At 43.1% G+C, this 44,605-nt stretch carries 36 protein-coding genes; 20 read left to right on the top strand and 16 right to left on the bottom strand.

What is annotated here, in order from left to right:
• The 3 genes from A3IK_RS0108990 to A3IK_RS0108980 form a co-directional block, all read left to right on the top strand.
• Positions 1-287, top strand: a 287-nt coding sequence (locus A3IK_RS0108990) for an RNA-guided endonuclease InsQ/TnpB family protein (protein ID WP_020559654.1), incomplete at its 5' end; no start/stop codon positions are given.
• 42 nt (positions 288-329) lie between these two features.
• The gene (locus tag A3IK_RS0108985; RefSeq protein ID WP_020559653.1) at positions 330-755 is read left to right on the top strand and encodes a GNAT family N-acetyltransferase; all 426 of its coding nucleotides are present in this window, start codon (positions 330-332) and stop codon (positions 753-755) included.
• Positions 756-844: 89 nt separating this feature from the next.
• Positions 845-1,207: a hypothetical protein gene (locus A3IK_RS0108980; protein ID WP_020559652.1), complete on the top strand. Its 363-nt coding sequence runs from the start codon at positions 845-847 to the stop codon at positions 1,205-1,207.
• Between the two features lie 56 nt (positions 1,208-1,263).
• Here the strand turns inward: A3IK_RS0108980 and A3IK_RS0108975 are convergent, their stop codons facing one another.
• The 3 genes from A3IK_RS0108975 to A3IK_RS0108965 are packed head-to-tail and all read right to left on the bottom strand — an operon-like array spanning position 1,264 to position 3,574.
• Positions 1,264-2,151 carry an FAD:protein FMN transferase gene (locus A3IK_RS0108975; RefSeq protein ID WP_020559651.1) on the bottom strand — a complete coding sequence of 296 codons (888 nt, stop codon included), beginning with the start codon at positions 2,149-2,151 and terminating at the stop codon, positions 1,264-1,266.
• Positions 2,151-3,365 (bottom strand): DUF3570 domain-containing protein, encoded by a 1,215-nt coding sequence (locus tag A3IK_RS18975; protein ID WP_020559650.1) that lies wholly within the window; start codon positions 3,363-3,365, stop codon positions 2,151-2,153. The genes A3IK_RS0108975 and A3IK_RS18975 overlap by 1 nt, the downstream gene beginning before the upstream one ends.
• Positions 3,356-3,574, bottom strand: coding sequence for a DUF4266 domain-containing protein (locus A3IK_RS0108965; RefSeq protein WP_020559649.1), 219 nt, complete (start codon positions 3,572-3,574; stop codon positions 3,356-3,358). The genes A3IK_RS18975 and A3IK_RS0108965 overlap by 10 nt, the downstream gene beginning before the upstream one ends.
• A 38-nt stretch (positions 3,575-3,612) precedes the next feature.
• Between A3IK_RS0108965 and A3IK_RS18970 the strand changes: the two genes are divergently transcribed.
• On the top strand, positions 3,613-4,467 hold the full coding sequence (locus A3IK_RS18970; RefSeq protein WP_020559648.1) for a methyltransferase domain-containing protein: 855 nt from the start codon (positions 3,613-3,615) through the stop codon (positions 4,465-4,467).
• Here the strand turns inward: A3IK_RS18970 and A3IK_RS0108955 are convergent.
• Together A3IK_RS0108955 and dsbD are read right to left on the bottom strand one after the other, a co-directional pair.
• Complete coding sequence (locus A3IK_RS0108955; protein ID WP_020559647.1) at positions 4,445-4,897, bottom strand: TlpA disulfide reductase family protein; 453 nt, start codon at positions 4,895-4,897, stop codon at positions 4,445-4,447. The genes A3IK_RS18970 and A3IK_RS0108955 overlap by 23 nt on opposite strands.
• 360 nt (positions 4,898-5,257) lie before the next feature.
• Positions 5,258-7,186: a protein-disulfide reductase DsbD gene (gene dsbD, locus A3IK_RS0108950; RefSeq protein WP_020559646.1), complete on the bottom strand. Its 1,929-nt coding sequence runs from the start codon at positions 7,184-7,186 to the stop codon at positions 5,258-5,260.
• A 158-nt stretch (positions 7,187-7,344) separates the two neighbouring features.
• On the opposite strand from dsbD, the gene A3IK_RS0108945 reads away from it, so the two are divergent.
• The 8 genes from A3IK_RS0108945 to A3IK_RS0108910 all read left to right on the top strand — a co-directional run bounded on the left by A3IK_RS0108945 (position 7,345) and on the right by A3IK_RS0108910 (position 19,244).
• Positions 7,345-8,985, top strand: coding sequence for a hypothetical protein (locus tag A3IK_RS0108945; protein WP_020559645.1), 1,641 nt, complete (start codon positions 7,345-7,347; stop codon positions 8,983-8,985).
• 106 nt (positions 8,986-9,091) lie between these two features.
• Positions 9,092-10,627: a hypothetical protein gene (locus tag A3IK_RS0108940; RefSeq protein ID WP_020559644.1), complete on the top strand. Its 1,536-nt coding sequence runs from the start codon at positions 9,092-9,094 to the stop codon at positions 10,625-10,627.
• A gap of 133 nt (positions 10,628-10,760) precedes the next feature.
• Complete coding sequence (locus A3IK_RS0108935; RefSeq protein ID WP_020559643.1) at positions 10,761-11,909, top strand: glycosyltransferase; 1,149 nt, start codon at positions 10,761-10,763, stop codon at positions 11,907-11,909.
• Between the two features lie 436 nt (positions 11,910-12,345).
• Positions 12,346-14,451 (top strand): dynamin family protein, encoded by a 2,106-nt coding sequence (locus tag A3IK_RS0108930; protein WP_020559642.1) that lies wholly within the window; start codon positions 12,346-12,348, stop codon positions 14,449-14,451.
• Positions 14,448-15,092 (top strand): hypothetical protein, encoded by a 645-nt coding sequence (locus A3IK_RS0108925; protein WP_020559641.1) that lies wholly within the window; start codon positions 14,448-14,450, stop codon positions 15,090-15,092. Before A3IK_RS0108930 ends, A3IK_RS0108925 begins: the two co-directional genes overlap by 4 nt.
• Positions 15,085-18,189, top strand: a complete 3,105-nt coding sequence (locus A3IK_RS0108920; protein WP_020559640.1) for an ATP-binding protein — start codon at positions 15,085-15,087, stop codon at positions 18,187-18,189. The genes A3IK_RS0108925 and A3IK_RS0108920 overlap by 8 nt, the downstream gene beginning before the upstream one ends.
• Positions 18,182-18,853 (top strand): HNH/ENDO VII family nuclease, encoded by a 672-nt coding sequence (locus A3IK_RS0108915; RefSeq protein WP_020559639.1) that lies wholly within the window; start codon positions 18,182-18,184, stop codon positions 18,851-18,853. Before A3IK_RS0108920 ends, A3IK_RS0108915 begins: the two co-directional genes overlap by 8 nt.
• Entirely contained in the window at positions 18,846-19,244 is a 399-nt protein-coding gene (locus tag A3IK_RS0108910; RefSeq protein WP_020559638.1) for an SMI1/KNR4 family protein, read from the top strand. Before A3IK_RS0108915 ends, A3IK_RS0108910 begins: the two co-directional genes overlap by 8 nt.
• Positions 19,245-19,371: 127 nt before the next feature.
• Here the strand turns inward: A3IK_RS0108910 and A3IK_RS0108905 are convergent, their stop codons facing one another.
• On the bottom strand, positions 19,372-19,866 hold the full coding sequence (locus tag A3IK_RS0108905) for an Lrp/AsnC family transcriptional regulator (RefSeq protein ID WP_110690388.1): 495 nt from the start codon (positions 19,864-19,866) through the stop codon (positions 19,372-19,374).
• 145 nt (positions 19,867-20,011) lie between these two features.
• Between A3IK_RS0108905 and leuA the strand changes: the two genes are divergently transcribed.
• From leuA to A3IK_RS0108890, 3 genes are all read left to right on the top strand, one after another.
• Positions 20,012-21,718 (top strand): 2-isopropylmalate synthase, encoded by a 1,707-nt coding sequence (gene leuA, locus A3IK_RS0108900; RefSeq protein ID WP_020559636.1) that lies wholly within the window; start codon positions 20,012-20,014, stop codon positions 21,716-21,718.
• 195 nt (positions 21,719-21,913) lie between these two features.
• Positions 21,914-22,333, top strand: coding sequence for a XisH family protein (locus tag A3IK_RS0108895; RefSeq protein WP_020559635.1), 420 nt, complete (start codon positions 21,914-21,916; stop codon positions 22,331-22,333).
• Positions 22,315-22,653, top strand: coding sequence for a XisI protein (locus A3IK_RS0108890; RefSeq protein WP_020559634.1), 339 nt, complete (start codon positions 22,315-22,317; stop codon positions 22,651-22,653). The genes A3IK_RS0108895 and A3IK_RS0108890 overlap by 19 nt, the downstream gene beginning before the upstream one ends.
• Before the next feature lie 88 nt (positions 22,654-22,741).
• Here A3IK_RS0108890 and A3IK_RS0108885 read toward each other — a convergent pair whose 3' ends face one another.
• The 5 genes from A3IK_RS0108885 to A3IK_RS18965 all read right to left on the bottom strand — a co-directional run bounded on the left by A3IK_RS0108885 (position 22,742) and on the right by A3IK_RS18965 (position 25,348).
• Complete coding sequence (locus tag A3IK_RS0108885) at positions 22,742-23,011, bottom strand: hypothetical protein (RefSeq protein WP_020559633.1); 270 nt, start codon at positions 23,009-23,011, stop codon at positions 22,742-22,744.
• A 49-nt stretch (positions 23,012-23,060) separates the two neighbouring features.
• On the bottom strand, positions 23,061-23,369 hold the full coding sequence (locus A3IK_RS0108880) for a hypothetical protein (RefSeq protein WP_020559632.1): 309 nt from the start codon (positions 23,367-23,369) through the stop codon (positions 23,061-23,063).
• 595 nt (positions 23,370-23,964) lie between these two features.
• Complete coding sequence (locus A3IK_RS0108870) at positions 23,965-24,723, bottom strand: RHS repeat-associated core domain-containing protein (protein ID WP_211209427.1); 759 nt, start codon at positions 24,721-24,723, stop codon at positions 23,965-23,967.
• Positions 24,656-25,012, bottom strand: a complete 357-nt coding sequence (locus tag A3IK_RS21540; protein ID WP_020559629.1) for a hypothetical protein — start codon at positions 25,010-25,012, stop codon at positions 24,656-24,658. The genes A3IK_RS0108870 and A3IK_RS21540 overlap by 68 nt, the downstream gene beginning before the upstream one ends.
• A gap of 21 nt (positions 25,013-25,033) precedes the next feature.
• Positions 25,034-25,348, bottom strand: coding sequence for a hypothetical protein (locus tag A3IK_RS18965; protein WP_020559628.1), 315 nt, complete (start codon positions 25,346-25,348; stop codon positions 25,034-25,036).
• Positions 25,349-25,583: 235 nt separating this feature from the next.
• Between A3IK_RS18965 and metG the strand changes: the two genes are divergently transcribed.
• Positions 25,584-27,587 carry a methionine--tRNA ligase gene (gene metG / locus A3IK_RS0108855; protein WP_020559627.1) on the top strand — a complete coding sequence of 668 codons (2,004 nt, stop codon included), beginning with the start codon at positions 25,584-25,586 and terminating at the stop codon, positions 27,585-27,587.
• A gap of 212 nt (positions 27,588-27,799) precedes the next feature.
• Entirely contained in the window at positions 27,800-30,649 is a 2,850-nt protein-coding gene (locus tag A3IK_RS0108850) for a DUF349 domain-containing protein (RefSeq protein WP_020559626.1), read from the top strand.
• On the opposite strand, the gene A3IK_RS0108845 is transcribed toward A3IK_RS0108850, so the two are convergent.
• Positions 30,603-31,274 carry a cell division protein ZipA C-terminal FtsZ-binding domain-containing protein gene (locus tag A3IK_RS0108845; protein WP_020559625.1) on the bottom strand — a complete coding sequence of 224 codons (672 nt, stop codon included), beginning with the start codon at positions 31,272-31,274 and terminating at the stop codon, positions 30,603-30,605. The genes A3IK_RS0108850 and A3IK_RS0108845 overlap by 47 nt on opposite strands.
• A gap of 12 nt (positions 31,275-31,286) precedes the next feature.
• A complete protein-coding gene (gene smc, locus A3IK_RS0108840; protein ID WP_020559624.1) occupies positions 31,287-34,790 on the bottom strand; it encodes a chromosome segregation protein SMC in 3,504 nt (1,167 codons plus the stop codon).
• 749 nt (positions 34,791-35,539) lie between these two features.
• Here smc and A3IK_RS0108835 point away from each other — a divergent pair.
• Positions 35,540-36,103 (top strand): hypothetical protein, encoded by a 564-nt coding sequence (locus A3IK_RS0108835; RefSeq protein ID WP_162596631.1) that lies wholly within the window; start codon positions 35,540-35,542, stop codon positions 36,101-36,103.
• A 197-nt stretch (positions 36,104-36,300) separates the two neighbouring features.
• Here A3IK_RS0108835 and A3IK_RS0108830 read toward each other — a convergent pair whose 3' ends face one another.
• Both A3IK_RS0108830 and A3IK_RS0108825 read right to left on the bottom strand, forming a co-directional pair.
• Entirely contained in the window at positions 36,301-38,157 is a 1,857-nt protein-coding gene (locus A3IK_RS0108830; protein WP_020559622.1) for a bifunctional sugar phosphate isomerase/epimerase/4-hydroxyphenylpyruvate dioxygenase family protein, read from the bottom strand.
• Positions 38,158-38,239: 82 nt separating this feature from the next.
• Positions 38,240-39,613 carry an MATE family efflux transporter gene (locus tag A3IK_RS0108825; RefSeq protein WP_020559621.1) on the bottom strand — a complete coding sequence of 458 codons (1,374 nt, stop codon included), beginning with the start codon at positions 39,611-39,613 and terminating at the stop codon, positions 38,240-38,242.
• 224 nt (positions 39,614-39,837) lie between these two features.
• On the opposite strand from A3IK_RS0108825, the gene ygiD reads away from it, so the two are divergent.
• Positions 39,838-40,719 (top strand): 4,5-DOPA-extradiol-dioxygenase, encoded by an 882-nt coding sequence (gene ygiD / locus A3IK_RS18960; protein WP_020559620.1) that lies wholly within the window; start codon positions 39,838-39,840, stop codon positions 40,717-40,719.
• Between the two features lie 8 nt (positions 40,720-40,727).
• Positions 40,728-41,675, top strand: a complete 948-nt coding sequence (locus tag A3IK_RS0108815; protein ID WP_020559619.1) for a LysR family transcriptional regulator — start codon at positions 40,728-40,730, stop codon at positions 41,673-41,675.
• Here A3IK_RS0108815 and A3IK_RS18955 read toward each other — a convergent pair.
• Positions 41,645-44,605: GEVED domain-containing protein (locus A3IK_RS18955; RefSeq protein WP_040848947.1), on the bottom strand; the 2,961-nt coding region annotated here is incomplete at its 5' end. The two genes, A3IK_RS0108815 and A3IK_RS18955, sit on opposite strands and share 31 nt — an antisense overlap.

Raw genomic sequence — 44,605 nt, 5'->3', positions numbered from 1 at the left:
CAAAGTCTGTCTTAGATGCGGGTTGGTTTATGCTCAAAACACAACTGAAATATAAAGCGAGTGCGCGGTCGGGTGTGTTTCTAGAAGTCAATGAAAAGTACACTACCCAAACCTGCTCGTGTTGCGGCTGTATCAGCCCTAATAGTCCGAAAGGTAGAGCAGGTCTTGGAATAAGAGAATGGTCTTGCCCTGAGTGTGGGGTACTGCATGATAGAGATATTAATGCAGCCAAGAACATTCTCGCGCTCGGATATGAGCGTCTGGCAGCAGGAATCCCTGTCCTTTAGGTCGGGGAGGATGTCAAATCACCACCGTTGAGTACTTCGATTATGTTACGTCTATCAATTCGTGCTGCGACGGCTAAAGATGCTCCTGCCGTTGCCAGCTTACTCGTGCAATTGGGCTATAACACTTCAGCCGAGCAATTAAAACCCTTATTAAATCAACCGAATGAGCAAAGCATTGACGTTGCAGTATTAGATAATAAAATAGTCGGGATCATTAGCTTGATTTACTTTGATTATCTTCCTAGCGTAGAAAAATACTGCCGTATTACCACCCTAGTGGTCGATGAGGGATTACGCGGTTGGGGAATTGGTAAGCATTTAATAACCCATGCACAACAATGCGCTTTAGCCCATAATTGTCAAATATTAGAACTCACAACGGGCTTACAACGTGCTGATGCACAGGCCTTTTATGAGCATTTGGGTTTTAAACAGGTGTCTTATAAATATACTAGACGCCTGCCATAATCCAATTAATGTCAAGGTGCGATTCAGCTTACTGCGGCTAAATTGTGTCTTATTTTTGCTACATCAATGAAGAGAAGAGCCTAAACTCCATGACAACCATTATGACTCAAGTCCAAACCGAAGCACTCGTGAGACTCATGCTAGCCGCGCGTTATCAAGATAAGCGTCTATCACTAGCAGAAGAAGAGACCTTTAAACAGCTCTTAAATACCCTGCAATGGGATTCCATGAAAGAAATCGGGCTATTTGCGATGCGCGAAACCGCCGTCGTGCGCAATGCTTTAATCAGTGAAGCAGCCTTTGATTCGTTTATCAATACGCAATGTGCGGTACTTAGAAATAGCGACCTAAAAGCTCAATGTATGGAAATGCTAGAAGCGGTTATTAAAGCCGATGGCGAAGATAGCCGTGAAAATGTGTTCCTGCAAAAAGTTAGTGCTGCATTAAGTTAATCTGTTATTTTTCAAGCCGTGTCTATGTTTATTATTGCACGGCTATTTTCAGCCTATCACCACTGCACCCAAAACGGACGCTGGCTTTTCCTTAAAAAAGCCTCCGCATCCTCGCCTTGTAACATTGCCAAAGTAGTTAATAATCCCGCCTCAGTACAGCTCGGAGCAGCGACCGTCACCGAGCGCGGTGCATGACTAATAGGCCAACCACTACGCGCATCAAGTAAATGGCTATAACGCTTACCCTCTACTTCAATAAAGCGAAAACTATCTCCACTCGTAGCCATGCCGCCTTGTAATAAAGGCACAGTTTGCCATACCTGCCCTATCTGTTCGCAATCCTCAATGCCAATCTGCCACGCTGTTCCTATAGCCCGCCGATCCGAGGTGGCAATATCGCCCCCTAGATTAATCAGACAAGGCGCTAACCCCATCTCACGTGCCAGTTCAGCACAACGATCTGCCGCATACTCCTTACCTATTCCGCCTAAATCGAGCTGCATCCCTGCACGCATTGCAACAGTATTAGGCGTCAAACTCACTTTATCCCAGCCGATCATGGGCAAAAGCTCATCAATTTGTGTTTGAGTGGGCAATACCGTTTGCCCTTTAAACGACCATACGTGCCGCAATATTCCACTCGTAGCGTCAAAGCGCCCCTCACTCCATTGCCACAATCCCTGTGCTACTTGCAACAATTGATAAGTCTCGGAGTCAATAGGCGTTATCTGCCCCGCCTGTTGATTGATTTGGCTGAGTACTGAATCTGTTTGATAGCGCGAGTATTTAGCCTCGATGCGCCAAACCTCTTGCGCTAAACGCAATAAACTAGCATTAGCCTCCTCATAAGACACATCGCTTTCTAGCAAAATCACGCACGGACTACCCATAGCCTGAAAATACCCAGCCCAACCCGACTCAGTAGGCAATACCTGCCACTGCACTAAAACTTGACTCCTAGGGAGAGTATCACCGCCTCAAAACCCGGATTAGCGCTTAAGCCTGCTTGCCCTGCTGTTAGCTCTGTGGCCTTGGGCTTTTGCTTGTAATATTCACCCGTAATACGCCACTCTTTGTCCTTGCTGCCTTGCCAACGATAAGTTGCCCCTACGGTATAGGCATCAAACGTTGCTAGACGATAATCAGCGGAAGCATATTGTGGTAAGGCATCGGTGGTGAGTAGTTGGGATTTATAAAAATCAGCCGCTTTTTGATGGTAAAAGCGCACACTAGGCTCAATACTGCGCTCATTACTGAGAGCAAAACGTATGGCTTGTTCGGCGGTGAAGGAGTCCGTTCCCCAATCATCTTGATGGAAGCGCAGGCTACTCGTCAGAGTGGTCTTATCCCCTGCTTTGTATTTCAATGCGCCATAAAAGGTATGACCTTTACGGGTATCCGGGCGGGACTCATAGCGATTCCCGCTCACGACACCAGCGGGTGTGGTGATGCTGATATATTTATACGGATCATTGAGATAGCCCGATACTTGGCTATAGCTATAATTGAGCTGAGCTATAGCGCGTTTAGACAATACTTGCGTCACTCCTAGCATTAGCTCGCCCGTCTTTTTAGTGTCATCCCCTTCCCGATTACTGCCAGCTAAGGATAACGGTACGGGTTTACCCTCAATAGGCTGTACCTGATCATAACCCAAAGCCAAGCCTGCACTTAAGGTGGTGTTTTTATTATTAAGATAACGGCTTACCGTGCTATTCACGCCCGTGTGTAGATAGTCTTGCTCTTTAGATAAGGACACGCCGCTATTATGCCGCCAGTGCTCATTGATCCCTTTATCCCACTGCACGCCACCAGAGACACGTAGGTCTTTAAAACTATCATCTAAGGGTAAAGTACCCGCCGGAATAGTAATTGTTTTACCAGAAGGGCTAGTCATAGTTTGGGCTTGATAGCTTGGAGCCACCCCTAAAGGCGAAGCGCCAGTCAGTGCATCAACACCTGCAGTGACGGTCAGCTTATCGCCCTCATCATTTTCACGTTTGCCCTGATATTTAACACTACCGGCCTGCACCCGATCATCGGATTCACCATAATAGAGTAAAGCCGCATCATGTTCCCATTGTGTAGCTTGAGCACTCGACGTACCGGCTAACGTTGCGGCGGCTAAGGCTAAGGATTGCCAAGTAGTTAGTTGCATCCACAGCCTCCTCCAGCAATTGAGCGCCCACCACTCGTGGCCTCTTTGGAAAAATAGATATGATCAGCGATACTGTCTTTTGTGGCATCATAGCCAAAGGTCATGGCAGGCTCCGCCAATACGCCGCGCTCCCACGGCTTAACCGCTGGATTAGCACAGGCTGTGAGACTGCAAACTAGCAATACTGGCAAAGCAATTCGTATTAGCATAGCGCTTAACACTCGTTCATAGGGATTTAGAAAATAGTATGTTTAGTATATCACAAACCCCACTCATCCATGAGAGCGCTATTATCGATTGTCGTACTGAGGCTGACTTTCTAGCAGGTCATAAAAGGGGGGCTATTTCTATTCCTGCGGCTGAATTATTTGCTCGCATGCACGAATTGCCCATGCGCTCTACTCCATTGGAATTATGGGTCGATGTCAGCAGCAAAACCACCGCACAAGATTTTTTAAGTACTAAGGGCTATACCCTCACCCAAACCCTAATCTGGTCTGAAGCTTTAGCACAAACTTTACAGCTAACCGGACAATGGGCGACGGGGGCAGCACAGCATACTTTATGGCAACCGGCTCCGCTAATTGAGCGTTTTGTGACGGATATAATGCCACGCTATAAAATTCCAGCGGGTAAAGGCTTAGATTTGGGCTGTGGTGCTGGACGTGATTTAGTCTATTTAGCGCAGCACGGCTGGCAAATGACGGGGATTGATCATTTAAGCGGTGCATTACAGCGCACACAAGATTTAGCGGCACATAATCAGGTTACTGTTACTACGCTACAAATGGATTTAGAAACGTCTGATAATCAATTAGCCACTCTAACTCCTCACTCATTTGATTTAATTTATGGAGTACGCTATTTACATCGCCCCCTATTCTCTATTATTCCCACCTTATTAAAACCCAAAGGTGTTTTTTTATATCAAACCTTTATGGAAGGCTGTGAAGTATTAGGCGGCCCACGTAATCCTAAATTTTTGCTAAAGCACGGTGAATTAGCCCATTTATTCCACCATGCTGATATTATTTTAGATCACATTGACTATCTAAACGACGGACGCCCACTCAGTGCTTTTATTTCCGTAATGCCTTATTAAGTTCAGCCTCATATTGCATCACTTTAGTCAGTTTAAAACCCTGATGCATATATAGCTTTTTACCATTACGATCAAAAATAATCGTGCTCGGCATGCCCGGAATATTATAATAACTAGGATAATCACCCTTAGGATCATAAATAATAGGGAATTTAGCCGGAATCTGCGCTAAAAAGCGCTTAGCATCGGCGCTATCTTCATCCACATTCACTCCAATAACCACCAAACCCTGAGCCGATTTTTCTCGTACCATTTTATTCAGCCATGGAAACGAGTTTTTACAAGGTGGACACCAAGACGCCCAGAAATCCACCATAACCACTTTACCTTTATACGGGCTAAGATCCAGTGGTTTCCCATTGGCTTGGACACTACTTATACCTAGTGCCAACAACAAGCAACTATAGCTTAATACCTTTGACAGAGACATACTTAAATCCTTGAGTCACTTAGCATACCTTCAATCTCACCATAAAATGCACAATAGTCAAGTGCTCTGAAAACTAGGTACTTAGTTCAGCAGCTCATTAGTTGAGCCATTAATTGGATAGAATTCATTTGAAAATCAGCTTTTTAACTAATTTCTTGCTCGTTATTATATAATATAATCAATAACTTAAAATTATTTATCACTACAGTGGATTAAAAAGCTAATTTCATTAGTCAAGTACTATCTTACTGATATTCACTACTATTTTTGTGACATTTTTCACAAAAATATATATGAACGTATTCTGAATGAATTCAAGGTCGCTACCAGAGCGACGCTTGATTTATCTTTAGTACTTTATCAGTCTTGTAATTGACGCAAATGCGCAGTGAAGCGTTCTGGTTTAATAAAGCCAATCTGCTGCCATTCTCGATGTTCCTTAGAATTTTTATCAAAAAATAAAATAGCGGGAGGCCCCATTAACTTAAAATGCTTCAATATGGCCTTATCGTCTGCCGTATTTTTTGTAACATCAACCTGCAATAAGACAAAGCGACTCAGCTCAGCCTGTACCGTTGGATCGCTAAAAGTATATTTTTCCATTTCCTTACAAGAAATACACCAATCAGCATAAAAATCTAATAAGACTAATTTACCTTTTGCACTCACTAATGCTTGATTGAGTTGCTCTAAATTAGCAACACGCTGAAACTGTACTTGAGTATGGTTCGCTTGATTTGAGACTAGTGGACGTAAAGGGTTAACAATATCATTACCCCCTAATGCCCCACCAATAAGGATTAAAATACCTTGAACCAATAAAGCTAGTGCTAAACCTTTCCATAGTTTTACTCCATTAGAAGCTAATACAGATAAGGTTGTCACAGCCCCCATATACACCGCAGTGACAATGAATAATAATCCCCATAGCAGCATATAAATAGTGCTAGGTAATACTCGTTCTAATAGATATAAGGCAACTGCTAATAATAATACGCCAAATACCGCCTTAACGGTTTCCATCCAAGAGCCTGCTTTAGGTAGCCATTTTCCTGCTGACGTACCGATTAATAATAAAGGCAGCCCCATACCAATACTTAAAGAAAATAGCGCAATGCCACCTAATAAAGCATTACCTGTCTGGCTAATATACATTAATGCTCCCGCTAAGGGTGCAGCCACACAAGGCCCTACAATGAGCGCTGATAAAACACCCATTATCGCCACTCCAATTAAAGTACCGCCCTGCTGTTGATTACTGAGCTGATTCAATTTAGTTTGCCAATGAGCCGGTATTTGCAGTTCATAAAACCCAAACATTGACAAAGCCAAGAGCACAAAAAATAAAGCAAACGTGCTAATTACCCATGGATTCTGAAAGGTAGCTTGTAAATTCCCACCAAATAGCCCGGCTAATAAACCGACTAGGGTATAAGTAGCTGCCATCGCTAATACATAAGTAAGCGATAGTAAAAACGCTTTACGGGTACTGAGATCTTTTTGTCCGGCAATAATACCGGATAAAATTGGAATCATAGGAAATACGCAGGGTGTGAAACTCAGTAATAAACCGAATCCCAAAAAACTCAGCATAATCCATAAAATCTTCCCATCGGCTAGGATATTAGCGATTTGATTGGTTTCGGATAAAACCACATTACTTCCGCTATTATTGCTATTATTATCTAGCGTTGTTGCAGCAGGGCTAGGCGAGGCTACTGCTACCGCCCGATTAGGCTGCGAACCTGCAACGGGTAGAGTGGTTTCATTGAATACTAAATCATTGGCATCCATGACTTGCCCAGCCATCAGTGCTGGAGCGGTGGCTAAAAATCCTTTACGTTCGGGTGGATAACAAACTCCCAGTTTTTCAAAACACCCCTGCCATACTATTTCTAATAGAAAGCTAGCTGCCTGATTATCCACACGCGTTAATGGAAGCGTTACATCGACTTGATTATAAAGCGCCTGTACCGTACCAAAAGCAGGATCTTGCTTAATTTCACCGGCTGGTACTTTAAGCTCACCGGCTGTAAAACCTTTGGCATCTAAGAGATTTAATTGAAATTTTTCTCGATATAAGTAGTACCCTGGAGCAATAGTCCAACCTACCGCAATTTGTTTACCATCATAAATAGGGGGCTTAATTTGAAAGGCTTGATCGACCTCTAAAATGTCGTCTCCAACGGTATTATTGCCTAGTAAATTAGAAAGTAAACTATTCGCTGCTAGATTAGTTCCTACTAAACACAGCGAGATTAATAATACTAGGCGTAAGACTATTAACATGCATAACTCCATTAATTAATTCTGAACTCAAGCGGCTCTTAATATTTTAAAAATCAAAAAATCAGTTACTCAGGTTATCTGTCATCTAATACTCGCTGATGATTCCTAACCCATGTTATACTGAGATACTATAGATAATAAAAAACAAGGACCCCGCTATGGCGCTGGCAGAACAAACATCACTCTACCTCATTCCCACCTCAGAAGCGAAAGCACGGGAATGGGTACAGCAGTTACCATTGACTGATATCGGTGAAACCACCAAGCGCCTCTATAATGGATTAATTGATCTTAATCATCGGGTACTACCCTCAGTTACACGTATTAAAATCAGTGAAATACTCCGTCCGGCGATGGATCTAGCCCTAAGTAATCTACAGCATCACCTCACCTACCGCACCTTTCCCTTACCCAAGAAGGGACAACGTATTTTTGACTTGAATCAAGCCCTGCTCTTAGAGTTTGCCGGCTCCTATCAACTCGCCGCTTTGGATATGCTGACCCGCAATGAGATTTCTAAGAAGGGCTTACAGATTGCTATTTATCGCGCCTTAGATTATATGGGACAAGTGTTACTCAGTAGTTATGCGGTTTATGTACGCACGCGCGATACGCTTTGGCATGATATTCATCAACTTTATTTAGTCGCGAGTGAACAAGGGCTTGATCAAGTCGCATTTGCCGCCGGACGCGCTAGTGCTCCTAGCATTACAGCACGCTATATGCAGATGAATGCGCTGGCTCTAGCTCGCCCTTATAGTTTACGCCAAGATGAAATTTTAAAAATAGCGCGTTACTTAGAGACCGATGCAGCCTATATGGCACTGAGCCAAGAGCCTCCCTCCACCGCTCAAGACTATGTGCATGCGATTATACTCAACTCGGATGAACCTGCGGTCATTATGCCGGTCGGTGATCTACCCCGCTCCCCGACGGTTCGAGTATTAGATTTAACGCGCCTAATTAAAGAATTAGAAACCCAAATGTCGCTCAATCAAACAGGCCCTGCGAGTATTGTGGTGAAAGAGGGGCTGAGTCGTAATTTAGCCCAACGGCTCATTCAGCATTACACGACGGTCTGTAATCGCAGCTTTAATCGCTTCCCTAAAAATGAGCCGATTACTATGGTGACACGTCTACCTGAAATTCTTAGCGTGCTCTCGCGTAATACGGCTGAATATGGTCAGGATAGCCGTGATGATGAAGACTTATTGTTTGGCTCTAGTAGCAAACCACGCTCTATTGGGCAAGTGATTCGCCATGAAACCGAGGTCAATGTGCAATATTGGCAGGTGATGAATAGTAGTGTGAGTGGTTATGGCCTACAGTGGCCTCATGGTGAATTATCCGGCGCACGGGTGGGGGAACTGATTAGTCTACGTGATCCAAGTCAAGAGCGTAATCCGTGGATTATTGGCTCGATTAAATGGATGGAACAAAGCCGGGAGCGCGGCCTCTGTTGTGGGGTAGAGGTACTGTCTTCTAAAGTGATGCCGCTCACTATTTTACAAGTACTGAATCGCACCATTACCCAGCCCTTACCTATCGAAGGCCTAATGCTACCGAGTATTGAGGGGGTGCGCCCTGATCCCATTTTTATTCTTCCCGCTTATATCCTACAACCCGCTGATGAGGTGGTGGTACAGTTTTCAGGCCGCGAAGAGCGAGTGCGTCTCACATTATTAGATGAAACGTTGGGTGCCTTTGCTTACTTTAGATTTGAAACACTGGAAGCCAGTTTTAAGAGTAAGAGTAATATAGAAACAGAATCCTTTAACTCGCTCTGGGATGATTTATAGCCCCAACACTTTATCTTATAGTCGAGAGCGATAATCGGAAAAAAACCCTTAATCCCTGAATCGAATCTTAATCCTTGCTATGGTCTGCCTCATGAAGCGGCATACCATGATTTGTTTACTAATTGCGGTCGGGGAGCTGCCTACTGATCTTTTGGAGCAAGTGCTCGTTAATACAGGTATTTCTGTTGAGTTTGTTGTTGCTAATAATCGCGAGGCCCTTATCAAAGCACTAGCACGTGCCCCTCAACTCGTGTTTTATGCAGCCGACCAACACCAATCCCGTGGCAAATTACTTGCAAATACCCTAGCGCACTATTCATCCGATAGTTGCCTTATTCGAGTAACTCCAAATAAGTGGCATAAACCGATGCGAACCCGTCAAGGCATTGACGTGTTCACTATTGCGACTGCAGCACAGACGACACTCCATCATCAAATGGAGTTCATCCTCCACTACGCGCAATTAAAGCAAAATTTTCGGCAGGCGAAACACTTACTTTCGCTCGCTGAGCTACGCAGTCAATGGCTAGTGGAAAATGCTCAAGAAGCGTTTGCCTATATTGCCAATAATCAGCATTTATATGCGAATGCGGCCTATTTAACTTTAATGAATATCGCCTCTAGCGAAGAGGCTCAAGCGACTCACTTATCAAGCCTCATTCCCGTGGCGGATCAAAAGTTAGTCATCCCCTTGAGCACTCAGGTAGAGCGCTTAGCCCTGCCCTCACATCGTACCATTGCCTCCTTCCGCCCTATTGGCAAGGCGGTGCTACGCTGTGAAATACGCCTGACTCCAGCAGTCTATCGGGGACAGCGCTGTGCTCAATTACAAGTGACACCGATTATTCAGCCGCAACTACTCGAAAATGAGCCAGAAAATAGTGCTAATCCGTGGCAAAAACAAAACCAAGCCCTCGCTATTGCTCAAAATGAGCCGCAAAAATCACTCTTGCGTTTACAGCTCCACGAGACTCTAAATTTACATACAGCAACACTACCGGCTTTATATATTGCCAATAATCTTGCCACTACCCGTCAAGGACAGGCCTTACAACGCAATGAATTATTAAGCTTATTAGCAGATCCCCGAAAGCGGATTGAATTAGATCATTGGAACTTACAGCAAATTATTCAACGTTTGCCTACTTTGAATCAAAAAAACCCCTTAGCCACCTCCCCGCAAATATTGCTGGAATTAGGGACATGGTTTTGGAAAAGCGCCAAATTACGCACACAACTAATAAGCCAACTCAGTAGCAGCCCTTTAGCTACACAACTGATACTGGCATTGCGGTATGCGGATTTAGTGGAGTATGCCGATACCGTCAAAATGGCAGCTCCGCTAATAAAAGCCAGTGGACTACGTTTTGCGTTAATGGAGGTTACGTTTGAAAGTATTCAGCTTGCGACTTATCTCAAACTATTTAGGGTAGCACTCATTCAGTTAGCACCGGCTATTGGTGCCACTATGGCAGTGGAACGAGCGGTTCCGAATGCGCTTAATCATTTACTATTAGCGCTAAAACCTCACTCAATACCCCTTATGGTGGATGGTCTTGTGGATATTGCCTCCATGAATCGCTTATCTAGTAGCGAAGTGGGTTATTTGTATGGCCCAATACTAGAGCGCCTTTCCTCATGACCCCCTACTCTAACTGCTGGATACCCCCAGTAATCGGTAAGTTTTTTCCGAAAACTTTATGGCTCGACTACATTTAAACTAGGTTAGGACGTGGCAAGTCTTACTAACCCCTCATAAACTAAGGATAGTAATTATGGCAGCGAGTATTTATGTCATAACGAATGCAAGGACAGACAGCACGACACACGAGTTAATCAAATTACTCGACTCCCCCCTACGCGACCAATATTCGCCCTTAGTGGTTTGTTTTGCACCTTTAAACTACGAACTCAAGCGGCAATTTGAGCAAATTGCAGTTCCCGTTTGTATCATAGAGCGTGATCAGCCGCGTAAAGCGAAGATTGTATTGCAACACCTGATTCGGCATTGGCGCGAACACCCTCCGGCAGTGATTCATGGCTGGGATTATGCGGGTAATATCTTAGCTACCGTTTTGTGGCGTTTAAGTGGACGTAAAGCCCATCTCATTTGGGCCTTGCCTAATCATACGCCCCCTGAAATAAAGGGTTGGAAAGCTAGGTTAATTCTAAAATTAAACCAATGGTTATCGGATCAACCACAGCGGCTGTTATTTAAGAAAATCGAGAGTCTAAACCATCATCAGGCATTAGGTTATCAAGTGCGCTATGCCAAAGTATTAACTAAATACCCACTGGATCTGCCTGAAATATATCCTCAGCATCATTACACTCAGCGCCAAGCATTATTAAATCGGTTGCATCTATCCGACGATACCTTTTTAATCGGTTGTATAACCCGTTTTGAGCCTAGTTTTGATTATCAGACCTTACTCCAAGCGGCAGCTTTAGCGAGTTTGCACTATCCCAATATGCGCTGGATTTGGGCCGGTTCTGGCTTAGATTATGATAATAAAGCGCTTTATCAGCAGATAAAAAACTATGGTCTAGAGCAACATGTCTTTTTACTCGGTAATCAATCGGATAGTGAGTTAAATGATTTAGTGTCCGCTTTCGACTTGGCTACCTTAGCCAGCCGTTTAGATCATTTGCCTACCTTTTTAATCAAGGCCATGGCCTATGCTATCCCGGTGGTTGCCACTGAGGTGAAAGCCTTGAATCCTTTAGTGAATGCCACGGGTACGCTGGTTCCTCATGCTCAGCCCCAATGCTTTTCAGCAGCGTGGGGAGAGTATTACCATATGAGCCATACTGCCCGCCGTGCCTGTGGGCTACGCGCTCGGCAGCAGGTTTTAGAGCGTTATACCTTGCAATCGATAGTGGATAGTTATCAAACTATGTTTAGCCGTTTGACAACTGGATAAGACCTCATAGGAAGCTCGCTCAGCCTAGCCGAGTATGGGCTACCACTAGAGGGTAGTCCAAGAGGCCAGTTCTCTCACGATGCAATCAGTTAAACAGTCTCTCGCATACTTCGGTATTTTTATATAATACTGCCTCATATGTTCATGTGAGGTTAATATAATTTTTGTAAGTGATCTGATAAAAAACTAACACAAAGAAGGTTAAAAATATTGCAATTACTTATAATTTAAGCCATTATAAGGACTTGATAGCTGAAGTTAATAATAAAAATAATGATGAAATTATTTTAAATTTAATAGTACAAATAAAATCTTTCACCTATTAAAAACCTTTTAATAAATACTATTCAAATAATAGTATAGTAAACCACTTATGCTATTTTTTGAATACCTCTATTTATATAGGCCGCTTGCAAAATACACTAAGGAATAACAAATGATTGGTAAGCACTATAAAGCTCATAAAGACAATGTAATTGATCTTTTTAATAATTATAAAATTAAAAGAGGTGATACTAATGATGGTGTTAAAATCAATTTTCTTGAAAACAGGGTTGAATCATTAAAAAATGGGAAATTTACTCTAGCGATAGCCGGAGAAGTGAAGGCTGGTAAATCAACATTTATTAACGCGCTTTTAGGTACCGAACTTCTTCCTTCTGATGTACTTCAATCTTCTAGTACTATCGTAGAAATATTCAAATCAGAAACTCCCTCCCTAAGAGTCAAATATGCTGATGGAACCATAGAAAGCATTTCTGACGAATTGACTAGTCTCGGTATTAATGCAAAAGCACGACTGCATGAAATATGCAAAATCCATGATGAGTATCGTGAAATACCAACCCCCCTGATAGATGATTGTATTATTGCAAGTGCTGACGTCTTAAAAGTTGATGAGGATTTTATAAGGCAACTAGAACAAAAATCCAGCGAACAACTTCAGGGTAAACATAAGGTAATTGAAAAATTTATTTCCGAAAGAACTAAAGATAAAATTCCGGTAGAGATTGATTTTGGTTACCCCTTGAAGTGGGAATTTGACGAGCTTCGCATTGTTGATAGTCCGGGAGTCAATGCAACCGGTGGTGTCCAGAATGTTTCATTCCAGTTTTTTGAACAAGCCGATGCTATTTTATTTGTACACCAAATCAAACCGATTGAGTCCGAATCTTTTAGAAAATTTGTCAATTCTACCATCTCTAACCGCAGTAGAGAGACACTTTTTCTTATTTTAACCCATGCTGGACTTTACTCAAATGATGATGTGGATAGATTACATAAGGAAGCTAATCGACTATACCACAATATAATACCCGAAAATCGCATTCTGGTTGTGGACAGTTTGCTTAAGTTAATTCACTGTGATCTTAATAATGGTATTTCTGTTAAAGAAATCCAGAAATCTAACAATAAAAAGAAAATACTTTATGAGTATCTCGAACAAGCAGAGAAGGAAGAACGAGATTTAATTGATATTGTTTATGAAGGCTCTCGATTTGAGAAAATGTTTGCTGCAGTCGATGAGTTTTCCATGAAAGCACCCAATCTACAACTGCAAGAAATTTTGAGAAAAATTAAGGAGGGATACGAAGAACAGGAAAATCTCTATACCGAAAAAACGGAGAGACTAGAAAAGAAGAAGGTCAATCCCCAGCAGTTTGAAGAAGAAATAAACCGTATTAATGCAGCTCTTGAGAAGTATAAGCTTCTAACCAGAGAAACTAGAGAAGATCTGGAATCCAACTACTCTGGTAGACACTCGTCGTGGCAAAAAGATATCGATACGCTAAAAACGAAATATATTACACTCATTGCAGAAAGCAACAATATTGAAATTACCAGAAAAAATACTCTCGATGCTCTCAATGACGTAGAGAAAAAGATCGATGATTTTTCGATGGAATTAACAAAAAATCTTACAAAGGCTCTTGATGAGGCAGGCAAGCAATTCAAATCAGAATACCAAATATCTACTCCTAAAATGATCGATCTGCAGGCTTTAGAGGAAAATGCAAAGGCAAAAGCCTTTCATAAAGAAGCTATTTATGAGGATAAAATAGATGGAACAAAAACGATCTTAGGAGCTACAGGTGCAGCTTTGGCAGTAGCTGGGATAATAGCTACTCTTACAACTGGGCCTTTTGGATTTTTAGCCTATCTCGGTATAGCATCAGCAGGAGCTGCTGCAGGAGCAGGAGGAGCTAAAGCTTTTAAGAAAAAAATACAAGTAGGTACAAGAGATGTGTTTGATGAAAAAAAACACCTTGAGGAATACCGACACCAATGTAGCAATGAGCTTTCTAGTATTATCAATATCATACCGAATAAATCCAAAGAAATTCTCAATACCTACTTAAACGACTTTTCAAAAGAAATGGATTCAGTGATTAGTGATCGACAGGAAGCACTTGAAGCAGAGAAAACAAAAAAACAATCTAATGAAGACATAATTATAGAAATTAAAGAGCTAGACAGAAAAAAAAAGGATATTCAGCCAGAGAAGTTACGCTGCATAGAAGTATTGGAGGATATAAAATGAATCAGAACAATATCAAAAAAGATGTCATGATTGAATTTTCAAACCTCAAAAGTACGTTACAGCAGACATATTTAAAACCTGGCTTCAATGTCGATCAAACCAAAAATTTCCTAAAAACACATATTCCTAAAGAGATTGTTTACAAAACAGAGGTTCTTTTAGACACACAGCTAAATTACCTTATGGCTGATGCACGGGAGAGGATAAAAGGTGCCGATATCCAACTACAAAATGCATTTTTTGATGCTGATTTCCGTAAACGAGTCCATGAATGGACTAAGCAACTAGAAAATAAAATTGCACTAGAACCCGATATTGTAAGATATTTACATGATCGTCAACTAAAACAGAGCTTAATTCTCAGTGGGCTTAATTTTATTCTTGGCACTGTAACCGTAAATGTCGTTTTAGGCATTGTTGCAGGAATAGTTACTATTCTGTTATCGGCTTATGCTTTTGGTTTTTATCTTAATCAGGAAAAAGCCCGTGAAAGCATCCAGATCGATATAGATAAATACCTCGCATCCGCTCAAGAACAGGTACTTCAGTGGCTAGAAAAAGTTGGAATAGCCTTTGAAAGTGATTTTCATCACTTTTGCTCAACTCACGGCTTTATATTAGAGGGAAAATCAAATGAATAAAACAGCCCTCACTCCAGCACAAAATAGCCAACAAGCTCTTGTTGAAGCCTCACAAAAGCTTGTTCCGTGGTGGTCTTTTATCGATAAAAACATATTAAAAACACAGACCGAACAAGACCCTACCAGCTACCTTGATAGCTACTACCTTTTTCCCTTAAGCGAAATCTCTGTCAATGCTGATTACGAAAATATTCCTCAATTCATTAATGAACGCTTTCAGAATATACTAGCAGCAGCAAGTCATTCTGGATTATCAGTAGCTCTCATACTTAGCAGTAAAAACGGTAAGAGCCGAGTTTTTATTGGACTCAAAAGTGAGTCTCTCACTGAAAATGCTCCGGAGCTTTTTGAATCTATTGTGAACGGCATTTTGCCGGGAAAAAAGATTAGGTTTGATGAAACTATCAATCTATCCTCTCTTGCCGGAGGATACCATTATGGTGGTATGGTAACGGGTGTACCAGCACTGCAAAAAGAAAATAAGAAGCAAAAATTCAATTTATGCTCTGTTACCCGGAGCCTTTATGGAAAAGAATATTTACTTGCAATCCTCTCTAAACCCGTTTCTGAGATTGAAAAGCAACGATCTCTCCATGAATTAATCCAGATGAGGGATAGTTTACATATACTAGCAAAACAGACGGTGGGTGAAACCAAAGGTTCAGGAACCTCTGTGTCTGAAACCAATACTACCACCAGTGGAACATCAAAAACCGATGGATCTAGTACTGGCTTTATGAGTATTGTCGTCAATCATTCATATAATAAGTCAAGTACAGAAACCGAAAGTATATCTAAGGCCAACACGAATACTTTTTCAGAAAACCAATCTCAATCCCTTTCCATTGAACAGCAAAACGGTTATGCCTTAGAGCTAGAGAAAATCGCAAGTCACTATATCGAAAGAATGATACAGGGGTTTGGCTCAGGCTATTGGGAGACATCAATCACTTTTGCTACTCACGATAAGATCACCAGTAATATTTTAGCTGGTACTTTGGCAGGGGAGCTTTCAAAACCAGATGATAAGCTACTACCTCCTCCACGTATTTATCTAGATGCTCTTGAAAACAAAACTCTTTTTATATCAAAAATCAGCTCCGCCAATACCCTTTTTCCTAAATCATTGGCCTCATACATTACCAGTGAAGAATTATCCTATGTATCCTCTCCCCCCATAGAATCAATACCAGGTTATGAAATTCAAAAAATGCCTGCTCTTGCATTGACCGATATTAGCAGCAGCGCTGATTTAGTTTTAGGCTCTATTTCTGATCATGGCAATCCGATTCAAGGTGCTCATATTTATCTATCTGAAAGTGATTTAAATAAGCATCTTTTCGTTTGTGGTTTAACAGGAAGCGGAAAGACCACCACGGTCAAACATATTTTAAAAAACCTTGCTCAAAAAAAATCCATACCTTTCTTGGTATTAGAGTCTGCTAAACGAGACTATCGACAACTTTTAGCAAATGATGTTTTCAAAGAGAATCTAAATATATTTACCATCGGAGATGCAACTGTCAGTCCAATCCGGCTCAATCCTTTTTATATTCAGGAAGGTGTTCACCCACTAGTACATATTGATTATCTGAAAGCTATCTTTAATGCCAGCTTTTCACTTTATGGCCCTATGCCCAGTATTGTTGAAAAATGTTTGCACTCCATATATATCAAAAAAGGCTGGGATTTAACCTTAGGAATCCATCCTAATTTTATTGATAGCAAAGGTAACTATGATATAGCACGATACCAATTTGAAGAGCATTTTTATTGCTTTCCAACATTAGCAGATCTAAAAGATGAAGTTGATCATTATATCAAGACAGAACTCGACTACAAAGGAGAGCTGCGGGATAATATTCGTACTGCCATTATTGTGCGACTTGAAAGTCTGTGTGTTGGTGCAAAAGGCTTAATGTTCAATACACATGACTGCTTCTCAATAGAAAAACTTCTGTCAAAAAATACTATTCTTGAGATGGAAAGCCTTGCAGATGACGATGATAAAGCCTTTTTTGTTGGATTGACTCTAGTACTGATCAGCGAATATCGACAAAAAGAAAATCCAGCCGTAAATCCAGGAATAGGCAACAAAGGCTTACGTCATTTTATGGTTATTGAGGAGGCACATCGGCTACTTAAAAATATTGAAACCGAACGATCAACCGAGATGATGGGTAATCCAAAAGGTAAGGCAGTTGAGGTTTTCTGCAATATTCTTGCTGAAATGCGATCTTTAGGTCAAGGTGTTGCCGTTGTTGAGCAAATACCCTCAAAAATCTCTCTTGACGTGATCAAAAACTCCAATACCAAAATTGTTCATCGCCTAGTTTCAAAAGATGATCAATCACTATTAGCAGCTTCTTTGAGTATAGATGATCATGATGCACTTTATCTAAACAGGCTCAATACCGGGCATGCACTATGTCATAAAGAGGGAATGGGACGTCCAGTAGAGTGTGCTATTTTCAGTGATGTTCTCTCTCATGCAATAAGTGACGATAAAATCAAAAGATCAATGGTATCTTTGCATAAACCTTTACATAGTTATCAAGCTTATCAGATCAGCTCATTAATTGGAGAAGCAGGAAAAGAGTTAGCTATTAAACTACTAAACTCAATCATAATATCTCAATCCAATGATCTAACTAAGCTAATAGACTTAGCTAAAGATGAATTAAAAAAACAATTAACTTTAAAAGACATTCCATATCAAATAGACAATTTATTGTTTGCGGATTATTTTTCTTTACAAGTCATGGTATTGCTAAATAAAGGCATTTATTGCCGCAAGAACCCCATTCCTAGTAATTTAAAAACAACGCTTCTTAATATTTCTATAAACCCCAGTGAAGAATCCAAGGCAAAACTAGTTGATATCTTGAGCATTTTATGGAGACCTGCTTCGGCAAATCACTTCATTGAAGAGATTATTAAGAGCTTAACGATTCGCTATTTATATCAACATCAATTAGAGATTAACTTATTGGAAATTGAACGTATCATTTCATCATTCTTATTATCGAAAAACAAAGAAGTGATAAAAAATATTTCTCAAAAGATTCTAAATCATATGGAGCAGGCCCATGCTTGAACACCTCAGTGCTATTATACACAAAGGTATTGAGCCTATCAGCGAAGCTCTAAAAGAAACAACCATTAAGCACACGAATGAAACACCACTACAACTGAGTCTTGAAACAATCGAGAACACTTCACTAGAAAGCTTAAGAATACAAAATACCCTTCAAGCTATAGAAACTAGTGCTCATGAGCAAACCGAAATAAGGGACTATTCAAACTCAGAGACTAGGGGACTGACACATGAAGAAAAGCAACAAATAAGAAATGAAACAGGTTGGTCTAATGAATTGATTGATGCAATCAGATCAATGAAAGAATATGAAATATATAAAAATGCTAACCTTCAAGAGATCGAAATAAATGGTAGAAAATGTTTGGTAAAAAATGATATTGATTGGGAAAAGAAAGACTCTATGGGGCGTAGCAATCGAGAAAGAGCAGAGGCAGGTCTTTCTCCCATTACTCAAGAGGGGGATGCTATTGAGTTACACCATATCGGACAGAAGAATGATGGTCCTCTTGCCGAATTGACTCCTAACGAACATAGAGGAAAAGAAAACAATGCTATATTACACGATACTAAAAAAGAATCTGAAATAGACCGCGTTGCATTTCACAATGAACGAAGCACACACTGGAAGTCAAGAGCACATGCTGGAGAGCAAAATGCATAATATAATCAAAGCTATTGAAGAAAAATTCAAATTATACAAAACAAAAGGAGCTTCCGATGAACTTATTGCTGAAGCTGAAAGGCAGCTAAACTTACGTTTTGCTGATGACTATAAAAAATATCTTTCTCAGTTTGGAGCAATATCATTTGGCTCTACAGAATTAACAGGTTTGAATATTGATAGTTATGCCAATGTTGTAAGTGTTACACTAAAAGAAATTCAAAGAAATGCCTCCTTTCCAAAAAACTCTATTGTTTTGGAAAATACAGGTGTAGAAGGTTTACTGATACTACAAAAAGAAGATGGGGAAATATATGAATGGGTTGATGGAGAAAAAAGAGTAATCTTTCCCAGCTTAAAAGAATACTTGAAGAGCAAAATTAGCAGCTAAAATTTAACCGTGATTTAAACCACCGCATTAACTCCTTCTTTATTTAGTCGTTTGACAACCGGATAAGACCTCTTAGCAATAGCTCGCTCAGCCTAGCCTAACTGAGTGAGCCATTCCTAGGTCAATATCACTCCACATTCGCATACCTCAGTGGCAGTGCTGTAGTATCCACTATCTTATTCAACACAAACGATGATTGTACCCCTGATACCCCCGGAATACGAGTAATACGCCCTAAAAGGAGTTCATGGTAGCGCTCCATATTTGGCACCAAAACCTTGAGCTGGTAATCGGAATGATTACCTGCTACTAGATAACACTCCACCACCTCTGGAATCTCACGGATAGCCTGCTCAAATACAGCAAAGCGCTCGCTGACATGCTTATCCATACTCACCAGCAAAATCACGGTTAGATGCAAATTGATATAGCGCTCATTCAGCCGAGCGGTACGACGGCTAATCACCCCAGCCTCTTCTAGCTGTTTGACGCGCCGAGAACAAGGAGCCGCTGTCAGTCCGACTCGCTCCGCCAGCTCTTGATTCGCAATCGCCCCCTCCTCCTGCAAGATTTCTAAAATCTTCAGGTCAAAACGATCAAATACTATATTCTTGTCCATCATTATTTTCCTGCCGCAATTTTTATGCGTAAAAAACTAATATTGCGCTATAAAATAGCGTTTTCAAAGCTATGCTAGCGATAATACACAGGTTATTGCGCTCAAACCGGCGTATCATTAACTTTATCAACATCATTAGGAGCTAACCATGTTTGACCATAAAAAATACCGTCCCTTTCAGCCCATTGGCCTTAAAGATCGCCAATGGCCTGAGCGCACCATTACCGCTGCCCCCCACTGGTGTAGTGTTGACCTGCGCGACGGTAATCAAGCGTTGGTCAATCCCATGTCTATTGAGAAAAAGACTCGCATGTTTAAGCTCTTAGTGCAGCTTGGATTCAAGGAAATCGAAGTCGGTTTCCCCTCTGCCTCTCAGACCGAATATGACTTTTTGCGTAAATTAATAGACGAGCATTTGATTCCAGATGATGTCACGGTGCAAATCTTGACCCAAGCTCGTAAGGAGTTGATTGAGCGTAGTTTTGAAGCTCTTTCGGGTGTCAAAAAGGCCATTGTGCATGTCTATAACTCCACCTCTACCGTGCAACGGGAGCAGGTTTTTGGTCTAGATCGAGCGGGTATCTGTGAGATTGCGGTACAGGGCGCACGTTGGTTACAGGAAGAGGCGCGAAAATATCCAGCAACTGATTGGACTTTCCAGTACTCACCCGAAAGCTTTACCGGCACTGAGCTTGATTTTGCAGTGGACATTTGTGATGCGGTACTCGATGTTTGGCAACCGCAACACGGTCAGAAAGCTATTATCAATCTACCCTCTACGGTGGAGATGTCGACCCCGAATATTTTTGCTGATCAGGTGGAATGGTTCTGCCGCCAGCTCAAACAGCGCCAGTATGTGCGGATTAGTCTACATACCCATAATGATCGTGGTTGTGCGGTGGCAGCAGCAGAGCTTGGCCTTTTGGCAGGCGCGGATCGAGTCGAGGGGACTTTAATGGGGAATGGTGAGCGCACTGGTAATACCGATCTGGTGACTATGGCGATGAACCTATACTCCCAAGGTATTGATCCTAAGCTTGATCTATCCAATATTCAGGAAATCATCACTATGGTGGAGGAATGTACCGAGCTTCCGGTGCATCCACGTCACCCTTGGGCAGGGGAATTGGTTTATGCGGCCTTTTCTGGTAGTCATCAGGATGCGATTCGTAAATCGGTCAAGTATCACACCGACCACCAGCTCCCACACTGGGAAGTGGCCTATCTTCCTATTGATCCGCGCGATTTAGGCCGCCAGTATGAAGCAGTGGTACGCATTAATAGCCAAAGTGGCAAGGGTGGCGTGGCCTTGATTCTAGAACGTGACTATGGCATTCACTTGCCCAAATGGATGCATGGACACTTGAGCCGAGTTGTACAAAAAGTATCGGAAACTACCGGCAAAGAAGTACCCTCTCTACGCATCAAGTCATTGTTTGAGCAACATTTTAACTATGTCCCAACTGACTGGACGTTAAGCCATTATGAATTACGTGCTCATGGTCAGGAAGTGCAAGCCGAGTTTGTCATCGGTAGCAAAAGCTTACACGGACAAGGGCATGGTGTGGTGGAAGCCTTATGTGATGCCTTGGGCAAATACACGGGAATACGCCCAGAAGTGAGCCAATTTGATGAAAGCTCTATGTCGGTTGGCACGACGGCAGAGGCCATGTCCTGTGTCGAGCTACAGGTAGATGATCAGGTGATTGCGGCGGTTGCCCACAGTGGTGATATTTCCACAGCGGCATTGCAGGCTGTATTGACCGCCTTCTCGCGTAGTCATCACATCGTTGCGCTATCACAGACTGGACAGCAAACAGAGCCGAGTATTCAGAAAGCTGCTGCATCCCTATAAGTTTGATCTGTCCAGCTCCTAGTCTCTGGATCATAATCCCGTGCTCCAAAGCGTACTGACCCCGTATGCTGGTCATACGATCCCCCAGCAAGACCAAAGCTGGAGTTACTGTCACTCAACTACGCTATCTCGCGTAGCGACTGATGTTTGTGTTAAAATCGAAACGATTAGGCAATAACTCTAAAGGAATAGTTTATGTCGCGTCGTGATAGGTATCATGACATTGTAAAAAATGCGCTTATTCTTGAAGGTTGGCAGATTACCCATGATCCTTTGAGCTTTCGGAGTGAACCAGAATTATCAACTGATTTAGGTGCAGAGCGCCCCATAGCTGCCACACGCGGCAATGAGAAAATTGCTGTGGAAATAAAAAGCTTTTTGCGTGATTCGCAAGTTTCAGAATTAGAAAAAGCTATGGGGCAATATGAATTATACCGTTGGTTATTACAAGAATCCGAGCCTGATCGCATTCTTTATATTGCCATCCCGATACATGCTTATGAAGGTATTTTCTCTCAAGCTATTGGTAAGATGGTTATCAGTAAATTACAAATGAGGCTGATTGTTTATTCGATTCTAGGTGAGGGAGATTTGAAATGGATTCATCCACTTTAAACTATTATCAAACTTGTATAAAAAATTTGCTCTCTGAGTATGGTGATCTAAATACACCAGAAACTCGTATTGAAATGCTGTTTGATGATTACCACTCACATTATATGGTAATGCGTATCGGGTGGTACGGGCAAAAACGTATTCATATCTGCTTAATACATATTAGCATTGAAGAGGATGAAATAGTAATTCAGGCCAATAATACCGAGGATGAGTTGGATAATGCACTAATCGCATGTGGTATTCCGAAAGATAAAATAAGCTTAGGTATTTTACCTCCTGAAATACGAAAGGCTATTGCACAACGCCATGCAGCCTAAAAGAGCTTGGAGACTAAAAGCGGGCTACTAAGATAATCAAAGGTAATCCGAAAAAGCTCTTTTGAAACTTTAAAAAATATCTCTTATCCTACCAAATCTCTACCCCTCTAGGAATTTTGTTTTTTACTTTCATATCTTCTTCTGTCAAACAATAGCACTTATCCCCACCATATCCATAAGAATGGGGTGGAATATAACTAAAGCCAGCAAAACCGCTTTTTTTACAGTCCACTTTACAAATATTATTTTTATTTGTGATATCAAAACATCCTTTTAATAAAGCAATACACATTAAAGGGAGCACAATATATTTTACGATCCATAGCTCAAAATCTGTGGCTTCATATAAATATCTCATATTTTCTCATCTAATATTTTAATTAAACCTTTTACTATGATAAAAAAACTTAAAAAATGATAAAGCACCATTTTACAGGGCATGCTTTAAAAGCATCTTCGAAATTATCCCCATATTTTTCCCAATCAACTCCCTCAAAACGCTTACTTCTATGATCACCTGTATTAATATAATGCTGATAATCCATCTGAGCGATAGCTTTAACTCCATTTAAGGCTTGTGCTGTTCCATGTAATACTACACTTCCCGTAGTAGCAATTGCTCCCCCTTGCCCAGTTAATGTACCTGCTCCACTACCAAAAGTCTCGAAGGCCAATGCCGTTCCCCCAGAAGTATCTGAGCTATCACTAGACAACATTAAAGCAGCAGGTCAATAAAGCGTTACGTTTTTTACAAAAACATCCTGAGCGTGTAAAACAATACTTCCAACATGAGGCTATCGCTTATGCGGCTTAGTCGCCTATTTAATTAGTGGGTTAATAATTATGGCTATAAGCCTGATTAAATCTATCCGACAGTAGAGGCTATTTAATGGATGTCTATAGTATTATAACACTGTGTCATGAATTCATCATATAGTGCAAAATAAAAGTTAATACATTCACCCTTCCTCCAAAATCTATAGGAACTACGCACAAAACCTGTTTTCACATACCTTGTACCAGATTCGGCACTAGAGTCCACTTTACCAGATTTAACTATCATATTATATTTCTTATAATTCTCTTTAGAAAGTTCAGTATGCTTCTGGAAGAAGGGAATAAATAAAGTAATCATTAGTATTAGTACTATTAAGCTATTTTTCCTGATGCTTTTTTCAAATAATGAAAGTGCAACTATAAAAAATATAAAAAACATGAAAACAGGACCTTTTTCATCATAGTATAGATCACTAATTAAAATCATTAATAAGATGTATGAAAATAAAATTAATGACATATAGGGTAAATATTTCATTTATTGCAATCCGAACAATTAGACTTTAAATACTCAGAAAGCCCTCCACTAGCCCAAATTTCAACACCTAAATTTGAGCCTCTCAAGTCAGCAGCTGCATCATCCAGCCAACCATCAAAACCCACTCCTCTCCTGTAAGCTGAGACAGCAGAGCCTAATGTGGAATAATAACCAAATCCAATAGTAGCAACTACAGCTCCCGCTCCATGAGTTCTCTCAGCAAAACCATGAGTAACAACCGTATACTGCAAATCAACACCATCTACTGTAAAGTTACTAACTCCCGCAGCACTTAGAAAATCTTGTTCATGAGTAACCATAGTCAAGGGATCAAAATCATTGAAAATAGATCCCCCTTTTTTCATTTGCTCTTGCTGTAGGTTATTAATTTTTTGTAAAGCCTCGCACAAAGCGCTTATCATTCCATTCACATCCACAAAATTCACCGGATCATTCGCCACATACCCATACAGATTAGTATCACCACCGGCAAACCGTATCGGGTCTTTCGCCGTCCAGCGCCCGGTCTCTGGGTCATAATCCCGCGCTCCAAAGCGTACGAACCCCGTATGCTGGTCATATAACCCACCCGCAAACCCAAAGGGTTGGAAGCCAGGATTACTGTCACTCACCACCTTGCCCCACACATCGTACTCTACGCGTTGAGCCACTTCGCCCGTTCCGGCATTAACCACCAAACGCGGGCTGCCCAGATGATCCGAGATAATCCGAGATAATCCGATAGGTGTTGCCACCTTTAATCATATAAGCCGGTATATTGCCCTTATCGGCGTAGACAAATCGAGCGATGACATTACCAGAGCCGTCTAGTTCGGCAATCGGATTGAGTTGATCTTGATACAGAAAGCCTTGTTTGAGTACGCCATTGACCTTTTTACCGATGCGGCGATCTTGACCATCGATGACATAGTCCACTGTGAGATCACCAAGGTTACTTACAATAGTGTGACTAGCGCTATAGCTCTCTATCTCACCAAAGCTACTCCAAGTTTGACTGGTGGTGAGATTATTAAGGGTGGACAAACTTGAGCGAACACATAAATATTAAGGGCAATATTTATCCAAAAATATAGTAATCACTACCAAAATAAAAAAGGCAATCCACATAATACTATAAATCATTTTTCCATATGGAGACATCATTGACATTGGTGCCCAAGGATAAGCACTTCCTACGCTAAATGGACGCCGTTTATTATACTCATTAGTATCGGTAATAAAGTGCTTATCTAGTATCTTATGCCTTGATGCATACCCCAAATAAATACGTAAACACATAAATATTGATAGGCAAATACCAGTACCCCATGCTCCCCAATACGAATAAGCATAACAACTAAATGAGAAAATACTTTTCATAATAAATATCACCCTTATTATACGACTGGGTTGTGGGAAACCGCTTCCTATAGCCTTCTATAAGCTGCGACCTAGCAAAGCTCTAACTCAGCTCTCGCTAGACCTCACGCCTATCTAATGCAGTATTAATTATTCTAATACATAACCCCTGAGGCAAATATGACCGAGGTGGCACAAACTCCGCAAACCTGCTACTTTATCTGACCGATTTAAGGACAGCTCAAACTAGGTTCATATGACCAGAAAAATCCTCATTACTAGCGCACTTCCCTATGCGAATGGCCCGATTCATCTGGGCCACATGGTAGAATACATTCAAACGGATATCTGGGCACGCTTCCAACGCATGCGCGGCAATACTTGTTATTATGTGTGCGCGGACGATGCTCACGGCACACCCATTATGTTACGCGCTAGAGCTGAAGGGATTGAACCACAACAGTTGATTGAGCGTATCTCCATCGAACATCAGCGCGATTTTGCGGGCTTTAATATTAGTTTTGACAACTACTACAGCACTCACTCGCCTGAAAATCAGGCTTACTCTGAGGCTATTTACAAAAAAGCCAAAGCCAAAGGACACATTACCCAGCGCACCATTCGCCAAGCCTATGACGCAACCGCGCAGATGTTCCTGCCGGATCGCTTTATAAAAGGCGAATGCCCACGCTGCGGCTCGCCCGATCAATATGGGGATAACTGTGAGGTCTGCGGTGCGACCTACTCCCCTACCGATATGAAAAACCCGATTTCCACCGTTTCAGGCACTAAACCGATTGAAAAGGAAACCGAACACTATTTCTTTAAACTCGGCGACTTTGAAGGCTTCTTAAAAAGCTTTTTAGCCAGTGGATCAGTGCAAAAAGAAATTGCCAATAAGCAAATGGAATGGTTTGAATCAGATCAAGGCCTAAGTGACTGGGATGTATCCCGCGATGCACCTTATTGGGGCTTTAAAATCCCCGATACAGCGGATAAATATTTTTATGTGTGGCTTGATGCCCCGATTGGCTATTTAGCTAGCTTTAAAAATCTCTGTGAAAAGCAAGGCATTGATTTCAATGAGTATTGGGCTAAAAACTCGCAAGCCGAGGTGTATCACTTTATTGGTAAAGATATTGCCTATTTCCATACCTTATTCTGGCCTGCACTCTTAGAGAGTGGTGACTTCCGTGTGCCTACGGGGGTGAATTGCCACGGCTTTCTCACTGTGAATGGCGAGAAAATGTCTAAATCGCGTGGCACCTTTATTCAAGCCGAAAGCTATTTAAAACATCTACCACCGGATGCCTTACGCTATTACTTTGCGAGTAAACTCAGTAATGGGATTGATGATATTGATCTAAATCTTGAGGATTTTACTCAACGCGTAAATAGCGATTTAGTCAATAAATTTGTTAATCTAGCCTCCCGTAGTGCGGGCTTTATTAATAAATCGGCTAGTAGTCAATTATCCCCCCAATTACACGATGAAGCGTTATATCAAGAGTTTGTGACGGCAGGTGTTGAAATAGCCGAAAACTTTGAAAAGCGCCGCTATAATCAAGCCATGCGCGATATTATGGCGCTAGCCGATAAAGCTAATCAGTATATTGATGCGCAAAAACCATGGGTATTAGCCAAAGACCCTGCGACCAAAGATCAAGCCCATGCGATTTATAGTCAGGGTGTACAATTATTTAGAGTATTAGCGGCTTATTTAAAACCTGTTTTGCCTAATCTCATTAAAGAAGCCGAACTCTTTTTAAATGCGGGCGAATTGACGTGGGATAGCATTAAAACGCCCCTACTCAATCATACAGTCCTCGTGTTTAAGCCATTAATGACTCGGATTGAGCCTGAAAAAATTGCGGCTATGATAGAAGATAATAAGCAAGCTCTTCCGACTTCAGCCCCAGTGCAAGCAGCAAAACCGAGTCATTTAAGTGCTGATCCAATTAGTCCGACGATTCAAATTGATGATTTTGGTAAACTCGATTTACGGGTAGTGAAAATTCTTAAAGCGGCTCCGGTGGAAGGGGCTGATAAATTAGTACAACTGACCTTGGATTTAGGCAGTGAGACACGTAATGTCTTTGCGGGGATTAAATCGGCTTACGACCCGAAAGACCTCGAAGGACGTCTCACCGTGATGGTTGCCAATCTAGCACCGCGCAAAATGCGTTTTGGTGTCTCAGAGGGCATGGTTTTAGCTGCCTCCGCTGCAACAGCAGGGCAATCGCTTGAAGTAAATCTATGATATTTCAGAAGTTAAGCATAATGGGAGATAGTAATCAGAGCAATTTTCCATGAAAAATTTACTTTTGACTTTTTAACTATCTCAATTTAATCAATAACTTGATTCAAGCGATTGCCCTGGCTGCAACAGCAGGGAGTGGTATTTTCATTCTGACTCCTGATCAAGGAGCAGAGCCGGGTATGCGGGTAAAGTAATAAGGACGCAATACTGTTATGTTCGCAAGATTTTTTAAACCTAAATGGCAACATAAAGATGCCAAAGTACGTTTACAAGGGCTAACTAGCTTAGCACCCGATTCGGTAGAGCTGATTCAACTCGCCGAATCCGATCCTGATAACTCAGTACGTTTTGAGGCGATTGGGCGCTTAAGTCATATGCCTACCCTGCTGAAACTAGCAGAAGGTGATAATGATTTAGCCGAGCGGGCGCGGCAACGTATGCTGGTGATTGTCACTAAGGATGGGCAATATGATGCCACACTCTTAAACCATTTTGAATGGCTGGAGCAGCATCCTGCTTTACTCAAAAGTATTGCCCGCGACCCTAAGCGTTTATTAGAGTTGCGTAAGCGCGCGCTTCCTACGCTGGATGATCAAGACTTACTTTATAGTATTGCCTATGATGATGAGTCACGCGATATTCAAGCCCTAGCGGCGGCCTCTCTGACCAATCTAACCCAGCTACAAACGCTGGAAAAACGCCACGGCAAAAACAATAAACGCTTGCGTCAATTGGTTAAAGACAAAATTGCCGAACACGACTCAGCTAGAGCAACTCGCCATGCCCTAGAAGCCTGCTGTGTTGAAGTCGAAGCCCTAGGCACTACCGAGCGTTGGGAGCAAGATAAAACGCAATTGTTGGTGCTCAAACAACGCTGGAAAATGTTTAATGATATCCCCGCCCCCTTAATGGCGCGTTTTAATGCGGCTGAGGAAGATTTTAAGCAGCGTTTAGCCACTCATGAAGAGCAAACCGCTAGCCTACGCCCCCTACGCGAGCAATTTTTACAATTACTCGCGGAGGCTAATCAATGGCATCGCCAGCTCCGCGAACAACCCGAATATGTGGCTGTTAGTGAGCTTGACCTCTTTTTAAAAAGCTCCCCCAATGAATGGCTTAATTTGCCTATGCTCCCGCTAGAGCAACAAACAGCCCTGAATGAGGATTGGCAAGAAGCGCTGGATAATATTCGCCAGATTCGCATTAGCCTAGAAAAGGACTTTGGCGCTTTAAATGACCTAACCGAGATACTCAAGCAGGCGGATCACTTACTGCAAAATCCCCAAGGACTACAGGCTAGTAAAATCACTGCCCTACAAAGTACTTGGACCAGTGCTCCGCGTCCGCATGTATTACGAGTGCGAATAAGCGAACTAGAGCAGCAATTTCACCAATTGATTGGGCAACTCAGTACTCGCCTCACCCGTGAAACTAAACAGCGTGAGGAATTGAAAGCTGATTTTGACCAGCAGATTCAGCACTTAGAGCAGGCATTAGAGCAAGAACACTATAGTCAGGCAATTGAGCTACATCATAATCTACAGCAGCAGCTTAAAGCTGCCCCCCTTTTGAGTACTCAAGAGGCAAAACCCATTCGGGATCGTCTTCAGGCGATGTACCCCCTGATTCGTGAATTAGCTGATTGGCGCAATTGGGGCACAGATCAAGCACGGGAGCATTTGATCGAGTCTGCTGAACATTTACAACTCACCGAGTTAGATCCGCAAGAACGCGCCAAGCGTATTAAGGCCTTGCGGAATGAGTGGCGTAACCTTTCCGCACAGGCTCCTCATCAACCGCAGCGTCAATGGCGGGAGTTTGACCGTAAAGTAACGGCGGCTTATGAACCGAGTAAGCAGCATTTTGCTGAGCAAGCCCGCCTGCGCCAAGAGCATTTGACTCAACGCGAGGCGCTGTGTGCTGAGTTAGAGCAGCTCAATCAAACAACGGACTGGGCACAACCCGATTGGAAAGCGCTACAAAAACAGATTGCTCAATTGCGCCAACGTTGGAAAGAAAGCGGTACGGTCAGTCATAAAGACTGGCAAGCGATTAATACCCGTTTTAATGCCGCCATGGAGGCCTTAGAGGCACATCTCGATATTGAGCGGCAACATAATTGGGCAGAACGTCTGCAATTAGTGACCCAAGCAGAGGCACTATTAGAGGAAGATGATATTGCTCAGGCCACTGAAAATGCCAAGCAATTACAAAGCCAATGGTTTATTACCGTTCCCGCACGTCAAGGCGAAGAACAGCGGCTATGGAAACAATTTCGCGCCCCTATCGATACACTATTTGAACGCTTAAAAAGTGAGCGTCAAAACGAGCGCAGCGAGTTACAACAAGCCATCGATACTAAGATAGGCTTATGCGAACAATTAGAAGCTTTAGCTCAAACCAGTGTCGAGGATTGGTCGACGGTAGCGACACGTCAGCGGCAGTTATATGAAGACTTTCAAGCGATTCGTAATCTACCTAAATCTGTCCATATCAAGCTCGAAACCCGCTGGCAAGCGGCTGAAAAAGCGCTGCAGGTACGTGGACAACAGGTGGCTCAATTACAGCAATGGCAACAATTAGAGCAAATTGCAGCCAATCAAGTTTTAAGTGATGAACCCTCTGACTCGATTCGTCAACAAGGTGAGATTATTTGTCTTGATTTAGAAATTCTACTAGGACTACAAACGCCTGAGGCTTATCAAAAGCAGCGCATGAATTATCAAATCGAGCGTATGTCTGAGAGCATGTTGAGTCGGAAAGAAACGCGTCAGGTCGAACCACAAGCCTTTAAGCTCTTTAAACAATGGTATCGCTTACCACTAGATCCGCTGGCTTTTGCTACCCAACAATCACGCATTCAAGCTGCGATTGATGCTATGCAAACCCAGCAAGGCTTACACAAACCCTCGCCTAAAGCGGAAAGCAACCTAACAGCCGTGACGCCTACTGAAACCGCTGAAACGGAAGCACCTGTGGCAGTGACTTCCGTGCCTGCTGAGGCAATGGAAGCGCCTACACTCCCAGAAAATGTAATACTTGATCACGCATCTCAGGGGTAAATACCTCTTGATACTGATCTTTTAAAATACCGCCGAGGGCTTGATTAATGCGCTCGGCGGTATAAATAAAGTCATGAATCGCTTCACTATCATCTAATGGGCTAGGTAGATTAATAATTAATGATAGCCCCGGTGTTGCACCGTATTTTAATTCGTCTGGGTCTAAGGTCCAGGGTGGCACACCATTTGCCACACTAAATAAACTCACCTCGCCCTCATCTGTCAATACCATGCGATGAAAGATTCTCATCTCACCAAATTGCAAACCAGCATTAGCGAGTGCCTCTAGTACCATAACACCTTCAAATTTTTGCCCCTCTGGTGCTGCGATAAACAATACTAACCGTGGAGGCAATTGGAATTTTCCACTAGCCTCTGGAGCAAGATTATCGTAGAGCGGCTCATCATTATCCGTACCCAAAGCCTGCGTTCTATAGGGCTTACCGTATAGGGAGGGGTTATCTTCCATAATAGAAGACATTTCTTGACCCTCCGCGTCTTTAACGGGTACAACAGGCATATCACCTTTGGGCATATGATCCTTTTGGCTGATGCGGCTAATGATATAAATGGCCAAGAGCGCAACCAACCCTAAGACCATAATTCCCAAACTAACAATCTCCACTGATAACTTCCTTTATTTATTAGCGAATTGTGCTGCCGCAGCGACATCAACAGCCACTAGACGCGAAACACCGGGTTCACGCATAGTAACACCTATCAAGTTCTCGGCAAGCTCCATAGTCACGCGATTGTGAGTGATAAAAATAAATTGCACTTGTGCTGACATTTGGCGTACTAATTCAGCAAAACGCCCCACATTCGCCTCATCCAAAGGCGCATCCACTTCATCTAACATGCAAAATGGAGCCGGATTTAACTCAAAGATAGCAAAGACTAACGCTACCGCAGTTAGCGCTTTTTCGCCACCAGAAAGCAACTGAATATTACTAATCCGTTTCCCCGGCGGGCGTACCATAATCGCGACCCCTGCGGTGAGCCAATCATTTTCCGTCATGTGCAAATAACACTCCCCGCCCCCAAACAAGCGCGGGAACATTTGACTTAATTGGGCATTGACTTGCTCAAAGGTTTCTTTAAAACGGGCGCGGGTTTCTCTATCCATCTTTTTCATCACCGTTTCTAGCATCTCTAATGCTTGGGTCAGATCGGTGTATTGAGTATCGAGATACGCCTTGCGCTCGGTTAATTGCTGAAACTCCTCAATCGCTGCTAAATTAATAGCACCTAATTTACTAATCGCCACCCGTATTTGATTCAGGCGCTCTTGTAATCCTTGCAGACTCTCCTCACCCATCGCTTGACGTAATATTTCCCGCTCAAGATCTAGCTGCTGAAATTGCTCGCCTAGATCTTGAGCTTTAACTTGTAGAGTCTGCCATGACAATTTTAATTGCTCTTGTTCGGAGCGAATTTTTTCGAGTAACTGCTCGGCTTGTAAGCGCTTGCGATCCTGCTCTAGTACGGCTTGCTCGGTCTGCTCCATCGCCTGACGCGCACTGTGTAAACGTAGCTCGACTAAAGCCTTAGCCTCCATTGCTTCCGTCAGTTCGGCTTGCCACTCATCCATTGGCTCGGCTTGCGCCTGTAAACTACTGTGTAATTGTGCCTGCTGCTCTTTTAGGGTATTTAGGCGTTGCGTAACACGTTCTAATTGTTTATTACGTTCAATGAGTTGGGTTTGCCAAGAGTCTAACTTTAGCACTAACTGTTGATAGTCGTTTTGTGCGGCCTGACGCTGGGCTTGTATTTGCTCAAAAGTTGCTTGTAACTGTGCTTGTTGTGCTTGGAGTCGCTGACGCTCGGTGCTTAATGACTCTAAGGCTAATTGTGCGGTTAAGAGATTTTCACGTCCCTCTTGTGCCTCCCACTGATACTCTTCAATAAATTGCTGCACCTCATTTAGGTCTTGCTGAATACGTTGACGCTGCTGTGTCAATTGCTGTTGTTGTTGGAGAAAGGTCGAGAGTGCCTGCGTTTGCTTAGCTTCACTACGATGCAGTTGATTCAGATCAGTTTGCAGGGTTTGTGACTGACGCTCAGTATCATGGAGTCGCTGTTGTGCTGCTGTGAGTTCAGTCTGGCAAGTATTCAATTGTTGTTCTTGGGTTTGAATAGTCGCCTGTAGCTCGATAATCCGTTGCTGGCGCTGCAAGGTGCTCGATTCTTGTAACTCTGCTTTAGGAGATTTCAGCCAATACTGTCCTAACCAAAAACCATCAGGGGTAATAATCGATTGCCCGGCTTGTAATTGAGCGCGATATTGAAAAGCCTCCGCCAAAGAATCCGCACAATAGATAACTGCGAGCTGATCCTGCAGGGTCAATGGCTCAATCACTTTTTGCGCTAAAGGCACTAGCTCGCCGAGGGGTGCTAGTTTAATAGCCTCCCCGCGTGTTTGTAATAACCCCACCCCCTGCTTAGGCCAACCACTATCAATCTGGCGCTGGAGCTGCTCAATACAAACGGCATCCAAGACTTCACTCAACACCGTTTCCAACGCTACTTCCCAGCCTAGCTCTACCTTTAATAGCTCCGCTAGACGTGGGGCGGACTGCCAACCCTTATGGCCCAACCACTGTTGACGCTCGCTGGAGTCATTATGCAATTGCGCTTGTTGTAGCGTGGTTAAGGCACTCCATTGGGCTTGGGTCTGCTCATAGCTTAGGCGTAGCTGGGCTAATTGAGTTTGTAAGGCTTGTACTTGGCTACGTTGCTCCGGGATTGCCGTCTGCATCGCGCTTAGTTCGGTTTCTAACTCAATGCGACGCTGCTTCGTTTCTTCTAGGACTTCGCTTAATAGAGCCTGCTCCTCAGCGCTATCTGTTGCTGTTAAAGCACTCAGCTCCTGCTCTAAACGGCTGTGGCGCTGCTGTTGTTGTATTTGCTGACGCTCTAATTGGCCTAGTTTTGCTTGCTCACTTTGTACGGTGCGGGTGGGAGTTTCCATCTCGGCTTGTAATGTATTCCAAGCCTGTTGCCAAGTATTTAAAGCCTGCTGCGCTTGGCTATAGTCACGGTCTAGTTCTTGGCGCTGTTGCTCTAAGCGTGGTAGTTGTGGGGTCAGGTTAGTAATTTCGGCTTGACAGTGTGCTAAGGCGGCTAAATCTTCCGCTTGATGCGTTTGAGCTTCGGCTAAGGCGGTTTCTAATTGGGTTAAGGATTGTTGTTGGCGCTCTTTGAGATCCTTTTGATGGCGTAATTGCTGCTCTAAACGGGCAATCACCGCTCCGGCTTCGTAATACTCACCTTGTACCTGATTAAATTGCTGATTCGCCTCTTTGACCTGCTCACGTAGTTGCTCGACTAATTGCTCTAGCTCCTGTACGACTTGCCACTGAGATTTATAACGCTCAGAACAGGTACTTAAGTGCTCTAATTGCTCACGCTCGGCTTGCTCTAATGCCTCTAATTGTAATAGCAGCACTTGAGCACTAAGCTGTTGCTCATCGGTGCGTAGGGTTTGATATTGATTTGCCGCAGCGGCTTGTTTTTCGAGTTTAGTGAGTTGCTTAGCGACCTCTAAGCGAATGTCATTGAGGCGCTCTAAATTGTCGCGGGTGTGGCTAATACGAGATTCGGTTTCACGCCGCCGTTCTTTATAACGTGAAATACCCGCCGCCTCTTCTAAAGTCGTGCGCAGTTCTTCGGGTTTAGCCTCAATCAGGCGTGAAATCATGCCTTGCTCAATAATGGCATAACTACGCGGCCCTAAGCCGGTGCCTAGGAAAATATCGGTAATATCACGGCGGCGACAACGGGTGTTGTTTAAATAATAGGTAGACTTACCATCACGACTCGCCACCCGCTTAATAGCAATTTCTTGATATTGCGCGTATTCGCCCCCTAGTTTGCCCGCTGAATTATCAAACACTAATTCAACCGAGGCTTGTCCTACGGGTTTACGGGCGGCGGAGCCATTAAAAATTACGTCATCTAAGGATTGCCCACGCAAGTGCTTAGCCGAGCTTTCACCCATCACCCAACGCACCGCATCAATGGTATTCGATTTACCGCAACCATTAGGGCCTACAATACCCACCAATGGACTACGCAAATCAAGAGTCATGGGGTCAACAAAACTTTTAAAGCCCGCAATGCGGATCTTAACTAAACGCACGGATCTGAGTTCCCTTCAGCTAAGCCAAGCAGAAAACGCGCAAGGATGATATAAACCTCAGCATTTTTCAACTAAGATGTAGGCAGGTTGGCTACTAACAGGGCTAGTATCATACTAAAGAAACCTCTAAGAGGTTGAGTAAGTATTAAGTGAGTTGAATTTTAATTAGTTATTATAAATAGAAAGTAATCAATGATCTCTGTTCTGCGAGCCAGTTAGGAGAAGTACTTACAAGGAGATGTAGAAATTATTGACTCTAATCAAAATATTTTGCGAACAATATAGTTTAAAGAAGACAAGACTATATTTTTGGATGTCATGCATGAGTATGATACCAGTGGCGAACCAATTAGCAGCTTATATTTAGATGACCAACTTAACAGTATATTTGTGATGAAAATAGTGGAATTTTTCTTTCACGGATAGAAAGAAACAATTTAAATGAGGAATTGCATAGATATGATTATAAATATAATAATGATGGACTGGCTTACAAAGTAGAACTCTTTAATAGAGGCATTTTAATAGGATATAGTTTATTAATCTATCCTCATAGTAAAGACACTGACATATATGACATTCATACAGATTGGTTTTACGCTAACCATTCACCCAGAAATACCTTTTAAAATAGACCGTATTTGGGGCATAGCCAATCAACTATATCACGATTTTTCTTAACTTACAAATGCGTATAATGGTCTGTAGTACGTTTTAGAACCTAGCTGTGAAATATTATGCAGAATAATTTGGATCAAGAACAAAGGCTTAGACTCTGCTATGAACTTGAACATGAACAATGGGATTTGGCAGTTGATGATCTTTATAGATTGTATATTGATAAGGAATTCACATCTTCCAATGGAGGTTGGGGTTGGAGTGACCGGATATTTAAATGTCTAATAGGTGCTTTTTATAAATTGACTCCAAATAAGGATAAATATTTATGGGAAATCTTTCAGTTTATTTTAGAAGTAAGTGATGGGTCGGAAGAACAATACCATATATTATTATCTGTAATAGAAGAAAACTTTGGTTATATTGCTAATGACTTGGCACGGTTTTTAATTTCTGAGTGGTTGGGTGGTTGTAGGGATACGCGATCTTTATCTATTATTGAAAAATGGCTAAATGCTCAGCCAACAAAAGAAGTCAAGGATAGCCTATTTAATGCAATTATCAACTACACTATAATTCCTTATAGGTATGAGGCAGACCCCAGTAATAAAGCAAAAGCATTGATTCTTTTGCATGATTTTTTTGGATTTGATGTTGATGAAAAGGGTGCGTTGGTGGAATCTCAATCTGTGTAGTAAAATAAGAGCGTTTGGTTTTATCAAACGCTAGAACCTTAAATTCTTATAAAAATCATCATTGGATAGATGCATCGATTCCGCCTAAAAGACCTAAAAATAAGTATATGATTTTATATAGCTTTTGATTATCATCTTATTAAATAATCTACCGTTTGGAGTATGCTAGAGGATAATCATCACTTAAACCCCCTCAACTAAACCAATAACAGCTCTCGCATGCGTTGATACTCCCGTGCTTGAGCGGCTAAACGTGCGGCGGCATTTCTTTCACCGAAACCTTGATAGTTATTACGCTGGACGATTTCAAAAAATAGACCATTTATATGGCGAGTATAAATATGGAAAAATTCACCCTGCTCATTCATATCATAGAGAATATTATAGGCTCGTAGGCGCTCAATTAAGGCATCGTCTAATAGAAAATCGGCTTGAACCTCTTCATAGTAATTCGGTGAAATTGGTAAGATATGATTAGGATTTAATTGCTTGGCAACTGCAAATATATCTTCACATTGTAAAGCAATATGTTGCACCCCTGAACCAGATAAGCCCACTCGAAAACGTTCGGTCGAGGATTCACGCGAATGGGAGGTATTAATCGGGAATTGCACACTATGATCCGCATTAATTAAAGAGCGGCTATGCACAATACCATTGCGATCAATGAGGTCATACTCCGCATTAGCCGTTAGCCCAAATAAAATTTGATAAAATTGAATCACCGCCAAAAACTCGGTTGAAGATACCGCCTGAGTAATATGATCAATGCGAGTGAGGCCAAAACCCACAGGATTCACGGACTCATTAGGCAAAGGGATGAAATCGACTTCAAAAAACCGCGCGACCTGAGCCGTATCAACCAAATACAGTAAACCATCACCCACATTACGAATCGCTGGCAAAGTCATTTCATCGGGTAAATGTGGTGACTGCACAAAATCACAGCGATATTCACGGCAATTCTCCACCACTTGCGCTAGCTGTTGCGATCCTAAACCAAGGGCACACACTGCCGTACCATGCCGATCATAATACGCATTGGCAAAACTATCTGGCTCACGATTCACTAGGAAATTAATCTGCCCCTGCCGATAGAGTGCTACTTCTTTACTACGATGCTGATGGGTTTTACGAAAACCTAAAGCCAGTAATAATTGCTCTAGCCAATTCGCCTCCCCGCCTTGGCTGGCTAATTCGACAAACTCAATGCTAGAGACTAAAGACTCCTGCGGCTGAGGTTCTGCCTCGGCTTGCTTGATTAACCATTGCAAAGAGCGATAACCATTACGGGCAATTTGATAGGGATTACTGGCGCGAAACTCTTCACAGGGTACTTTTTGCGAGAAAATCCCGTTAAAACTGGAGGCTTGTAGCTGCTTGACTAAACTCACGAGCGGCAAAATACCCTGCCCTGCATGGCAACGAAAATGGCGGTCTATTTGTTGCAGGTCAATAGTAGTGCTAGGTGAATCGGCTAGTTGTACTAGCATCACGCGCTCGACTAAGGCCGGAGTTAAGGCATGCAGTGCAGTATCACGGGCAAAAAACGCAAAACTATCTAACACTAGACCTAAATTGCTGCGTTTGGCTTGTTGAATCACGGCAAAGGCCGCTTCAATATCCCGAATATGCGTCGCCCACGGCAAAGGTTCATACGCCAACTCTAGCCCCTGCTCTGCGGCTAAATCCGCTAGCTCCGCTAAATCCCGTGCCATATGGCTTAGCTCAGCACTGGCTTGTGGATGGGTGGAACTCGTCACAATCAGGCGTTTAATACCCAATTTTTGCATGAGGTCAAATTTACGCTGGGCGCGTTGCAAGGCTTTGCTGCGTTGCTCGGCAGGCAGCCCTTCAAAATCACTAAAGGGTTGTAAACTGATTAAACTTAAACCTAGTTCAGCGGCTAACTCACGTAATTCTTGAGGTGATTTATCGGAATACAGTAAATCCTTCTCGAAAATCTCTACGGCCTGAAATCCAGCCCTAGCAGCGGCTTGTAACTTTTCTGGTAAATCACCCGGTAAAGTGGAGGAGACAATCGCAAATTTCATACATTGTATTCCTGTTAGACTAGACTGACAGTATGCCCGCAACCGCTCCGATCAACAATTAGCTAGTGCGTTAACTTATACATCAGCCTATTGGGCTACTCACAGGCCGCTCCAACTTAGTGTTGCCCTTACAAAACTGCGTACTCCACCACCAAGCCCCTGCACCTACTGCGATATTAGATAAGGCAATAGCGAAATAGATACCCTCTAAACCTAGATTAAATACTTGCGCAAAGAGCCATGCTAACGGTAAATACACCACCACTAAACGCGCTAGACTCAACACCAGTGCTACCACAGGTCGCCCTACGCCATTCGAGGCGCTACTCACCATCATCATAACCCCGACCGCTGCAAAGGTAATCGGCACAATATGCAAATAACGCTTAGCTGATTCAATCGCTAAAGGATCGGCTGTAAAAAAGGATACTAAAGTTTCGCCCCCCACCCACAATACCACCGCCAATAATACGCCCCACATCAATGAGAAATTAAAACTTAAGCGTAAAGCCTCTTTCAGCCGTTCAACCTTATGCGCTCCCCAATTTTGTCCGGCAAAGGGAGCTATAATACTCGCCAGCGCCATAATCACAATTAAGCCAAATGCCTCAATCCGCCCACCCACACTATAGCCTGCCACCGCATGCGTCCCCTGTTGGGCGACTAACCACGTAGTAACGGCTGAGGACATAGGAGCAATCAGATTTGTACCCGCCGCTGGAATGCCTACTGCTAAAATATCACGCCAGCTTTTCACCAAACGCGCCCATTGCGTGTCCCAAGTTAAAACATTGAGTTTCACCTTTAAAATATACAGCGACACCACACAGGCGATAGAATAGGACACCACAGTGGTTAAGGCCGCACCCTGTAGCTCTAAACGAGGCATACCAAACCAGCCAAAGATAAAAATAGGGTCCAAAATCAGATTAATCACCGCGACTACGATCATAATCGTACTGGGTAAACGGGTATTTCCGGTGGCACGAATCCCCGCATTACCCACCATAGGTACGACAATTAAAAAGCTTCCCCAATACCACACATCCATATAATCATGAATGAGGGGCAGTAATGACTCTGGCGCACCTAACCAGCGAAATAAGGGATCCGTTGTTAATAACCCTAGTACCGCAAAAACCAAGGCAATCGCCATGGCAATTAAAATTGATTGGGTACTATAACTCTTCACCCACTCGCTCTCTTGCCGCCCTATCGCCCGCGCAATCACAGAAGACGCCCCTGTCCCCACCCCAAAGGCTAAGCCATTCATCACCATAATCACGGGAAAGGTAAACCCCATTGCTGCCAGTTCGTTAGTCCCTAATTGCCCCACGAAAAAAGTATCGGCAAGGTTCATACTCATAATCGCAATCAGCCCACCAATCATCGGTAGAGTCATGCGGATTAAATGCCCCTTTTCCTCTCCTTGAGTCAGATCAATCTTGACTGCCATATCATCCTCTTACTGGGTTTATAATAAATATAAACATTAGTTTAGTTTTTAAAAATCCGGATTACTTTGAATGCTTACTTACCTTACTAATCCATTAGTATTAAATAGCACTTAAAAAACCATCCCAATTTAACCCACGCCCTCTAAGGGTGTGTGTATAGAGTGGGTAATATTGCTAGTATAGCGAGCACAATAGATTATCTTTTTAGTGGAATTTTTAACTCATGCAACGCCGTTCCTTTTTATTAGGTTCTTTATCTAGCCTCCTTGGTGCTTCGTCTGTTTGGGGCGAGAGTGCTTCGCTACCAACCTTAGCACGTACCCCTAAAATGCCGGTCATGTTCGTAGGCCATGGTAGTCCTATGAATGCTATAACGCCCAATACATTTCATCGTACTTGGCAAAAAATCGGTAAGACCCTCCCTCAACCGAGCGCTATTTTAGTGATCTCTGCGCACTGGCGTAGTCATAATGGCACCGTGGTGATGGCCACCCCCGAACCGGAAACGATTCATGATTTTGGTGGCTTTCCTGACAAACTGTTTGCTCAACAATACCCTAGTCCTGGCTCGCCTCAAGCTGCACAATTAACCTTTGATTTATTGAAAAAAAATGCCGCCCTTCATGCTAAGGTTGATTATGAGCAGGGGCTTGATCACGGGACATGGAGCGTATTATTGCCCATGTTTCCTAAGGCCAATATTCCCGTATTTCAGGTGAGCATTGATTATGATAAGCCCGCCGCCTATCACTATAGAGTGGGACAACAGTTAGCTGCACTACGTGAGCGGGGGGTATTGATTATAGGCAGTGGTAATTTAGTGCATAATTTATGGATTGAAGACCAGTCTAATGAAAAACCCTATGATTGGGCGCAAGATTTTGATGCCCAAGCCACCCGTGCCTTACAAAGTCATAATGATAAAGCACTGATACAGCTCAGCCAAAACCCCAACCTCACCCCCTTAGCCCATCCCTCACTGGAACATTTTTGGCCTTTGTTTTATGTATTAGGGGCTAAAAACACTCAAGATAACATCCAATTTTTCAATCAAGGCTATGATGGCAGTGCTATTTCTATGCGCTCTGTGATTTTCTCTGCCTGAGGCCTGCATTGAACTATTTAGAAAACTTACGCACCTTTGTAACGGTGGTGGATATAGGTACGATTACCCAAGCTGCCGAACAGCTCTATATTGCTAAATCAGCCGTGAGTCGACGCCTCGCCGAACTAGAAGCACATTTAGGCGTGCAACTGTTTCACCGCACCACGCGCAATATGACACTAACCGCTGAAGGGCAAGCGTTTTATGAGCGGGGCTGTACCATTCTCAATGAAGTCCTAGAGGCAGAAAATGAGGTCAAATCCACCAAACAACAGCTAAAAGGCAAATTTAAAATTGCTGCCCCCTTAACCTTTGGGATTGAGCATCTTAGTCCCCTGCTCAACCAATTTTTAGTGCAGCATCCTGATCTAGAATTCGATTTGGATTTTAGTGATCGTCAGGTGGATTTAATCGAGGAAGGGTTTGATCTAGCCTTACGCATTGGAACTCTACCGGACTCTAATTTAAAGGCACGGATCTTAGCGCCCATGAGTCGTGTTTTTTGTGCCAGCCCGGACTATTTAGCTCACTATGGTGAGCCTCAAGACCTAGAACAGTTGAGTAAGCATCCATTATTACGCTATAGCTTAGCTCCCTTACGTCCCATTTTACTCTACCGTGATGAGCAAGGTATGGAGATACCCATTAATATGAGCACCCGCCTCGCGGCTAATAATGGTACTTTTTTGATGCAAGCGGCAATAGCGGGACAAGGAATTACTTTTCTACCTACTTTCATTGTCTATCAAGCCATTGAAGCGGGGCAGCTTAAAATACTACTACCCCACTACTCATGGGAGAAAACCCAGCTTTATGCGATTTACCCACCCACCCGTCACTTATCGCAACGGGTTAGGCAATTGATTGATTTCTTAAAACAACACTTCACCCAAGAACCTTATTGGGAAGCTTGCCTTAAACAGTCTTACTTCCTCAGTCCTCCCGCAAGCACATAGTTAGCCGAAAGGGTACTATTCAATGGATGCATCATAATATTCGCAATGATCAGATTCACATCATTATCCGGCCCCGAAAAGATAGTATCGCCATCCAGATTTAGATCCCCGGTATAATAACCCGCCAAGATATAGTTAGTATTGATATTGGTATTTTCGGGTGCTGTGAACACTTGACCCAATATCACATTCGTATCCAAATCTGGCCCCGCCCCAATAACACTTTGATTGATATTAGCATCACCCATCCACATGAAAGCAAGGCTCCCCGACTCCTGACGTGAGTAGGTGCCCAGTGTCAGAGTGCTGCTTAGAGTAAAATCTACCAAGGTTACCGTACTCGTATTCAGGCTAACCGCATTTAAGGTGCGAATATCCAAATGATTACGATGACGTAATATAATCTGATAGTCACCGGCTGTAAGGCCAGCAAACTGTAACTCTACACTACCACTACTACTATCCATTAAGTCACCATCACGTTGCAGTAAGGCAGCTTGACGCGCGACCACGGTAGTACCAGTGCTATCTAGCAATTCGACTAGCACCCAGTCCACCGCCGCATCGGAGCCTGTAACGGCTAAAACCGTACTATTGGTGGTTTCAGTCCCGGTATAGGCATACGCGGCGATAGCTGCATAGGGTTGCTCTAAGGGCAGGATAGCTCTAGTGCGTAGATCATCACGCATGAGACCTGTCGTTGGATTATAAGCGCCTTGTAACATGACACGCAGTTGTAATTTCAGCGCAGTAGACTCACTATCATCCGCCGCCAGATTCGGGTCGGTTTCCCCGCTATCAATCACGCCATTATTATTAGCATCCTCCCCAGCTTTACAGACCCCAGTCACCGCCAGACTACCATCACAAATACCTCCATTATCGGTATCGGGATTGAGGGGATCGGTCGTCGTACTCGGATCGCTATCGGGAATGAATGCAGCACTAGTACCTGAATAACTAATAGAAGTACCATCACTAGTCCCACCCACCATAGCGGTGGTAACGCCCTGCTCAGTACCATCTTGTAGACCGTCATTATCAGAGTCAGCATCCAGTGGACTAGTCTCCCCTGCGTCCACTGTACCATTACGGTTGGCATCCTCCGCACCATCACTCAGACCATCTTCATCAGAGTCGTTATCTAAGGGCTTGGTTTCGCCACTATCTACCCTACCATTATGATTCGCATCTTCCTGACCATCTAATAGACCATCATTGTCACTATCTGCATCCAAGGGGTCAGTTTTGCTAGCAGAACCACTATCGGGAATAAATATAGCCGTATCGGTTCCTACATAGCTCACGGGTGTGCTACCAGAGCTAGTCCCTCCAGCAATAGCGGAGGTAACTCCTTTTTCAGTACCATCTTGTAGGCCGTCACTATCGGTATCAACATTAAGAGGGTTGGTTTCGCCAGCATCGACTACGCCATTTTTATTGGCATCCTCTGCACCGTCACTTAAGCCATCATCATCAGAATCTGCATCTAAAGGATTGGTTTCACCGGCATCGACTACGCCATTTTTATTGGCATCCTCGACACCATCCAATAGGCCATCATTGTCCGTATCGGCATCCAGTGGATCGGTCTTGGTAGTCGAATTACTATCGGGAATAAAGATAGCCGTATCGGTTCCTACATAGCTCACCGGCGTACTACCGGAGCTAGTTCCTCCCGCAATAGTGGTGGTCACTCCCTTCTCAGTACCATCTTGTAAGCCGTCATTATCGGTATCCACCTTAATGGGGCTAGTTTCGCCAGCATCGACTACGCCATTTTTATTGGCATCCTCTGCACCATCACTCAGACCATCATCGTCCGTGTCGGCATCCAGTGGGCTGGTTTCGCCACTAGTCACTGCTCCATTTTTATTAGCGTCCTCTTGACCATCTAATAGACCATCATTGTCCGTATCCGCATCTAATGGATCAGTCTTGGTAGCCGAATCACTGTCGGGAATAAATACCGTGGTATTCGTTCCTACATAGCTCACGGGTGTGCTACCAGAACTAGTTCCCCCCGCAATAGCAGTGGTCACTCCTTTCTCAGTACCATCTTGTAAGCCATCATTATCCGTATCCGCCTTGAGAGGGCTGGTTTCGCCAGCATCGACTACGCCATTTTTATTGGCATCCTCTGCACCGTCACTTAAGCCGTCATCGTCAGAATCTGCATCTAAAGGATTGGTTTCACCGGCATCCACCTTGCCGTTGTTGTTTACATCTTCCTGACCATCTAGCAGACCATCATTGTCGGTGTCAGAATCGAGTGGGTCGGTCTTGGTAGTAGGATCACTATCAGGAATAAATACAGCCGTATCCGTTCCTAAATAGCTCACGGCAGGATTACCCGGATTAATCCCTCCAGGAATCGGCGTTGTTACCCCGCGCTCAGTGCCATCTTGTATACCATCATTGTCAGAATCAGCATCGAGTGGACTGGTTTCACCCGCATCGATAACACCATTTTTATTGGCATCCTCCGCACCATCACTAATACCATCATCATCAGTATCCGCATCGAACGGATTAGTCCCTAGAACAAGCTCTAAGGCGGTGGTTAAGCCGTCGTGATCCGGGTCGGGATCTACCACGGTAATCTGATAGTCTTCTACCTCACCATTAATCGTGCTACTGCTGGTCGTGGCATCGGTAGCCGTGAGTGTTCCGGTCGTGAGGCGTAAACGCATAAACGTACTGCCTGCTCGCAAGTCCGGTAGACTCGACCAATTTAGAGCAATCGCGGCCTTATTTGAACCGGTCGGTACGGCGACACTGGTATATTCATCACTATCAAAGACACCATTACCATCTAGATCCATCCAACCATGCAGCCTGCCTGCCGTACCCGTGGTATTCGTCAGTATCATAGGGAGGGAGTAGCTGCTAGCATTAACGAATAAGCTTGGAAAGGTAGTAAACCCATC

Source organism: Thiofilum flexile DSM 14609 (assembly GCF_000380185.1).
Lineage (GTDB): Bacteria > Pseudomonadota > Gammaproteobacteria > Thiotrichales > Thiotrichaceae > Thiofilum > Thiofilum flexile.
This window is presented reverse-complemented; position numbering and strand designations above follow the sequence as displayed.

Bases quoted from the DNA above. Each gene is read 5' to 3' on its own strand.
- A3IK_RS0108895 (WP_020559635.1), top strand. From the start codon at position 21,914: ATGTCGCGTCGTGATAGGTATCATGACATTGTAAAAAATGCGCTTATT.
- A3IK_RS0108955 (WP_020559647.1), bottom strand. From the start codon at position 4,897: ATGTCTCTGTCAAAGGTATTAAGCTATAGTTGCTTGTTGTTGGCACTA.
- A3IK_RS0108965 (WP_020559649.1), bottom strand. From the start codon at position 3,574: ATGCTAATACGAATTGCTTTGCCAGTATTGCTAGTTTGCAGTCTCACA.
- dsbD (WP_020559646.1), bottom strand. From the start codon at position 7,186: ATGTTAATAGTCTTACGCCTAGTATTATTAATCTCGCTGTGTTTAGTA.
- A3IK_RS0108880 (WP_020559632.1), bottom strand. From the start codon at position 23,369: ATGTTGTCTAGTGATAGCTCAGATACTTCTGGGGGAACGGCATTGGCC.
- A3IK_RS0108925 (WP_020559641.1), top strand. From the start codon at position 14,448: ATGAATCAGAACAATATCAAAAAAGATGTCATGATTGAATTTTCAAAC.
- A3IK_RS0108905 (WP_110690388.1), bottom strand. From the start codon at position 19,866: ATGATGGACAAGAATATAGTATTTGATCGTTTTGACCTGAAGATTTTA.
- A3IK_RS0108985 (WP_020559653.1), top strand. From the start codon at position 330: ATGTTACGTCTATCAATTCGTGCTGCGACGGCTAAAGATGCTCCTGCC.
- A3IK_RS0108915 (WP_020559639.1), top strand. From the start codon at position 18,182: ATGCTTGAACACCTCAGTGCTATTATACACAAAGGTATTGAGCCTATC.
- A3IK_RS0108885 (WP_020559633.1), bottom strand. From the start codon at position 23,011: ATGAGATATTTATATGAAGCCACAGATTTTGAGCTATGGATCGTAAAA.
- A3IK_RS18970 (WP_020559648.1), top strand. From the start codon at position 3,613: ATGTTTAGTATATCACAAACCCCACTCATCCATGAGAGCGCTATTATC.
- A3IK_RS0108940 (WP_020559644.1), top strand. From the start codon at position 9,092: ATGATTTGTTTACTAATTGCGGTCGGGGAGCTGCCTACTGATCTTTTG.
- A3IK_RS0108850 (WP_020559626.1), top strand. From the start codon at position 27,800: ATGTTCGCAAGATTTTTTAAACCTAAATGGCAACATAAAGATGCCAAA.
- metG (WP_020559627.1), top strand. From the start codon at position 25,584: ATGACCAGAAAAATCCTCATTACTAGCGCACTTCCCTATGCGAATGGC.
- A3IK_RS0108890 (WP_020559634.1), top strand. From the start codon at position 22,315: ATGGATTCATCCACTTTAAACTATTATCAAACTTGTATAAAAAATTTG.
- leuA (WP_020559636.1), top strand. From the start codon at position 20,012: ATGTTTGACCATAAAAAATACCGTCCCTTTCAGCCCATTGGCCTTAAA.
- A3IK_RS0108935 (WP_020559643.1), top strand. From the start codon at position 10,761: ATGGCAGCGAGTATTTATGTCATAACGAATGCAAGGACAGACAGCACG.
- A3IK_RS0108945 (WP_020559645.1), top strand. From the start codon at position 7,345: ATGGCGCTGGCAGAACAAACATCACTCTACCTCATTCCCACCTCAGAA.
- A3IK_RS0108980 (WP_020559652.1), top strand. From the start codon at position 845: ATGACAACCATTATGACTCAAGTCCAAACCGAAGCACTCGTGAGACTC.
- A3IK_RS0108910 (WP_020559638.1), top strand. From the start codon at position 18,846: ATGCATAATATAATCAAAGCTATTGAAGAAAAATTCAAATTATACAAA.
- A3IK_RS0108825 (WP_020559621.1), bottom strand. From the start codon at position 39,613: ATGGCAGTCAAGATTGATCTGACTCAAGGAGAGGAAAAGGGGCATTTA.
- A3IK_RS0108830 (WP_020559622.1), bottom strand. From the start codon at position 38,157: ATGAAATTTGCGATTGTCTCCTCCACTTTACCGGGTGATTTACCAGAA.
- ygiD (WP_020559620.1), top strand. From the start codon at position 39,838: ATGCAACGCCGTTCCTTTTTATTAGGTTCTTTATCTAGCCTCCTTGGT.
- A3IK_RS18965 (WP_020559628.1), bottom strand. From the start codon at position 25,348: ATGAAAAGTATTTTCTCATTTAGTTGTTATGCTTATTCGTATTGGGGA.
- A3IK_RS0108920 (WP_020559640.1), top strand. From the start codon at position 15,085: ATGAATAAAACAGCCCTCACTCCAGCACAAAATAGCCAACAAGCTCTT.
- A3IK_RS18975 (WP_020559650.1), bottom strand. From the start codon at position 3,365: ATGCAACTAACTACTTGGCAATCCTTAGCCTTAGCCGCCGCAACGTTA.
- A3IK_RS0108930 (WP_020559642.1), top strand. From the start codon at position 12,346: ATGATTGGTAAGCACTATAAAGCTCATAAAGACAATGTAATTGATCTT.